We start from the raw sequence: 56,673 nt of genomic DNA on the forward strand, positions 1-56,673 counted from the left end.
TACAGAAACCGCAATGATGGGGTCTTCGACACCTCTACGAGCCAGCGAGCGAGCCTATCGGCAGCTGCGTGGCGAGATTCTCGACGGCGTGCTCGCGCCGGGCACCGGCCTGCTCGAAGTCGAGCAGGCCGAACGGATCGGAGTCTCGCGCACCCCGTTGCGTGAGGCCGTGGCGCGCCTGATCGCCGACGGACTGGTCACCGGCCGCACCGGTCGCGGCTTCGAGGTGACGGAGATCTCCGTCGACAGCATCGGCGAGCTCTACGAGCTGCGCCAGGCGCTGGAACTTCAGGCCGTGCGGCTGGCCGCCGAGAGGCGCGACCCACAGGCGTTCCTCGTGCTGCGCGAACAGTTCCTCACCGCGCCCGAACTGTTGCTGCACGGTGATTCCGGTGTGCACCGCTATTACACGCTCATCGAGGAATTCGAAGAGGCCATCGATGCGGCCGTCGTCAACCCGTTCCTGGTGGGAGCGCTGCGCAGCGTGCGCACGCACCTGGCCCGCATCCGTCGCCTGGCCCGCAAGAATTCGCTGCGGCTGCGCCAGGCCGCGGCCGAGCACCTGCTGATCATCGACGCGATCATCGCGGGCGACCCATCGCTCGCCGCGCACGCGGCTCACGTGCACCTGCACATGAGCCTGACGAGCGTGCTGCGGGCCATCGATGAAGAGGCCCTGGCCCGCGGCGGACAGCCCGTGCCCGCGGAGATCGGTGGCCCCTCGAGTGCCGCCGTCTACCCCACAATTTCACCGTCCTCGTGACCCCACAGCTCAAGACATCCGCATTGCCTACGAAGGGATCCACCGTGCAGCTCCACAACGTTCGTGTTCACCGCAGCGACGAAAATCTGGCCCGAAAAGACCAGCTGGCCTGGAAAATTGCCGAGGTCGCCGCCGACCCCATCCCCGTATCCGACGAGGTGACCGAAATGGTCATCAACCGGCTCATCGACAACGCCTCCGTCGCCGCCGCATCCCTCACCCGGGCGCCCGTCACCGCCGCCCGCGCGCAGGCGATGGCGCACCCGCGTTCCAACGGCGGCGAAGGATCCACCGTCTTCGGCCTCGGCTTCGGCCGCCGCGTCTCCCCGGAATGGGCCGCCTGGGCCAACGGCGTCGCCGTGCGCGAACTCGACTTCCACGACACCTTCCTCGCTGCCGAGTACTCCCACCCGGGCGACAACATCCCGCCGATCCTCGCCGTGGCCCAGCACCTTGCCACCGCGCGCGGCCTGTCCGGCAGCGACCTGGTTCGCGGCATCGCCACCGGCTACGAGATCCAGATCGACCTCGTGAAGTCGATCAGCCTGCACGAGCACAAGATCGACCACGTGGCCCACCTCGGCCCGTCGGCCGCCGCCGGCATCGGAACCCTGCTCGGCCTCGACGAAGAGACCATTTTTCAGGCCGTCGGCCAGGCCCTGCACACCACGACCGCGACGCGGCAGTCACGCAAGGGCGAAATCTCCAGCTGGAAGGCGCACGCCCCGGCCTTCGCCGGCAAGATGGCCGTCGAGGCCGTCGACCGCGCCATGCGCGGGCAGACCAGCCCGACCCCGATCTATGAGGGCGAAGACGGTGTCATCGCTTGGCTGCTCGACGGACCGGACGCGGCCTACGAAGTCTTCCTCCCCAAATCGGGCTCGGCCAAGCGCGCGATCCTCGACAGCTATACCAAGGAGCACTCGGCCGAATATCAGGCGCAGGCGCTGATCGACCTCGGCCGCAAGCTGCACCGCGAGCACCCGGAACTGGTCGATCCGGCCAACGTCGCCGGCATCGTCATCCACACCTCGCACCACACGCACTACGTGATCGGCTCCGGCGCGAACGACCCGCAGAAGTACGACCCCACGGCCAGCCGGGAGACCCTCGACCACTCGGTGCCGTACATCTTCACGGTCGCGCTGCAGGACGGCACCTGGGACCACGTCGATTCCTACAGCCCCGAGCGCGCCGGCCGTGCCGACACGATCGCGCTCTGGAACAAGGTCACCACGCAGGAAGACAAGGAGTGGACCCGTCGGTACCACTCCATCGACCCGGCCGAGAAGGCGTTCGGCGCCCGCGTCGAAATCGAACTGACCGACGGCAGTCGCATCGTGGAGGAGATCGCGGTCGCCGATGCGCATCCGCTCGGTGCCAAGCCGTTCGCCCGGGCCGAGTACGTGAACAAGTTCCGTACCCTCGCCGCCGATGTGCTCGACCAGAGCGAGATCGAGCGTTTTCTCGACGTCGCCCAGAACCTGCCGAATCTGAAGGCCGGCGACCTCGGCCGCCTCACCATCATCGCGCGCCCCGGACTGCTGTCCTCCCTCGTCACCCCGAACGGAATCTTCTAATGCTCTATGCCAGTGCCTCCCCGTACGACAAGCGCGCCGCCTTTCGCGCCGAGCTGGCGACCGGGCGGTTGCTGCGGTTCCCCGGGGCGTTCAACCCGCTCTCGGCGAAGCTGATCCAGAACAAGGGCTTCGAGGGCGTCTACGTCTCGGGTGCGGTGCTCTCGGCCGACCTCGGGCTGCCCGACATCGGCCTGACCACCCTCACCGAGGTGGCCGGCCGTAGTGCCCAAATTGCGCGGATGACCGAACTCCCCACGATCGTGGACGCCGACACCGGCTTCGGTGAGCCGATGAACGTGGCGCGCACCGTGCAGACGCTCGAAGACGCCGGGCTCGCCGGGCTGCACATCGAGGACCAGGTCAACCCGAAACGCTGCGGGCACCTCGACGGCAAGCAGGTCGTCGACGAGAACACCGCACTCAAGCGCATCAGAGCCGCTGTTGACGCCCGCCGGGACCCGAACTTCCTGATCATGGCGCGCACGGACATCCGTGCCGTCGACGGCCTCGACGCCGCGGTCGACCGGGCCAAGAAGCTCGCCGATGCCGGAGCGGATGCGATCTTCCCCGAGGCCATGGCGAGCCTGGCCGAGTTCGAGGCGATTCGCGCCGCCGTCGACGTGCCGCTGCTGGCGAACATGACCGAGTTCGGAAAAAGCGAACTGTTCACGGTCAGCCAGCTCGCCGATGTGGGCATGAACATCGTCATCTTCCCCGTATCGCTGCTGCGCCTGGCGATGGGCGCCGCCGAACGCGGCCTCGACACGATCATCACCGAAGGCTCGCTCACCTCGATCCTGCCCGAGATGCAGCACCGCCACGACCTGTACGAGCTGCTGGACTACAAGGCCTACAGCGAGTTCGACTCCGATATCTTCAACTTCACGATCGACCCGCACGTTGCCGTGCAGGCCTAGGAGAATTCCATGACTAACACCCTCATTCCGGAAGCGCCCGTCGCCCCGAAGATCTTCAAGGGCCTCGCCGGTGTCGTCGTCGACACCACCGCGGTCTCCAAGGTCAACCCCGAGACCAACTCGCTGCTCTACCGCGGCTACCCGGTGCAGGAACTCGCCGCGAAGTGCACCTTCGAAGAGGTCGCCTTTCTGCTCTGGAACGGCGAGCTGCCGACAGCAGAAGAGCTGGCCGCCTTCGAACAGCAGGAGCGCTCGCTGCGCCACCTCGACGCCGCCGTGCGCCGGGTCATCGACGAGCTGCCGTTCACCGCCCACCCGATGGACGTCGTGCGCACCGCCGTCAGCGTCATCGGGGCCCGCGACCCCGAAGCCGGCGACGATTCACCCGAAGCCGACCAGGCCAAGGCGATGCGGCTGATGGCCCAGCTGCCGGCCATCGTGGCGTACGACCAGCGTCGCCGCACCGGGCTGCCCCTGGTCGAGCCGCGGGGCGACCTCGGGTATTCGGCGAACTTCCTCTATATGACGTTCGGCGAGGTGCCGGAACTCGTCGTGGTCAACGCCTTCGACGTGTCGATGATCCTGTACGCGGAGCACTCCTTCAACGCGTCCACGTTCACCGCCCGGGTCATCACCTCGACCCTGTCCGACCTGTACTCGGCGGTGACCGGCGCGATCGGCGCGCTCAAGGGTGCCCTGCACGGCGGTGCCAACGAGGCCGTCATGCATACCTTCACCGAGATCGGCCTCGACGACGGGGCCGCCGACCGGGCTGCGCCGTGGCTCGAGCAAGCGCTGCTCGACAAGCGTAAGATCATGGGCTTCGGGCACCGCGTCTACAAGAGCGGCGACTCCCGGGTGCCCACCATGCGAGCCGCGCTCGTGACGCTCGTGGAGCACTACGAACGCCCCGAGATGCTCGACCTGTACAACGCCCTCGAAACGGCGATGACCACGCGGAAGGCGATCCTGCCGAACCTCGACTACCCGTCGGGGCCGGCGTACCACCTGATGGGCTTCGACACCCTCACGTTCACGCCGCTCTTCGTGGCTGCCCGGGTCACCGGGTGGACCGCGCACATCATTGAGCAGCGCGCCGCGAACGCGCTGATTCGCCCGCTCTCGGTGTACAACGGCCCCGAGGAACGCCACCTGCCCTAACGGCGGCACATGCTCGGCGGGGAAGGCCGTGGTGTGGCGTTTAGCATGGTGCCATGGCCTTTCCTGAGATTCTCGCAGCACCGACGACCCCCGTACCCTCGATCGACGCAGGGGCGGGGGTCTTCGCATGAGTATCCACCTGGTCGGCGGCGGGTCGGCCGCGGAGCAGTACGCGAGTGTGTACGGGCCGTTCCTGGCCGAAGCGGCGGCGCGCGCCGTGGCATCCGGTCGTGAAGAACCCCGCATCGCGATCGTGACCGTGGGCAGCGGGCCCGGCGACCTGCACGGCACCGAGCTCGCGGCCGCCCTCGCGGCCGCCGGCCCCGTCGAGCCGCGCCACACGGCGCTGGCCCGCGGCGATCTCGCGACCCTGCTGGCGGTCGCGGATGTCGACGGTATCCTCATCGGCGGCGGCGTCACCCCCGACTACCTCGCGGCCCTGCTGCCGATCGCCGGCGAGATCCGGCGCCAGGTCTCCGCGGGCGTGCCCTACCTCGGGTTCTCCGCCGGCGCGATGATCGCCGCGGAACGCGCCCTCGTCGGCGGCTGGCTGATCGGCGGTGTCGAGGTCAGCCCCGAGGACAGCTCGGACGGTCTCGATGAGGTCACCGTGCTGCCCGGAATCGGCCTGCTCGACGTGACCGTGGAGGTGCACGCCGCCCAGCGCGGCAACCTGTCGCGGCTGATCGCCGCAACCGAGGCCGGCCTCAGCGAAGGAGGGCTGGCGATCGACGAGAACTCGGCGCTCGTGATCGGCGAGGGCGCGCTCGCCGTCGTCGGCTCCGGCAGCGTCTGGCGGGTCAGCCAGGCCGAAGGCGGAGTGCTCGTGAGCACCTTTGGCGCCTAGCCCGGTGTCGGGCGCCGCACCGGCTCCGGCCGACTGGACGCTCGCCGGCCTCGTCGCGGCCGGCCTGATGGACCCCGGCTGGGCCGCGGCATTGGCGCCCGCCGAGGCGGGGCTGGCGGCAATCGGGGCATTCCTGGGCGCCGAGGCCGCCGCGGGGCGGGTCGTGCTGCCCGCCTCGGTGAACATCTTTCGGGCCTTCCAGGAGCCGTTCGCCGCGGTGCGGGTGCTCATCGTCGGGCAGGATCCGTATCCGACGCCGGGGCATCCGATCGGTCTGTCCTTCGCAACGGATGCCTCGGTGCGGCCCCTTCCGCGCAGCCTCGGCAACATCTACGCCGAGTTGCGTGCCGACCTCGGAGTCGCACCGCCCGCTCACGGCGACCTGAGTGCGTGGACCCGTCAGGGCGTGATGCTGCTCAACCGGGTACTCACGGTGCCGGCCGGGGACGCCGGCGCACACCGCAACCACGGCTGGGAGGCCGTGACCGCGCAGGCCGTGCGGGCGCTCGCCGCCCGGCCGACACCGCTCGTCACGATTCTCTGGGGCAAGCAGGCGGAAACCCTGACGCCGCTGCTCGGCGACACCGCCGTCATCGCCAGCGCGCACCCGAGCCCGCTGTCGGCGCGACGCGGGTTTATCGGTTCGCGGCCCTTCAGCCGGGCCAATGCGCTGCTCGCGGCGCAGGGGGCGGCAGCCGTCGACTGGACACTCGGCTAACCTTGATGGGAATGGAAAGGGAGTGCCCGGTGCTTGAGGAAGAATACGAGCCCCGTCGTCGGTTGCCTCGTCACCTGCGACCCGAAGCCGTACCGGAGAATCCCTTCGACTACACCCTGCGCGGGGTGCAGGCCCAGGATCTGCCGTACATCCGCGAGATCTACAACTACTACGTCGCCAACAGCACCGTCACCTTTGACGAGGATGCGATGACGCTCACCGAGTGGCGCGACAAGTTCTACTACCTGTCGCGGCTCGGCATGCCCTTCATCGTCGCCGAATCGCCGTCCGGGCAGATTCTCGGCTATGCCCTGGTCAGCCCGTGGAAGCAGAAGAAGGCCTACCGGTTCACGGTCGAGAACTCGATCTACCTCGGTGCGGCATCGACCGGCAAGGGCCTCGGCCGGGTGCTCATGCAGGAACTGATCGACCGCTCCAAGGCGGCTGGCCTGAAGGAGATCATCGCCGTGATCGCCGACCAGGGGGCGGATGCCTCGATCAAGCTGCACCGGGACTTCGGCTTCGAAGAGATCGGTCGCATGGGCAAGGTCGGCTTCAAATTCGAGCGGTGGCTCGGCACGGTGCTGCTGCAGAAGAGCCTGAAGTAACCCGAGCCCCGGCGAGCGGCGCCGTCAACGCCTGAGACAGTGCGCGGCGTGGCAACTCAGGAGTGTCGGCGCCTCCCGAGCACGGTCAGCACGGCCCGCCGCGGGGCGAGCGTCGAGACCTGGGCGAGCATGCGGTTGCGGGAGCCGTTCACGACGAGCGGCGGGGTGACCGCGCGGTCGAGGGCGGCGAAGCTGCTGCGCACCACGTCGTCGACCGTGAGGCTGCGGCGTGGGCGTTCGCCGGCGGGGGTGGTGCGCTGGGCGACGTCGGAGAATTCGGTGTCGACCAGTCCGGGGCAGACCGCGGTCACTTTGAGGCCGGTGCCGCGAGTCTCGTACCAGAGCGCCTCCGTGAAGCTGAGCACATAGGCCTTGCTGGCGGCGTAGACCGACATCCGCGGCACGGCCTGAAACGCCGCCGTGCTGGCGAAGTTCACGAGCGCGGCGGCGCCGGGTTCACGGGCGGCGGTGGCGACGAGGTCGGGCAACAGCGCCCGGGTCAGAATGGTGACTGCCTGCACGTTGAGAGCGATCTGCTCGGCCTCGCGGGCGGCATCCGCTTCGATGAAATTGCCGACCGTGCCGAAACCGGCGCTGTTGACGAGGGTGCCGATGGGGATTTTTCGGGTGCTGAGATCGGCGACGAGCTCGGCGACCGCGCCGGGGGCGGCCAGGTCGAGTGGGATGACCGTGGAGACGGTGCCGAATTTCTCGGCCAGGTCGACCGCGAGGGCTTCGAGGCGGTCCTGTCGGCGGGCAACGAGCACGAGGTCCGCGCAGCGCACGGCGAGTTCCCGGGCGAATCCTTCGCCGAGTCCGCTCGAGGCGCCGGTGACGAGGGCGACGGTGCCCATCGGGTTGAAGCCCGCAGCAGGGCGGGATCGGGACATCCACGGGAACACTGATCGCGCCATGGGCCTCACTTTAGCCGTGGGTGCGCCGCGTCACTAGGCTCGAACCATGTCCCAACCCCACGAACTGACCGCGCTCGAGCAGTGGCAGGCGCTGCAGCAGGACGAACTCAGCCCCGTCGAACTCACCGAGCACTACCTCGCCCGCATGGAGGCGATCAATCCGGCGGTCGGTGCTTTCGTCACCGTGACGGCCGCCGCGGCCCGCGCCCGCGCAGCTGACGTGCAGCGACGGGTCACCCGCACCGCGCCGATCTGGGGCCTGCCGTTCGGCGATAAGGATCTGCAGGAACGCGCCGGAGTTCCGGCTCGCGCCGGATCGCGCCTGATGAAGGACTATGTACCGACCCGATCCGACGACCTCGTGCAGGCGCTCGATACCGCCGGTGGCGTGAGCCTCGGCACGACGACCACGCCCGAGTTCGGGCTGACGTCGTACTCCGAAAACCTCGCGGGGGCCTCGGCCCGCAACCCGTGGAACCGCACCCTCGGCACCGGCGGTTCGAGCGGCGGAGCCGCCGCAGCGGTCGCCGCCCGCCTGCTTCCGTTCGCTCCCGGCAGCGACGGCGGCGGTTCGGTGCGCATCCCGGCCGCGGCGTGTGGACTCGTGGGGGTGAAGCCGTCCCGGGGGAGGGTGCCCGCGGCATCCGGTGTCGACAAGCTGGCCGGGCTGCCGGTCGCCGGCACCCTGGCCCGCACGGTAGCGGATGCCGCGCTGCTGCTCGACGCGATGATCGCGCCGCGAGATGGTCACCCCGACCATCACTTCGCCCTGCGTGCGCCGGGGGATGAGACCCCTCTGCTCGCCGCCGCCGTGCGCGGCGAGGGCCGCTTTCAACTGGGCGTGATGACGACGACCGCGTGGGATAACGACTACACGATCCAGATCGCTCCGGAGGCCCGGGCGGCCCTCGACGTGGCCGTGAATGCGTTCGCGGCCATGCACCATGGCCTTGAGCAGACCGCGCTCGAACCTGACGTGAGCTACGCCCCGGCGTTCCGCACGGTGTGGGAGGCGGGAGCGGCGAGCATCCCGGCCGAGACCGACGAGCAGCTGGCGCTGCTGGAGCCCCTGACCCGCTACCTGTTGCAACGCGGGCGGGCGCTCTCGGCGAGAAACCTCGGCGAGGCGCTCACGGCCCTGAGCGCGTACGAGCGCTCCTTCATTCGGCAGCTGTCCCGGTTCGACGCGGTGCTGACGCCGACGCTCGCGCTCACGCCGCGGCCGCTCGGCTGGTACGACCAGGGCGACCTCGAGCGCAACTTCGAGCAGCAGGTGCAGTACACGCCGTTCACGTCGATGGTGAACGTGGCCGGGCTGCCCGCGATCACCCTGCCGGTGTATCAGACGGATACCGGGCTGCCGATGGGTGTGCAGCTCATCGGGCGTCCTGGCGGGGAAGCGACCCTGTTCGCCCTCGGCGCCCAGCTGGAGCGGCGCATCCGCTGGCAGGATCGGGTCGCACCCGAGCCGCTGCACTCGCCCCGCGCCTGAGGCCGGGGCTGAGGCGGGCAGTGCGACGTCGCGAGAGTGCATCGCTCACGTTCAGGGCGCCAGGAGGGGCCATCTGGCACACGTGGCGCTGCCCGGCGTCCTTCCAAGGGGCGATCTCTGACACGTCGTGCGCGAGGTGTCACAGATGGCCCCATGGTTTTCGCGAGGTGTCAGAGATTGCCCCTTGAGTGGCTTCGAAGGGGCTTTCTCTGACACTTGACGGTGGCCCGTGACCCCCATGGGGCGTTCTGTGACACTTCGCTCGCGAGGCGTCACAGATGGCCCCATGGTTTTCGCGAGGTGTCACAGATGGCCCCATGGGTTTCGTGAGGTGTCAGAGATTGCCCCTTGATCGCCCCGCAAGGGGCAATCTTCGACACGTGACGGTGGCTCGTGACCCCCATGGGGCCATCTGTGACACTTCGGCGGATGCCTGCCGATGGGGCTTTTGTTGGCTTCTCGCTGACGAGATGCCAACAATGGCCCCTTGGCCTCCGGCTGCGGCGGCGCCGGGGTTTCAGGCGCGGTGCGCGGGAACCGGGGCGGCGTCGCTGTCGGAAGCGGCGGCATCCGTCGGCGAGACCGGGGAGGCCACCTTCACCGGGCGGCTCGGCCACCAGAACCGGTCGCCGACCAGGAACACGAGCGCCGGCACCAGCACCGTGCGCACGACGAGGGTGTCGAGCAGCACGCCGATGCAGACGATCACGCCGATCTGGGTGAGGGCCACGACCGGCAGCACGCCGAGCACCGCGAAGACGGCAGCGATCAGGATGCCGGCGCTCGTGATCACTGCGCCGGTGGATGACAGCGCGCGCACCATTCCTTCCTTCGTGCCGTAGTGCAGGTGTTCCTCGCGCGCCCGGGTGGTCAGGAAGATGTTGTAGTCCACGCCGAGGGCGACCAGGAAGAGGAACGCGAAGAGCACGACGTTGGTGTCGAAGGCCGGGAAGCCCAGCAGGTTCTGGAACAGAAAGTTCGACGCACCGAGGCTCGCAAAGAACGTGCCGAGCACCGTGATGATCAGCAGCACCGGCGCCACGAGGGAGCGCAGCAGCAGGGCCAGGATCACGAAGACGATGCCCAGGATCATCGGAATGATCAGGCCCTGGTCGGCCTCGGAGGCCGTACGGGTGTCGAGGGCCGTCGCATCCGTGCCGCCGACCAGGCTCTGCGACACCGCGCCGGAGGCATCCGCATAGCTCGCGCGCAGCGCCTCGATGGTGGCGAAGGTCGTGTCGCTGCCCGGTTCGCTGTCGAGGGACAGGTTGAGCCGGGTGAGCCCGCCGGCGGTCTCGCTGGTTTGCACGGCGGAGACGCCGGGGGTCGCGGAGGCGAGGTCGGCGGCGGCGCTCGCCGCGGCATCCGGTGCCAGGACCACGGTCTGGCTGGTGAGGCCGGCCGAGAACGAACTGTCGACAATGGCCTGCGCCTGCACCGATTCGGGATTTCCGAGCAGCTGGTCGGCCTGCGAGAGGCCGACCGCGGATCCGATCAGGCCGAGGCTCAGGCCGCCGATGAAGAGGGTCGACACGACCGTGACCACGACCGGGCGGCGGGCGACGCCGCGGCCGAGGCGGGTCCAGAAGCCGGCGCCACCTCCGGCCCGGTCGGCGTTCGCGCGAGCGGAGGCCGCATGTACCCGGGGGATGAACGGCCAGAACAGGCCGCGGCCACAGACCACGAGTGCCGCCGGCAGCACCACGAGTGCGAACAGGATCGCGATCAGCACGCCGATGGCACACGCGAAACCGAGGGCGCGGTTGCTGCCGAGGGAGGCGAAGAGCAACGTGAAGAGGCTCAGCGCGACCGTGCCGCCGCTCGCCGCAATCGCGGGGCCGGCGCTGCGCACCGCGGTCAGCATTGCGGCGTTGCGGCTCTCGGTGCGCAGCAGTTCTTCGCGGTACCGCGCCACGAGCAGCAGAGCGTAGTTGGTGCCGGCGCCGAAGACGAGCACCGAGAGGATGCCCGAGATCGACGCGTCAAGGGTGAATCCGAAGGGCCCGGCGAGGGCGCCGACGACGACGCCGGCGAGGCCGTCGGCCAGGCCCACCACGGTGAGGGGGACCAGCCAGAGCACCGGGCTGCGGTAGGTGACGATCAGCAGCACGGCGACGACGATCACGGTGACGAGCAGCAACCGAAAGTCGGCTCCGGCGAAGGCGTTGGTGATGTCGGCCTGAAATCCGACCGCTCCCGTGACATACGAGGTGAGGCCGGTCGGCAGATCGGCCGCCGCAGCCGAGCGGATGTCGCTGGCCGTCTTCGCGATATCGGCGTTGGCCTCGTCCGCATTCAGCGGAACGACGCTCAACGCGGCGGTGCCGTCGCTGCTGAACTGGGGAACGGTCGCCTGCGGGGCGATGGACGCAGATCCGAGCGCGGTCGCGTTGGTGGAGATCGCCGCACGGTCCGCGTCGGTCAAGGCCGTAGCGTTCGAGGCCGCGGACCCGGCGTCGTCGCGACTCCACACCACGATGGCCGACGTCGCGTCGGCCGAGGGGAACTCTTCCAGCAGGGACGCAACCTGGGCGGCCTGGCTCGAGGTCGGCAGCCCGGCGGTCGGGAATTCATCGGCTTCGCTGGCGGGCAGCAGGGTGAAAAGCAGGCCCACGGCGATCGCGGTCGCCGCGAGAACGAGCCACGACGTGCCGCGGCCGGTGATGAAACGGACGATCCCGATCACGAATTTTCCTCCAATGTGGTGTATTGCTTAGTTACTTAGCAACTACAAGGATTAGCATGATCCCTATGGAAGAAATGCGCAAGTCCGATTCAGGGCTGACGGAGGGTCGGCCGGAGCAGCTGCCGGAGTCGGGCGTGATCAGCGAACGCCTGCATGAGATCGTGACGCTGTCCCGGGATTTCGAGCGCCACGTCGGGCAGGCGCTGATGGTCAATGCCACCGACCTTGCGGCCATGGAACACCTGATGACGGCGGGGTCCCTGACCCCGAGCGAGCTCTCCCGGCGGCTCGACATTTCCACCGCGGCGACCACCCTCGTGGTCGACCGTCTGGTGGCGCTGAAGCACGTTCAGCGTCACCCGCACGCCCACGATCGCCGCAAGGTCGTCGTTGTGCCCGAGCCGGGCTCGGTCGCCCAGGCCTTCACTGAGTTGATGCCCGTCATCGGCGGCGTTGCCGCGCTCGAGGCCGCGATGCCGGAGGCCGACCGGGCGGTGGTCGAGGCCTTTCTGGCTCGGGTCGTCGCCATCTACGCCAACGCCCTCGAACCCGTTCGACCGCAGGTGGTCTAGCAGCTTCTTTTGGTTTCATCAAAACAACTGCTACGGTGGTCCTATGACTCACGTGGGAATGCTGAATGCCGGGGCGACCGACTCGCTCGCTGACAGCATCCGTGGCGCGGGCCTGAAGGTGACGGCGCCCCGGCTGGCCGTCATGCGGGCCCTCACGGATGCCCCGCACTCGAGTGCCGACGGCGTCTTCAACGCCGTGCGCATCGAGTTGCCGACCACCTCGCTGCAGGCCGTTTATGGTGTGCTGACCGCCTTCGTCACCTCCGGCCTCGTGCGCAAGCTCGAACCGGCAGGGTCGAGTGCTCTTTTCGAGCGCCGGGTCGGCGACAATCATCACCACCTCGTCTGTACTCGGTGCAGCACCGTGCACGACGTGGACTGCGCGATCGGTGCCGCTCCCTGCCTCCTGCCCTCCGACAATGCCGGTTTCACCGTGCACGCCGCCGAGGTCACCTACTGGGGCCTCTGCCCCGACTGCCAGCTGGCCCTCGCCGTCGAAGCGGCCGCAGAGGCCGTCGACGATTCCGCAGCCGTCGACGATTCCGCAGCCGTCGACGATTCCACTGAGCGGATGCTTCCCGCCTGAAGCGGGCCCCCACCTTTCCCCGTCTATCGCCACGCGCACCATGCTGAACCGAGCACTAAGGAGCACCATGCCTATCGAGCCCACTACCCCGGTGACAACCACGCAGACGGGAACGCCCGTCGCCAGCGACGCCCACTCCCTGACCGTCGGCACCGACGGCGTCACCGCGCTGCACGACCGTTACCTTGTCGAAAAGCTCGCTCAGTTCAACCGGGAGCGTATCCCGGAGCGCATCGTGCACGCCAAGGGCGGCGGAGCCCACGGCCAGTTCGTCGTGACCGGCGACGTCTCGAAGTACACCCGCGCGGCGCTCTTCCAGCCCGGAACCGTCACCGACACCCTCCAGCGTTTCTCCAGCGTCGCCGGCGAGCAGGGCAGTCCCGACACCTGGCGCGATGTGCGCGGCTTCTCGGTGAAGTTCTATACCACCGAGGGCAACTACGACATCGTCGGCAACAACACCCCCGTCTTCTTCATCCGCGACGGCATCAAGTTCCCCGACTTCATCCACTCGCAGAAGCGCCTGCCGGGATCTGGCCTCCGCGACGCGACCATGCAGTGGGACTTCTGGACCCTGTCCCCGGAGTCCGCGCACCAGGTCACCTACCTGATGGGCGACCGCGGCCTGCCCGTCTCCTGGCGCACGATGCCCGGCTTCGGCTCGCACACCTACCAGTGGATCAACGCCGAGGGCGAGCGTTTCTGGGTCAAGTACCACTTCGAGTCCAACCAGGGCAACATCGAAATGGACGGCACCGAGGCCGAGCTCATCGCCGGCGGCGACGCCGACCACTACCGTCGCGACCTCTACGAGGCCATCGACAAGGGAGACTTCCCCTCCTGGAACGTCTCGGTGCAGGTCATGAGCTACGAAGAGGGCAAGACCTACCGTTTCAACCCCTTCGACGTGACCAAGGTCTGGCCGCACGCGGACTTCCCGCTGATCCCCGTCGGAACCCACACCCTCAACCGCAACCCGGCCAACTTCTTCGCCGAGATCGAGCAGGCCGCGTTCTCGCCCGCCAACCTGGTTCCCGGCATCGCCGCGAGCCCCGACAAGATGCTCATGGCCCGCATCTTCTCCTACCCCGACGCGCAGCGTTACCGCGTGGGCACCAACTACAACCAGTTGCCGGTCAACGCGCCGCAGTCTGCCGTCAACAATTACTCGGCGGATGGCGCGGCGCGCTACCACTTCAACGCCGCGACCACCCCGAACTACGCCCCGAACTCGCTCGGCGGCCCCGTGGCCGACGCGGCGGTCGCCGGCGAGGGCTCGTGGGAGAACGACGGCAGCCTCCTGCAGTCCGCCGCCGCCCTGCGCAGCGAGGACAGTGACTTCGGCCAGGCCGGAACGCTCTACCGCGACGTCTATGACGACGCCGCCAAGGCTCGGTTCCTCGACACCATCACCGGTGCCATCAGCGGCGTGACCCGCCCCGAGGTCACCGAGCGTGCCATCTGGTACTGGACGAGCGTGGATGCCGAGCTCGGCGCGAAGCTGCGTGCGAACCTTGCACTGTTCGCGGCCGCCGACGCCATCGTCTAGTTTCGGTTCGTTTCACCCGCAGCCGGGTCGCCGCCTCACTTGAGCGGCGGCCCGGCCGTTTGTATCAAAACAGTGCTGGCGTTAATTAGGTAAGGCATGCCATACTTAGGTCATGCTAACTTCGACGATCGCGTCCGCTGTGCCCAGCCCGGTACCCGCCCTCGTCGGGGGTCAACCCTCGCCCAGTGTCCGGCCCAGTTTTCGGCCCTATGACGTGTCCGTTGCGGCCGTCACGCGCCTGTCCGACAACTTCACTCGCGTCACCTTTACCGGCGCCGAGTTGCACGAATTCGGCACCGCCGGGCTCGACCAGCGCATCAAGATCGTGCTGCCCCTGCCCGAGATCGGCCTCGCGCATTTTCCTCGTTGCACGGCCTGGTATGAGGCCTGGCGCAACCTGCCTGACGGCCTGCGCAACCCGATCCGCACCTACACCGTGCGTGCGGTGCGCCCGGAGCGCCACGAGATCGACATCGATTTCGTGATGCACGGCGACCGCGGGCCGGCCTCGTGCTGGGTGTCCACGGCATCCGTCGGCGACTGCCTGACCATCGTCGGCCCCGACGAGCGCGGTGAGAACCCCCGCATCGGCATCGAATGGCGACCGGGCGCCGCCCGCACCCTGCTGATCGCCGGCGACGAAACCGCCGCCCCCGCGGTCTGCTCCATCCTGGCGAGCCTGCCCCGTGACGCGGTCGGCTGCGCGTTCATCGAGGTTCCGCACGCGAGCGACGCGCAGCCGACGGATGCCCCCGCCGGCGTTCACGTGACCTGGCTGGCCCGATCCGCGGCCGGCCACGGCGCCGCCCTCGACGGCGCGGTCCGCACCTGGACCGCCGGTTTCCTCACCGACCACCACGCGAGCGCACGGGCGGCCCGCGCCGAACTGGCCGAGCTCGACCTGGACCGCGACATTCTCTGGGACATCCCCGCGGAACCGGTCGCCGTCGACGACGCCGGCCTCAGCGGGCACCTCTACGCCTGGCTCGCCGGTGAAGCCAGCGTGATCAAGGGCCTGCGCCGTTTTCTCGTGACCGACACCGGCGTCGACCGCCGCCAGGTGGCCTTCATGGGCTACTGGCGCGACGGTCGCGCCGAGCACGCCTGACTTTCTCCCGCACCAACAGATGCGCCGCCCACTGTGGGGCGACGCCACGCATAACGCGCATCCGCTTCGGCGGTGTCGCATCCCGAAAGGAAACCCGTGCGCACGCACTTGACCCGCCCCGCCCGCACCCGAGGCGTCGCCCTCGCCGTCGGCCTGACGACGAGCGCCCTGCTGCTGGCCGGCTGCTCGAGCAGCCCCGCCGCCGACAGCGACACCGCCGACGTCGCAGCCAGCGGTGCCTTCCCCGTCACCATTGAGAGCGCGCTCGGTGACGCCGTGATCGAGAGCGCCCCGCAGCGCATCGTCACGATCGGCTGGGCCTCGGCCGACACCGCGATCGCCCTCGGCACCACGCCCGTCGGCGTGGAGTCCGCCACCTGGGGCGGCAACGCCGACCTGCAGTTCCCCTGGGTCGCCGACGCTGTCGAAGCCGCCGGTGACGAACTGCCGGAGGTCTTCAACGTCTACCCTGAAGTCGACATCGAAGCCATCCTGGCCCTCGAACCCGATCTCGTGCTCGCCCCGCAGTCCGGCATCAGCGCCGAAGACTTCGCGACGCTGAGCGAGATCGCCCCCACCGTCGCGTACCCGGGTGACCCCTGGGCCACCGCCTGGGACGACCAGATCGACATCATCGGCAAGGCCCTCGGCAAGTCCGCGGAGGCCACCGAGCTGATCAATGACATCGACACCCAGCTGGCGGATGCCGCGGCCGCCAACCCGGAGTTCGCCGACCTCAGCTATGCCTACGTCTACGCCGCCGTGCCTGGCGAGCTTGCCTTCTACCAAGCCGGCGACGCGCGCGTCGACGTGATCTCGGGCCTCGGCCTGAAGCTCGACGACACCGTCGCCGCGACCCCCGTCACCGAGGGTACCTTCACCGCGATCGTGGGACTCGAGCAGGCCGACCTGCTCGACGACGTCGACGTGCTCTTCACCTGGTTCAACGACGAGGCCAACGAGACCGAGATCGAGTCGCAGCCCCTGTTCGCCCAGATTCCCGCCGTCGAGCGCGGCTCCTACCTGCCGAACGTCGACAACCAGCTCGCCATGGCCTCCGGCCTGGTCACGCCGCTGAGCGTGCCGTGGGCGCTCGACAAGTACGTGCCGATGATCAAGGAAGCGGCCGCGCTCGTCGAGTAGCCCCGAGCAGCCAGCGAACCACCAGATGACAGAGAACCACCAGATGACCCTCGCCCCGCGGCTCGCCGCGCGAACAGCCTCCGCTTCCCCGGGCACCGCCCCGGTGAAGCGCAGTCTGTCGCGCCGCGCCGCGGGGCTCCTGGTGATCGCCCTGCTGCTGGCCTTCACGGTGCTGCTCAGCCTCGCCGTGGGCAACAAGTACATCCCGCTCGGCGACGTCTGGACCGCGCTCGTGAATCCCGGCGACAGCTACGCGCAGACCGTCGTCGACAGCCGCATCCCGCGCACGGTGCTCGGCCTGCTCGTGGGCGCCAGCCTCGCCGTCGCCGGCGCCGTGATGCAGGGCCTGACCCGCAACCCGCTCGGCGACCCCGGCCTGTTCGGGGTCAACGCGGGGGCAGCGGCCGCCGTGGTGCTGGCCACGGCTTTTCTCGGTGTCGGCGCGGTCGGCTCCAACGTGTGGGTGGCCCTGCCGGGCGCGTTCATCGCCGTCGCCGTCGTCTACCTGATCGGCGGCGGTGGCGGCCGATCGTCACCGATTCGGCTGGTGCTGGCCGGGGTCGTCGTGACGGCCGTGCTCGCCGCCCTGGTCTCGGCAATCACCCTGAGCCTGCCCGGCGTTTTCGACAGCTACCGGTACTGGGCGGTCGGGTCGCTCGCCGGCCGCAACCCGCAGGTGATTCTCGACGTGCTGCCCTTCATCCTTGTCGGGCTCCTGATCGCCCTCGCCCTGTCCGGACCGCTGAACGCCCTCGCCCTCGGCGACGACCTGGCCCAGACCCTCGGTGTGAAAGTGGGCCGCACCCGGCTGCTGGGCGCACTGGCCACGACCCTCCTCTGCGCCGCCGCCACGGCCGCCGTCGGCCCGATCGGTTTCGTCGGACTGGCCGTGCCTCACGTCGTACGGTCGGTGACCGGCAGTGACCATCGCTGGCTGCTGCCCTACTGCCTGCTCGCCGGCCCGGTGCTGCTGCTCGGCGCCGACGTGCTCGGCCGCGTCATCGTGAGCCCGGCCGAACTGATGGTGGGCATCATCACCGCGTTCGTCGGCGCGCCCATCCTGCTGCTCGCCGTGCGCCGCATGAAGGTACCGGCATGACCGGCACGACCGCGACTCGCCGGTCCACGGCGCCGAACGGCGCCCTCGCCAGCGGAGCCACACCGGCAGCAACCCTGCGCCTCGGCCACTGGCTGAGCCTGCCGGTGCGCCGGCGCAGCCTCATCGTCGCCGCAAGCCTGGTGGCCGCCCTGCTCGTCGTGGCGCTGCTCACCATCAGCCTCGGCCGCCTCGGCGTCGCCCCGGCCGAGATCGTGGCGACGATCCTCGGCCAGGGCGCCGGCACCGACCGCATCGTCTGGGGCACCATCCGAGGACCGCGACTGATCGTCGCCGTCGCCGCGGGCGCCGCGCTCGGCATCGCCGGCACGCTGTTCCAGACCGTCACCCGCAACCCCCTCGGCAGCCCGGACGTGATCGGGCTCTCCGCCGGCGCGGCCGCCGGGGCCGCGGCCTTCGGCGTGCTCTGGACGGGTATCCTGCCCCAGCCCGTCGGCGCTCTGATCGGCGCCTCTGCCGCAATGCTGCTCGTCTACCTGGCGACCGGCCGCGGGTTCGCGTCGCCCGGCCGAATGCTGCTCGCCGGCATCGGGGTGTCTGCCGTAGCGCTGGCGTTCGTGGAATTCGTCATCGTGCGGGTCGGCCGCGAGGAGGCCATCACCCTCGCCGCCTATCTGAGCGGCACCCTCGCCTCCCGGTCGTGGCAGCACGCCGCCACCATCTGGCTGTGCCTGGTAGTGCTCGCCCCCTTCGCCCTCGCCCTCAGCCGTCGGCTGCAGCTCGTGGAAATGGGCGATGATCAGGCGGATGCCCTCGGTGCCGGCAGCTCCCGCACCCGGCTCTTCTCGGTGCTGGTCTCCATCGGCCTGGCGACCGCGGCCGTGAACGTGGTCGGCCCGATCGGGTTCATCGCCCTCACCGCCCCCCAGATTGCCCGGCGGCTCACCCGCGCTGCCGGGCCCAATGTCGTCATGTCCGCCCTGACCGGGGCACTGCTGTTGTGCCTGGCGGACCTGCTCACCCAACAGTCGCCGCTGCCGGTGCAACTGCCCGTCGGCGTGCTCACCGCGCTGATCGGCGGGCTCTACCTCGGCTACCTGTTGCTCGGCCAGTGGAAGAAAGGATCCCTCTGATGAACACGTATTCGCCGACGCCCGACTCGCCGCAGACTGACGGCGGCCGTTCCCGTTTGGCCGCGCAGAACCTGGTGCTGGCATACAACCACACCGTGATCGTCGACGACCTCACCCTCGACCTGCCCGACGGCGGCTTCACGGTGATCATCGGGCCAAACGCCTGCGGCAAGTCCACCCTGCTCAAGGCGCTCTCGCGCACCCTCACCCCGGCATCCGGCAGCGCGCTGCTCGACGGGGTGCCGATCACGGCGATCAAGAGCAAAAAGGTCGCCCGCCAGCTGGCGATGCTGCCGCAGAGCCCGATCGCGCCCGAGGCCATCACCGTGCGCGACCTCGTGGGCCGCGGCCGCTACCCGCACCAAACCCTGCTGCGGCAGTGGTCGAACGCCGACGCGGTGGCCGTCAACGAGGCCCTCGCGGCGACGAGCATTACCAACCTGGCCGACCGCTACGTGTCCGAACTGTCCGGCGGTCAGCGCCAGCGTGCCTGGATCGCCATGGTGCTCGCCCAGCAGACCGAACTGCTGCTGCTCGACGAGCCCACCACCTTCCTCGACATCGCGCACCAGTACGAGGTGCTCGAATTGTGCTCGCGGCTGCACGCCGCGGGCCGCACACTCGTGGTGGTGCTGCACGACCTCAACCAGGCCGCCCGGTACGCCAGCCACCTCGTGGTGATGAAGGACGGCGCGGTCGTGGCCCAGGGAAACCCCGGGGAGGTGCTCACGGCCGAACTGGTTGAGTCGGTGTTCGGATTGCCCTGTGTGGTGGTGGCCGACCCGGAAACCGGAACCCCGATGGTGGTTCCGAAGGCCGGAGCCTCCCGCCCGCTGGAGTCAGTGTTGGTCTGACCCCGTCAGTGCTGGTCTGACCCCTGGGAGGCGCGCAGATAGCCGCCCTTCTCCAGCCCGGCCTCAACCTCGAAGCGGTTGTGCAGCGGGTCGCGCCCGGCCACCAGGTAGAGCAGCGGAAAGACCATGCCGTAGCGCTGCCACTGCCGTTTGTGCACGGCCTCGTGTTCGAGCACAGCCGCGCTCACAGTGTGCCCGGTGAGGTAACAGCCGCCGACGCAGCTGCCGCCGCGACCGAAGGTCCAGGTCGGCATGCCGCGAAAGACCCAGAGGCCGTTTCGGCGCTGCACCCGGCCCGTGCTCCAGATCGAGCCCCAGACCAGCCCGACCAGGGTTGCGTAGAGGTAGCCGGCCCGGCTGATCGGGGAGTCGAACAGAATGCGTCTCATGGCTCTACGCTACGGCCCGATGCGGGGACTCAGCCAACGTGTCCAGGCCGGCCATACTGTTCCAGCAGGCGCAGCCACACCTCGCTGAGCGTCGGATAGCTCGGCACCGCGTGCCACAGCCGGTTGATCGGCACCTCGGCGACCACCGCGATCGTCGCCGAGTGCAGCAGCTCGGCGACGTCCTGGCCGACGAAGGTCACGCCGATCAGCACCTCCCGGTCGAGGTCGACGATGGCACGGGCACGGCCCACGTAACCGTCGGCCAAAACGGAGGCGCCGCCGAGGTTGCTCAGGTCGTAGTCCAGTATTTTCACCTGGTACCCCGCCTTGACAGCCCCGGCCGCGGTGAGGCCGATGGATGCGACCTCCGGATCGGTGAAGGTCACCTGCGGTACCGCGCTGTGGTCGGCCGTCGCAACGTGTGCGCCCCAGGGGCTGTCGTCTACCGGGGTGCCGGCGGCACGGGCCACGATCACGTCGCCTACGGCGCGCGCCTGGTATTTGCCCTGGTGGGTGAGCAGGGCCCGGTGGTTGACGTCACCGACGGCATAGAGCCATCCGCTGCCGTCTGTCGCAGTGCCGAGCGCGGCGACGGATGCGGGCGACTCGCCGACCACCCGCAGGGTGTCGTCGACGGTGAGCCAGTCTCCGTCGGCCAGCCCGACGACGGCCAGCCCGAGGTCCTGGGTCTGGGGAACCCGGCCGGTCGCCACGAGCACCTCGCTCGCCGTGACCGTGCCGCCGCTCGCGAGGGTCAGCTCCACGTCACCGGTGTCGGTGCGCCGGGCGGCGGTGGGGGAGTCGCCCAGCAGCAGGGTCGCGCCGCCCTCACGCAGGGCCGTGGCGACCAGCTCACCGGCGAAGGGTTCGCTGCCGCCGAGCAGCCCACTGCGGGCGATGAGGGTGACCTGCGCGCCGAGCGATGTGTAGGCGGTGGCCATTTCAGCGGCGACGACTCCGCCGCCGATGATCGCGAGACTCGCCGGCACGGTCTGCACCGAGGTCGCCTCCCGGCTGGTCCACGGCTGCACGTCGACGAGGCCGGGGACGTCGGGCAGCAGCGCAGCCGACCCGGTGCTCAGCACGACGGCATGGGTGGCCGTGAGGATGCGGGTGCTGCCGTCGGAACCGGTCACGGTGACCTCCCGGGTGCCGGTCAGTCGACCGTGGCCGCGTACGAGGGCGATGCCGGCCGATTCGAGCCACTTCTCCTGACCGGAGTCGGAGTAGTGGCTGGTCACAGCATCCCGGCTGCGCAGGGTGGCGAGCACGCCCAGGCTGCCGGTGACGGCCTCGGCCGATCCCGGGACACGCCGCGCGGCGGCCAGTGCAGCGCCGCTGCGCAGCAGCGCTTTCGAGGGCATGCACGCCCAGTAGGAGCATTCGCCGCCGACCAGGGCGCTCTCGACGATGACGGTGCGCAGGCCGCCCTGGGCGGTGCGGTCGGCCGCGTTCTCCCCGACAGCACCGCCGCCGAGCACGATGACGTCGTAGGTGTCGGCGGAGAGTGCGGGGGTGTGAGTCGTCATTGAATCTCCAGCCGGGTTGGGGGCGCAGCAAGCGGGTGGGGGCTTACCGAGGTTCGAGCAGCCTATCCCGAGCCGCCGACAGGAGCCAGACCGGGCTGAAGTGCCCTACTTGCCGATGAAGCTGGCCGGAGTGCGGGTGACAAACGCCTCCATGCCGATGCGGGCATCCGTGGTGCCGGCGAGCCGGGCGAGTTCGGGCTGCAGGCGTGCCTCGGCGGCCGCGTCCCCCTCGCGCACCGCGGTGCGGGCGTTCGCGAGCGTCGCCTGCACGGCGAGGGGTGCCTGCCCGGCGATGCGTTCGGCGAGGTCGAGAGCACGGCCGAGCTGGGTGCCGTCGGGCACGATCTGCTGCACGAGGCCGAGTCGGTAGGCTTCGGCGGCATCGAAACGATCCCCGGTGAGCATGTAGCGCATGGCGTTGCCCCAGCCGACGGCGCGGGGAAAGCGGATGGTGGCGCCGCCGAAGGGCAGGATGCCGCGGGCGACCTCAATCTGCCCGAAGGTCGTCGATGCCGCGGCGACGACCACATCGCTGGCCAGCATGAGCTCGATGCCGAGCGTGAGACAGATGCCCTGCACGGCGATCACGACCGGTTTGGACAGCCCGCGACCATCGACCTGCCAAGGGTTGAGTCCGCCGTCGGGAACCATGTCGAGCCCATTCGGGCCGAGCCGGGGGCCCACGTCGGCGAGGTCGAGCCCGCCGGTGAAATGATCCCCGATCGCGTGCACGAGGCCCACGCGCAGGTCGGGGTCGCGCTCCAGCTCGCCATAGGCGAGGGCGAGCTGCTGCAGCATCGCGAAGTCGGCGGCATTGCGCTTGTCGGGCCGGTTCAGTCCGATCAGGAAGACGTGGCCGCGGCGTTCGGTGATCACGCGGGGGGCGTCATCCGCTTGCGGGGCAGGGGTCGAGGGAATGGCCATCAGCGCGTCAGCGCCCCGATGATGCGCAGGATACTCGACATATCGTCGTTGCCCGCATCGATCGTGGCCGGGGCGAACCCGGCGATGGTCGCGCCGGCGAGGGTGAATTCGCCGCGCACGGCGGTGATCAGCCGGGTAAGGGCGTCGACCTCCAGGCCGAAGGGAACCAGGTCGGCCAGTCCGGTGAGCACCGCCGGGTCGAGAACGTCGAGGCCGACGTGCAGGTAGACCCGAGTCGCCCCGATCGTGCGCAGGGCCGCGAGCAGGGCCTCGGGGGTGTCGAGTTCAGTGGTCGACAGCGTCGGCACGTGGTGCTCAGCGATGAGGTCTGCTTCGGCGTCGTCCATATCGCGGGCACCGGCCAACACGATGCGGTCGAGCGGCACGCTGCTGGCCGGGTCGAGCAGCAGCTCGGGGCGGCCTTCCCCACTGATGGCCCGCAGGACCATGCCGCCGAAACCGCCCGACGGGGAGGACTCTGCGGTGTGCAGCCGCGGACGGGCGTCGAACCAGACCAGGGCCAGATCATTCGGATGCTGTCGGGAGGCGTATTCGACGGCGGCCAACGACACGCCACAGTCACCTCCGATCGTGAGGGCCCAGTCGCCGGTGCCGCGCGCACCGACCCCGCGCAGCACGGTGGCCTGCCGCTCACGCACGAGCAGGATCGTGGAGAGTCGGTGGATACCGGTTTCGATCGCGTCGCCGGCCTCGACCGGAACGTCGACAATCTCGGTGGCCGAGGAGGGCAGGTCGCCGCGAATCATCTCCGCCCCGTCGACCAGGCGCATCGCGCGCGGAGAAACCGAACCCTGCCACTGAGGCACAACAACGAAGGTGGGAGCCATACTTCAGTATGCTCCCCACCCGGGCAAAAGTGCCGGTCTGCGCAAAATTTTGACGCTTTCTCCGGCAATTCGTTGCGTTTGTGGCGCTCGGGTTGTGCGTTACTCCATATCGCGATAACGGATGGCGGTCGACACCGCTTCCCGCAGCTCGAACGCGTCCATGCGCGGGCCGTAACCGGGGGTGTCACGCTGGATGCGCCAGCCTTCGGCGAGCGGCCCGAGGTCGACGACGTCGAAGCCGAGGTCGTCGATCAAGCGGCAGACGGTTGCCCGCGCGGATGCCTCGTTGCCGGCCACGGCCAGGGCGCGCCGGTTGTCGGAACCGGCGGGAAGGGCATCCGTCGTCAGCGCCGCGGCGTAGATGTGGTTGAACGCCTTCACCACGTGGGCGTTGGGCAGGAACACCTGCAGGCGCTCGGACACCGTCGTCGTCTCGTCGTCGAGCTCGGGGATGTGACCGTCACGCTGCGGGTAGTAGTTGTCGGTGTCGATCACGACCTTGCCGGCCAGTTCCTCCGCGGGAAGGGTCTGCACGGCCGACAGCGGCGTGGTGACAACGACGAGGTCACCGGCGATCGCGGCGTCGTGCACTGTGCCCGCGCGGGCGAGGGGTCCGAGTTCGGCGACGAGCTCGATCAGGGTATCGGGGCCGCGGGAATTGCTGATGACGACGGGGTAGCCGTGGGCAACGAGCAGGCGGGCCAGCTGGCCGCCGATGTGACCGGCACCGATGATTCCCACGGTCGTCGTTCCTGGGGCGGGATGCGCGGAGGTCTGCGGGGCGGAACTGGGCATGGAATCCTCAACTTCGGTGTCGGAAAACGAAAAACAGCGGGCGGCCACGGAACACCGGGCGGGCCGACGTTCCGTGGCTGGGAATCAGCCGGGTTAGCGGTCGATGGCGGGAGCGCTGGTCGACCCGGCCTTGAGCGCGGCCAGGCGGGCATCGACCTCGCTGAGCTCGCCGAGGTCTTCGAGGCTCTCGAACTGGGCGTCAAGGCTCGACGCGGCGAGCTCGCTGGCGCCGCGCACACGGGCTTCTTCACGCCGGATCTTGTCTTCGAAACGGCTGACCTCGCTCGTGGGGTCCATCATGTCGATGCTCTTCACGGCATCCATGACCTGGGACTGGGCGGCCGCGGTCTTCGAGCGGGCAATGAGCTCGTCGCGCTTGCTGGCGAGCTGGCCGAGCTTCTCTTTCATCGCGTTGAGGCCGCTCTTGAGCTGCTCGACGACGGCCGTCTGGGCCACGATCTGCGGCTCGGCCGCGCGGGCCTCGTTTTCGGAGGACATCTGGCGGCCGAGGGCGACCTTGGCGAGGTTGTCGAATTTGTCGGCGTCGGCCGTGTTGCCGGCTCCGCGCAGTTCGTCGGCCTTGCGGCTCGCGGCCAGGGCCTTTCCGCCCCAGGATGCCGCCGCGGCGACGTCTTCACGGTGGTCGTCCTCGAGCAGACGCAGGTTGCCGATGGTCTCCGCGATGGCGCTTTCGGCGTCGTGGATGCTCGTGGTGAAGTCCCGCACCATCTGGTCGAGCATGAGCTTGGGGTCTTCAGCCGAGTCGAGGATGGCGTTGATGTTCGCCTTCGCGAGCTGCGAGATGCGACCGAAGATGGACTGTTTCGACATGTGGGGTCCTTTCGAGACTGTTCGGGTGGTAGGAGTGAAGTTGTGTGCAGGGAGGGGAGAGGAGGGGCGGGTTATTCGGTGCCGGTTAGAAGCGGCCGCCGCCGCCGCGCCGGGATCGGGTTCCGCCGCCGCCGAAGCTGCCGGGGCTGCCGAAGCCGCCGCCGCCGCCACGACGGCCGCCGCCTCCGCCACCGAACATGCCGCCGCCTCCGCCGAACATACCGCCGCCTCGGTTACCGCCTCCGCCGAGCAGCGAGCCGATCAGCAGGCCGCCGAGCACCGCGCCCATCGAGCCCGACCCGCCCTGCTGGCCGCCGTACTGCTGGCCGCCCTGGCCGCCGAACTGGCCACCGGGCCCGCCCTGGGAGAACGTATTCACGTCGGACTGGGCCAGGGCGAGCGACTCTGCCGCGAGGGCATGGGCGCGTTGGGCGTAGGCGAGCGCCTTCGGTGCGTCGGAGGGGGCGGTGGCTTCGGCGAGTGAGAGGTGTCGGCTCGCCTCGGCCAGGCGGGTGCGGGCGGTCGCGCCGACGCCGCCGCGCCGGGCGGTGATGAAATCGTGTGCGGCCGAGATCTGGCTGCGCGCCACGAGCAGGGTCTGGGCGAGGGCGGACTGCGCCCGCTGCGCGAGGGCCGCGGCGTCGCGCACGTCCTGCAGGGCGTCATCCATCTGGCTGTTCGCGGTTTCGAGGCGGGTGGCGAGGTCGATCGGATCCGTGCGACCGGCCTCGCCCAGGGCGGCGGTCACCCGGTTCACCGCCTGCTCGCTCGCGGCGATCGCACCGGGCAGGGCGGCGGATGCCGCGCCCGGGCCGCCGGTCGGCAGCCCGCGGGCGGTCACGAGGTCGGATTCGAGGTCACGCAGCGCCGGAATGACTGTCGCAGCGGCCGCCGCGAGCTCGGCGGCGCGCCGGTCGATGGCGCCCAGCAGCAGGGCGGCCTGGTCGACCGCTTCTTCGGCGGCGCGGATGCCGATGGCCGCCGCTCCGGGGTTGATTCCGGTCGGTGCGTCGGCGCCGGCCGTATCGGCGGCCTCTGTCGGAGCGGGGGCGGGCACCGGGTCGATCCCGAGTTCCACCCGGGCATCGGCAAGTTCGGCGGCGGCGAAGCTCATCCGGTCGCGGGCCTGCTCGATGTTGTCGGCGACCGGAGCCAGGGCGCTCGCACTGTACTGCTGGCCGAGCTTCGTGAGGGTGTTCGCGGCCGCGTCGACGCGGCCGGTGAGCGCCGCCAGTTCTGCGGCGACGGATGCCGCGGCCTCGGGCGCGCGCGCCTCCAGCTGGCGTAGCTCGTCGAAGTCCTCGGCTTCGGCGTCGAGTCCCGCGTTGGCTCGCGCGCACAGGTCGATGATCTCGGAGTACCAGGCCCGGCGCTGTTCGTCGGAGTCGGGTTCGACGTCGTCGAGTTTCTGCTGCAGGGTGAAGGCACGCAGCAGCTGGGACTCGGCGTCGTCGAGGGCCGCGCGGAATGCGACGGTGGCCTCGGTTCCGTAGGAGGCGACCGCGAAGCCGAGTTCTTCCTCGCTGGTCTTCACGGCGTCGTCGGTGTGCACGAGGGCGCTGCCGGCCTGCTGTTTGAGCTGGTCCAGCGGGATCAGCGCAACCGGCGGCGGTCCGGCGACACGGCCGCGCGCGCCGGCGCCAGGGCCGGCCTGGCTGCGGCGGCGTAGCAGCACGATCGTGAGCACGACCAGCGCGGCCAGCCCCAGGGCGATGACCCAGAACGCACCGGAGCCCGAACTTGCGGTCGACGTGCCCGAGCCGGAATCGTTCGGCGCAGAACCCGAACCCGAGCCGGAGGTGTCGCCGTTCATGCTCGCCGCGATGCCCTCGGCCGCTCCGATGGCGGCGCCGGCCCAGTCGTCTTCCCGCAGGTACGGCTCGATCGCGGACGATTCCAGGTCGGCGAGCTGGGCATCCGTCAGGGCGAAGCTGGATTCCACCGACACCTCGTATTGCCGGTCTTCGGTCGCAACCGCGAGCAGGATGTCATTGGTACCGAGCCCATTGTCGATCGCGGTCTGGTCAGACCACCGGGTCTGGCCGGAAACGCCGGTGAAGCTGTCGACAAAGACGACGTAGAGGTCGACCCGGGTGTCGTTGTAGAGGGTGTCGAGGGCGGCCGTGACCTCGGACTCGCGCTCGCCGAGGGCGCCGACCTCGTCGACGATATTGCTGGACCCGAAACGCACCGGTTCAGCGGCCTGGGCCGGCGTGGGCAGCAGCAGTGTCGGCACTGCCAGGGTCAGCGTCACTGTGAGGGCGGCCAGCATGAGGCCTGCACCGATCGATAACCGTGCCCGCATTGGTCTGCTTTCTCCCCGATGAAACCGTGTGTGTCCTGGTAGTTCGTGACGCTTCTTCGCTGATGCAGGACACCCCTGGTCGAGCATAGAGCGCTCGTCTGAACGAGTCTAGGAAGTCCCGCTGAACAGGGACTGTGCCGAGGTTGCGCCGAGGAGCCTCCGGGCAGCACCGCAAGATGACCGCCTGTTACGGGCGAAAGTCGCGCCCGTGGCATCCGCTGTCCAGACTGTAGGAACACCTCAAACCGGATGGAGTTGACATGACCACACTCACAGGAGCACGTGACATGGCGGCGTCCGCCGGTACCGCTTCCTCGGACAGCGCCGGGCAGCCCCGCCTGGCCGTCATCGAGGTCACCGGGCACCGACCCGACCGGCCCGAGTATCACGCCAAGGTGCAGGTGCTGAATGCCCGCGTCGCCAGCGACGCCGCGTCCGCCGGCTGGCAGGTCACGCGCATCGCCGCCGCCGACGTCACCCCGGCCGCACTGCTGGCCGCGACGACGGATGCCGACGCCATCGTGATCGTCGGAGGCGAAGACATCACGCCCCGCTTCTACGGCGGCAGCACCGGCTACGAAGCCGAAACCCACCACTTCGCCATCGCCGACGAGGGCCAGATCGCCCTCGTGCGCCGGGCCGCCCGACTCGGAACACCGCTGCTCGGCATCTGCCGCGGCCTGCAGATCATCAACGTCGCCCTCGGTGGCAGTATCGACCAGCACATCGACGACGGCATCCACCGCAATGTCGGCGTGCCGATCGACGAGATCCTGTCGACCCACGATGTGACGCTCGGCGTCGGGAGCGGCCTCGTCGCAAGCCTCGGCGGCACCCAGATCGTCGTGCAGAGCGCTCACCATCAGAGTGTGGCCCGGCTCGGTGCCGGCCTCGTCGCTGCCGCGTTCGCCCCCGACGGTCTGGTCGAGGCTGTGGAACACGTGACCGCGCCGATCACCGGTGTGCAGTGGCATCCCGAAGCTCCGGATGCCCCGGCACAGCAGCTTCCGCTGCTGCTCGCCGCGCTGCGTGCCGGCGTCACGGCCGGCGTCACGGCCGGCGCCGTGGGCACCGTGGAGCTCGTCGCCGCTTAGGCGCCACCGGGCACCCTTGTCGTAGCCTGCCGCCGCCCAGGGCGCAGCGACGGATGTCGCAGCATCCGTCGCCGAAAATGGCCCGCTTGCCAGCCGCGCAGACCTCACACGATGCCGTGCGCGTGCCGTGCGCGTGCCGTGACGGGTCTGATCCGGCTGCGCTCGATAAGTGCACCTCGTCAGGCTCGTGCGCCCGAAAACTGCTCGTGCGCCCGAAAACTGCTCGTGCGCCTGGCCTGCCACGCGCCCGAGCAGTTTTCGGGCGCAGCGACGCGGCGGAGTGCACTTTTCGGGCGCAGCAAGGGCTAGCGGACACAATTCCGCCTGTTCGTGGTGCAGACCAGCCGACCCGACGCGCTCAGCCGACCCCGTTCATCGTGCCGGGCCCTCCGAGCCGTGCGCGGGTGCGGCGGGGAAGGTCGCGTCGAGGGCCGCGGCCAGGTCGCGCACGAGATCGTCGGCGTCTTCGAGCCCCACTGACAGCCGCAGGTGCCCGTACTCGCGAAACTCGGCCGGGTAGGCGGCCACGCGTGGTCCGGAGCCGTCCACGTGCACGATCAGGGTCTCGTCGTGCCCGAGCGACACCGCCGAAGTGATGACGCGCAGGGCCGCGACGAACCGGTTCTGGGTGGCCGTGTCGCCAGCGACGGCGAACGCCATCATGCCGCCGAACCCGCCGGTCAGTTGACGGGCAGCGATCTCGTGCTGCGGATGCGAGGCCAGGCCCGGGTAGACGACATACGCGACCCGTGGGTCGGCCTCGAGAAACTCGGCGACGGTCTGCGCCGACGCGCAGTGCTGCCGCAGCCGCAGCGGCAGGGTGACCGATCCGCGCATGATCAGCCAGGCATTGAACGGGCTGATCACGCCGCCGACATCGACCATCGCGTCGAGCTTGAGGCGGCGAATGAGCGCCTCGCTGCCGATCACCGCGCCGCCCATCGCGTCGCCGTGTCCGTTGATGTACTTGGTGAGGGAGTGCACGACGAGGTCGGCGCCGTGTTCGAGCGGCCGAAACAACGGCGGCGGCGTGAACGTGTTGTCGATCGAGAGCAGCGCCCCGGCCGCGTGGGCGATTCCGGCGATGGCGGCGACATCCGTCACCAGGGTCGTCGGGTTCGCCACGGTCTCGATGTGCACGAGACGGGTTTCGGGGCGGATGGCGGCGCGCACCGCCTCGAGGTCGCTCGCGTCGACGAAGGTCGCCGTGATGCCGTACTTGTCGGGCAGCAGCTCGGTGAAGAGGCGGTGCACCGCCTCGTAGGTCACGTTGGCGACCACGACGTGGTCGCCGGTTTTCAGAAGGGTGAAGAACACCGCATGCAGGGCCGCGACGCCGCTGGCGAGGGCGACCGCGGCTTCACCGTGCTCGAGTACGGCGAGTTTCTGTTCGAGGCCCTGCTGGTTGGTGCCGGTGTTGCGGGTGTAGAGCCCAGGCAGGGCCCCCGACCAGCTCACCTTCGAGGGATCCTCGGGCAGGGCATAGGAGTTCGCCATCACGACCGGGGTGCGCAAAGCTCCGGTTGCGGCATCGATCGTGTTGCCGGCGTGCACCATCTGCGTCGCGAAAGCGAGAGCGGTAGGAGAATGTTTGTCGGGCCGCTCTGCAGATGTCATGCCTTCACGCTATTCCTGCCGGTGGGCCGGCACGCGCAGGTTACGCCCGGCTATGGTCGCTCCGGCCCGATCTTCCCGGCGGGTCGAGGACCGGACCGCGACGATCGCATCCGCGGTGCGTTCGGCGTCGGCGATGCAGCTGGCCAGCCCGACCCCGCGATAGGCGGAGCCGGTGAGGAACAGGCCCGGCAGCGTGGTCAGCTCCTCGGCCATCGCGTCGAGACGCGTCTGGTGGCCGACCAGGTACTGCGGCATGCCCTGGTCCCAGCGCTGCACGAACTGCTCCTGGGGCGTGCCGACCAGTCCCAGTGCGTCCGCGAGCTCGTCGCGCACGCGCCGCACGAGGGTCGAGTCCCTCATGGTCAGCCAACGGTTGTCGCCGTGCCGGCCGACCATGCAGCGCACGAGCACGACGTTGTCATCGGCCAGGTGCGGCCACTTCAGGCTCGACCAGGTGCAGCCGACAATGAGTCGGCCCTCTTCCGGCGGCACCAGAAAGCCGGTGCCGACGAGGTCCGCCGACAAGGCCGACCGGGGGTAGGCGAGACCGATCGTGGCCACGTTGGCGTAGTCGATGCCCTCGAGCAGGGTCGCCAGCTGCGGCGAGGCCGTCGCCACGATCTGCGCGGAGGCGAAGGCCGGTGTCGCCAACACGACGACGTCGGCGGTGAGCACGTCGCCGTCATCCAGGTCGACCCGGTAGCCGCGGGGTGCCGCCGCTGCGGGACCAGCCGCCGGCGTGATGGCGGTGACGGTTCTGCCGCGCCGCACCGTGGCATCCGTCAGGTGCGCTTCGAGCGCGTCGACCAGGCCGCCGAGCCCGCTGTTCAGGGTGACGAGCATCGGGCCGGCGGGGGCGGCTCCGGCCGCACGCTTCGGGCGGTGTCGCAGGCCGAGGTAGAGGCTGCGGTGGGTGCTGGCCAAGGCAGCGATGTCCGGCGCGGTGCTCTGCGCGCTGAGGGTGTCCGCGCGGCCGGCGTGCACTCCGCCGAGTAGCGGTTCGACCAGACGGTTGAAGACCTGGGCGCCCATGCGGGCGCGCACCAGCTCCCCGATCGATGGATCGGCCCCGGCCGCGCGCGGTCGGTTGCGCGGCAGCACCAGGTCGAACGCGGCGCGAGCGAGGCCGAGGGGCGAGAGCAGCCGGGAGCGCACCAGCGGCAGCAGCCCGCCCGGAACGCCGAACATGGTTCCCTCGGGCAGCGAGCGCAGTCGGCCGCGGCTCCAGATGCGGGCGCCGCCGCCATTCGGCGCCACCACCTGGTCGGCCAGGCCGAGGTCGGCGATAAGGGCCGCCGCGACCGGGGCGCGCACCATGAGGGCGTCGGGTCCGGTATCGAGCGGATGCCCCGCCACGATGCGCGTGGAAATCTTGCCACCCAGCCGCTCGGCAGCCTCCACCAGCGTTATCTGCGCCTGGTCGCCGAACCGCCGCTGCAGGTAATAAGCGGTGGTGAGGCCGCTGATGCCGGCCCCGACGATGACGACACGGGTTTGAGCGGGGCGTGCCTCGGGCGGGGCTGTGGTGTGGGTCATGTGTTTCCTTCCGTCAGGCTGGTTCGGGACCGTCACGACTGCACGCGCGCGGGCTCGTAGGCGCAGCTCGGGTCCGCTGCGAGCGGATCACCCGTGACCGCGTAGGCGTGCGAGCGCGACCCGCCGCAGACCGCGCGAAACTCGCAGCGACCGCAGCGACCACCAAAGTTGTCGGGGGAGCGCAGGTCCTGCAAGAGGTCGGCATCCCGGTAGATATCGGAAAACGCCTGGTCCCGCACGCAGCCGACGGCCACCGGCAGAAAACCGCTCGGATAGACCATGCCGACGTGGTCGACGAAAGCGAAACCGCGGCCCGAGTTGACGTCGATCGGCGCGCGTGCCGCGCGTCGCTTCGGTTCGTCACCGGTCAGCAGGGCGGCGGTATCGCGGCGCAGGGCGGCCCGCAGCGGGCCGACCGGGAACGCGCTGTCGAGGTCGGCCCGGTCAGCTAAACCGGCGCGCTGAATGGCGATGCGGCGGTAGTGCGGCGCCTCGGTCGCCTTGATGGCGACAAGCTCGGAAACGTCGTGCATCCAGTGCAGCACCTCTTCCTCCTGCTCGGCACTGAGGGCCTGCAGCAGCTTGCCGCGGCCGGTCGGCACCAGAAAGAAGATGCTCCAGAGAGTGGTGCCGAGCTCGAGCACGGTCTGCAGAATGGCCGGCAGCTCGTGCACGGTGGCGGCGGTGACGGTCGTGTTGATCTGTAGCCGGTAGCCCACGTCCCGCACCAGGCGGGCGGCGACCAGAGTGTCGTCGAAGACGCCGTCCACGCCCCGGAAGGCGTCGTGGGTGGTAGCGGATGCCCCATCCAACGACAACGAGACGGCCTTCGCCCCCGCGTCGTGCAGTTCTTCGAGTACCTCGCGGGTCAGCTTCGGGGTCACCGAGGGGGAGAGAGCCATGCTGAGGCCGAGTGCGGTTCCGTGGGCGACCAGCTCGGGCAGGTCGGCTCGTTCAAACGGGTCGCCGCCGGTCAGCACCACGAGCGGGCGGGGCGTCCCGAACGCGGCGAGATCGTCGAGCAGGGTCTTGCCCTGCGCGGTGGTCAGCTCGAAGGGATTGCGGGTGCGGATGGCGTCGGCACGGCAGTGGGTGCAAACCAGCTGGCAGGCTCGCGTCACTTCCCAGATCACGATGAAGGGCCGCTCGGCAGCGTCGTGGTGCAAGAGGCGCACCGGGCGTTTGTGCGGCGTTTCGGTCATGTGGGGTTCCTCGCCCAGGCCGTGCCGCCAGCGCTGCTGGTGTGGTGGGGCCTGTAGATTCGAGCGGCTCCGAGGGAGTCGGCGTTGCGGATCGCTGTCGACCCGTTTCAATTTTTAGCACGATGGTCCTTTCAAATCGCGAGTGAAGTCCCGGTTTTATTGGATGCCCTACGATGGCGGCATGACGGCCGAGAGGAATCGATGACCGAGGCAGCGCCGGAAAACGTCGACGAGTACGTCGCGGGGTTTCCCCCTGAGGTGAGAGACGTCGTGGAAGCAGTGCGGCAGACCTTGCTGCGCGCGGTGCCGACCGCGGTGGAGTCGATCAGTTACGGCATGCCGACCTACTCGGTGAACGGGCGCCGCGTGCTCTACTTCGCCGGCTGGAAGCACCATGTGGCCCTCTATTCCGTGCCGACGATGGCGCCGACGCTGGAGAAGGAACTGGCGAACTATCGCAAAGCGAAGGGCACTCTTGATTTTTCGCTGACCCGGCCGATGCCCTACGACCTCATCGAGCGGCTCGCCCGTGCGTTGGTCGAGGTGCAGGGCAAACGCTAGAGCCCTGACCCGGCAGTGCGGCGGAACAGGTCAGGATAGGTAAGACTGGGATCTCTTGTACCCCAGCTCTAAGGAACTCCATGATCGATCTGCAGCAGGACGCCGACGGCTACATCCGCATGAACCGCCACTTTCCGAGCACCACGCTCATCACCGTCACGTTCACCGAGGGCGCGCCCGAGGTCTTCACCGGCAAACGCCTGAACGAGATCTACGACGAGGCGATGGCGGAGTTCCGCAGTCAGAACCGCCTCGACGCCAAGGGCTTCAGCCGCGCCCCGGCCAAGACCGTGCAGCCCATGAACAACCTCACTTTCGTAAAAATCGCCCCCACCGCCGCGTGACTTCCGGACAGCAGCGGCTCGTGCTGGTGCTGCCGCTCGAGCCGCTCGCTGTCGGGGACTCATTCGCGGTCGCGGAATGGCCGCTGCACATCACCGTTCTGCCGCCGTTTCTCACCGAGCGCACCGTCGACGACGTTGCCGTGCTGATCGCGGAGGTGGCTGGCACCCAGCCCGAGCTCCGGGCGCGGGCCGGGTCAGCGGCCCTGTTCGGCCGCAAGCACGACATCCCGGTCACGCTCGTCGTCGAGAACCCGGAGCTCACTCTCCTGCACCGCCGACTCGTCGAGGCCGTGCGCCCGCTCGCGGCCCGGCCCGACGAGCCCGCGTTCACCGGGCCCGGGTTTCGGGCCCACATCACGGTCAAGGGCCCTTCCCGGGTCTCCAAGGGTGACGAGCTCATCCTCACCCAGCTTGCCCTCGTCGACATGGCTGCCCGAGCGGATGCCGCGGGCCGCGCCGTGCTGGCCACGCTTCCGCTCCACCGGTTTTCCTGACTGCGGTTCCCTGACGCTGCGGTTCCCCCCGCCGGCGTGCCCTGGGACTGTTCTTCTGATCGGCACCCGCGCAGGGTAGGGTCGCGCCATGAATATCATCCTGGTTCCCGGATTCTGGCTCGACGGTTCGTCGTGGTCCGGGGTCACCCCGGCACTCACGGCGGCGGGACACGCCGTGCAGGCACTCACCCTGCCGGGCCTCGAGTCCGTCGACGCCTCGCGAGCCGGTATCGGGCTGCGCGACCACATCGATGCGGTCGTTGCGGTGATCGATGCCACGGACGACCCGCTGGTGCTCGTGGGTCACTCCGGCGGCGGGGCCGTCATCCACGGTGCCCTCGACGCCAGGCCGCTGCGCGTGGAGCGCGCCGTGTACGTGGACAGCGGTCCGCTCGGCGACGGCGCGTCGATCAACGAGTCCCTGCAGGCCGACGGCGACGACGTCCCGCTGCCGGAGTGGCACGACTTCGACGACGATGACCTGGTCGACCTGACCGACGACCTGCGCGCCGAGTTTCGAGCCCGCGCGATTCCCGAGCCGCGCGGCGTGGTCTCTGAAGCGCAACGCCTCGGCGACGAGCGCCGCTTCGACGTGCCCGTCACCGTGATCGCCTGCGAATTCCCGTCGTCGATGCTCCAGGAGATGATCGAGGCCGGCCACCCCTACGTTGCGGAACTCGCCCGTATCGCCGATGTTGAATACACTGACCTGCCCACCGGCCACTGGCCACAGTTCACCCGCCCCGACGACCTCGCAGCGGCAATCTTGGCTGCCGTCGATCGCGCCTGAGGTTTGCCCACACGACACCGCGCAGACGAAACCGCTCGAACGCCTCCCGAACGGGGGTATTTGCACGTTCTTCTGAGTCCGTCGACTCGACTCCCGACGACTTTCTTCTCAAACGCAGAAGAACGGCAAAAGTTCTGTTGAGAATTCCGGGTGGGGCCCGGTGAGGGTGCGCCACTCTTGACTTAGCAGCCGATAGCGGGCCGCGAAAGCCCAGCCAAATGCTCACACCTCGCAAGTTCCTCACAAGTCGAAGGAAAATAAATGACTGTCTACAATGACGACATCGTGGCCGTCGAAGCCCTGAAGCAGGCGTCCGGAAGCAGCTGGGACGCCATCAACCCGGAGTCCGTCGCCCGCATGCGCGCCCAGAACCGGTTCAAGACCGGCCTCGAGATCGCGCAGTACACGGCCGACATCATGCGCAAGGACATGCTGGAATACGACGCAGACTCCTCCGTGTACACGCAGTCGCTGGGTGTCTGGCACGGCTTCATCGGCCAGCAGAAGATGATCTCGATCAAGAAGCACCTCAAGACCACCAACAAGCGTTACCTCTACCTGTCCGGCTGGATGGTCGCCGCGCTGCGCAGCGAGTTCGGCCCGCTCCCCGACCAGTCGATGCACGAGAAGACGGCCGTTCCCGCGCTCGTCGGGGAACTGTACACGTTCCTCCGCCAGGCGGATGCCCGCGAGCTCGACCTGCTCTTCACGGCCCTCGACAACGCCCGCATCGTGGGCGACGACGCCAAGATCGCCGCGCTGACCGACAAGATCGACAACTTCGAGACCCACGTCGTTCCGATCATCGCGGACATCGACGCCGGTTTCGGAAACCCGGAGGCCACCTACCTTCTCGCCAAGAAAATGATCGAGGCCGGCGCCTGCGCCATCCAGATCGAGAACCAGGTTTCCGACGAGAAGCAGTGCGGCCACCAGGACGGTAAAGTCACGGTTCCCCACGAAGACTTCATCGCCAAGATCAACGCTGTTCGTTACGCGTTCCTTGAGCTGGGAATTGAGAACGGCATCATCGTCTCCCGCACCGACTCGCTCGGTGCCGGACTCACGCAGAAGCTCGCCGTGACCAACGAGCCCGGCGACCTGGGCGACCAGTACAACTCCTTCCTCGACGTCGACGAGATCACCGAAGCCGAACTCGGCAACGGTGATGTCGTCATCAAGCGCGACGGCAAGCTGCTGCGCCCGAAGCGTCTGGCCAGCAACCTGTTCCAGTTCCGCGCCGGAACCGGCGAAGCCCGCTGCGTGCTCGACAGCATCACGTCGCTGCGCAACGGAGCCGACCTGCTCTGGATCGAAACCGAGAAGCCGCACATCGGTCAGATCGCCGCGATGATGAACGAAGTTCGCAAGGAGATCCCGAACGCCAAGCTGGTCTACAACAACAGCCCATCGTTCAACTGGACCCTCAACTTCCGCCAGCAGGCCTACGACGCGCTGCTCGCCGAGGGCAAGGATGTCTCCGCTTACGACCGTGCCAAGCTCATGAGCGTCGACTACGACGAGACTGAACTGGCGCTCAACGCCGACGAGAAAATCCGCACTTTCCAGCGGGACAGCTCGAAAGAGGCTGGTATCTTCCACCACCTCATCACCCTGCCGACGTACCACACGGCAGCACTCTCCACCGATGACCTGGCCAAGGGCTACTTCGCCGACCAGGGCATGCTCGCCTACGTCAAGGGCGTGCAGCGTCGCGAGATCCGCGAGGGAATCGCCACGGTCAAGCACCAGAACATGTCTGGTTCGGACCTGGGTGACAACCACAAGGAGTACTTCGCCGGTGCAGCCGCGCTGAAGGCTGGCGGCGTGAACAACACGAGCAACCAGTTCGACGAACCGGCTCTCGCGAGCCACTAGCTCCAGAGCAGTACCAGCTCCAGAAACACGGCCACACGGCCTGAACACAGAAGCCCCGGTCATCGACCGGGGCTTCTGCGTCGTTGCCGCGGCACGATTGGCCGGGGTGTCGGTCGCGAAGTCGACCAGGGCCTGTTCGGCCATATCCAGGTCGTCGCTGGTGGCCCGCGGGGCGGCCTGGGCCAGGTTCTGGGTGATGTGGCCGGCGGAGTCGACGGTCACCGCTCCGGCGTCGAGGGCGGCGGCGACCTGCGGGTATTCGGGCGGCATCCGTTCACCGAGCAGGCTTACCCGCGGCCGGGTCGCCGACCCGACCCTGCAGAGCCGGCTGGCTTCGCCCATCGAGATCTGGTAGACGTCGGTCAGCAGTACGCGCGCGTTGCGGCACCCGGTTTTCGCCGCGATACCGTGCGCGCCCGAGTCGTGCATGAACCGGTCGGTCAGCTCGCCCGCGGCCCACGCCGCGAGGGCCTCGACCTGCCGTTTCGCGGCGAAGATCGCGTCCGTGACCGTGAGCAGCTCGGCGTCGGTCATGCCCTGCAGATCGCGAGCGGCACTAACCCCATCTTCGTCGCAACTGAACCGCCCGCCGACCGCCGCGGCGACAGCAGCGGCGACGACCGCGGTGCTGTCCTGGAGGGCGTCGGTCGAGGTTGTCATAGTGAAATTTTCTCACGAGCCACCGACATTGCCCCGGACACTGCCTCCGACAAAAACGCCATGGTCAGGGCTTCCTGTGGATAACTCGTTCTCTCCGCGCCCTGTGGATAACTGTCGCTCACAACGTGTCGATCGAGGCCTGTCTCAATCGTCACCCCCATGTCACTATCAACTGAAGCGAGAGGACACCATGCAGTATTCACTACTCGTCATGAGCCAGGAAGCCGGCGACGCCGAGGTGAGCGAGGAGGCTATGGACTGGGGGCGCGCGGCGTTCGATGCCTACGCGAAATCGCTTGATGCCGCGGGCGTCCTGATCTCTGCCGACATTCTGCAACCGGTCGCGGTGGCGACCACGATCTCCGTGCGCGACGGGGCCCTCACCGTGCAGGATGGACCGTTTGCCGTCACCAAGGAGCGCCTCAACGGCACCTTCGTCGTCGAGGTGCCGGACCTGGACGCGGCCATCGGCTGGGCCGCGAAATGCCCGGGCGCCCAGTACGGTGCGGTCGAGATTCGCCCGTCTGCCGTCGTCTTTCGGGACGGTGCCTGGCACAGCCTGGTCAGCCCGTCGACGGCGACGACAGCCTGAACGACGGCGGAAACGGGAGCCTGAACGCAGGCGTGAACGCAGGCCCAGGACAGAACACGGGACAGGCGGCGGATCGTCGCGCTGACCAGCGCACGAATGCTCGGGCGCGGGCCGAGCAGGTCGCCCGCGACTCTTACGGGCGCCTTCTCGCGGTGCTCGCCGCACCCACCGGCGACATTCCCGCGGCCGAAGACGCCCTCGCCGATGCCTTTGTGCAGGCCCTCGTGTCCTGGCCGGGCTCAGGCATCCCCGACAACCCGCAGGGCTGGCTGGTGACCGTGGCACGGAATCGCCTGCGTGATCGGTGGAAATCGGCTGAGACCCAACGCACCATGCCGCTGAGCGAGCAGAAGAGCGCCCGCGGGCTGGATGCTGATGTGGGCGATCGCGGTGTGCTCGAGTATCTCGACGTGGACCGGATCGGCGATAAACGCCTGGAACTTCTCTTCGTGTGTGGGCACCCGGCAATCGATCCGGGCATCCGTACCCCGCTGATGCTGCAGACGGTGCTCGGCGTCGATTCGGCGCGCATCGCGGTGGTGTTCCACCTCTCGCCAGCCGCGCTCACGCAGCGGCTCGTGCGGGCCAAGCGGCGCATCCGTGATGCGCGGATCCCGTTCGTCGTGCCGGGGCGAGCCGATCTGCCTGATCGCCTGCCAGCTGTGCTCGAGGTGATTTACGGGGCCTACGCCATCGATTGGCAGTCGGCTGCCTCCAGGCAGGTCGATTCGCTTGCCGGTGAGGCGCTGTATCTGGCCGTGACCCTGGCCACCCTGCTGCCGCGTGACGCCGAGGTGCTCGGGCTGGCCGCGCTGCTCTCGTTCTCGCTGGCCCGAGCTCCTGCGCGTTTCTCGCCGACGGGCGAGCCCCTCCCGCTCGACGAGCAGGATCCGGCCCGTTGGGATATCGCGCTCGTGGGCCAGGGCGAGGTCTTCCTGCGCCGCGCCCACGGTCTCGGCTCGATCGGCCGGTTCCAGCTGGAGGCGGCGATCGAATCCGTGCACGCCGACCGGGCCCGGTCGGGCACCACGGACCGCCCAGCCCTGAAAAAGCTGCATCAGGCCCTCGTGCGGCTCGCCCCCACCCTCGGTGCCCGCGTCGCCCTGAGCGTCGCGGTCGGGGACGTCGACGGAGCGGAAGCCGGCCTGCACGCCCTGAACGACGTCGAGGGTGCCGATGATTTTCAACCGGCGTGGGCAGCCCGGGCCTTCCTGCTGGCGCAGGCCGGCCGGACTCCCGAGGCTCGTCGCGCCTACGATCGGGCGATCACCCTGACAGCGGATGCCGGCACCCGGGTGCGACTGCAGCACACTCGAGACGGCCTCGCGTGAGCGCAGTCCTGAATCGGCGCTGAATCCGAGCCGAATTGGCGCCGAATCGGCGCTCAGGCCATAATTCACCAACGCCCGATATCCACCGGCGCCGCAGACCCCGCCCACAGAGCAGAACAGGAGACTTGATGGCAACCTTCGCGCTCATCCACGGAGGCGGCTCCACCGCCTGGGACTGGCATCTGGTCGCCCCGCTGCTCGAGCAAGCCGGCCACGATGTGGTCGCCGTCGACCGGCCAATCGAAGACGAGAACGCCCTGCTCGAGGACCATGTCGCCGCAGTGACCACCGCGGTCGGTTCCCGGGAGCAGGTCATCGTCGTCGGCCATTCGCTGGGCGGCATCACCGCCCCGCTGGCCGCCGCGGCCCTGCACGCCGACGGCCTCGTCTACCTGAGCGGGATGATCCCGCTTCCGGGCGAGACATTCGGCGATTGGTGGACGAACACCGGCCACGATCGCGAGAACGTCAGCGACGACCCCACGGTGTCGTTCTTCACCGGCGTTCCCGACGATCTCGCCCGGGCGGCGCGTGCCCACGAACGTGACCAACAGGGCAAATGGATGTCGCGGCCCTGGCCCGCAGAGCGGCATCCGTCGATTCCCACCTGCGCCATCCTGTGCCGTGACGATCGTTTCTTTCCCGCTGCGTTCATGGCGCGGCAGATTCGGGATCGGCTCGGCATCGAGCCGGTCGACATCCCCGGCGGACACTACGCCGTCCTGAGCGAGCCCGCCGCGGTCGCTGGCGCGCTGATCGACTTCGCCCGCGACATCCGCTAACTCATCACGCCCGTGCCCGGAATTTCTTGCGACGAGCCGTACCGCAGCAACACGACGCCCTTCTCCGAAGCCGGCTCGGCTGTGATCAGGCGCAGCGAGGTGGGCGGCCCATCGGCGGGGAACAGTCGCTTGCCGGCGCCCAGGGTGATCGGGTAGACCCAGAGGTTCAACTGGTCGAACAGGCTCTCGGCAACGAGAGTGCGGGCGAAGTCAATGCTGCCGATCACGTGGATCTCACGGTGCCGTTCCCGCAGCGCAGCGAGCTCGGCGGCGAGATCGCTGCCGAGCAGATGCGAGTCACGCCAGCTCAGTTGCGGCCGGCCGCGTGACGCGACGTACTTGGGGATCGCGTCAAACTTGCGTGCGATCTCGCTGGACGGGCCGTCCAGCTGGTGCGGCCAATAGCCGGCGAAAATGTCGTAGGTGCGTCGCCCGAGGAGCAGGGCGTCCATGGACTCGATTCCCGCGCCGATCTGGCTCCCGGAGGTGGCGTCGACCAAGGGAGCCTGCCAGCCGCCGAAGGTGAATCCGCTGTCGGTGTCTTCGTCGGGCCCGCCCGGAGCCTGGGCGACTCCGTCGAGTGTGGTGAAGAGATCGATCTGGATGCGGCCGGTCAACAGATTCTCCTTTCGTCACGGCGGCGTGTTCTCGGCTGACCATGGTGGCCGCGCGGGCGGGCGGCTGTCAAGGACTGCAGCGATGCGCGTCATCGTCTTTCGGGGCAGACTGTCGCCGTGAACGCAATCCCGTGGGTGTTGCACGTCGACCTTGACCAGTTCATCGCTGCGGTCGAAGTGCTCCGGCACCCGGAGCTTGCCGGTCGGCCGGTCATCGTCGGCGGTCGCGGAGACCCGACGGAACGAGCGGTGGTGTCGACCGCCTCGTACGAGGCTCGAAAGTTTGGTGTCGGATCCGGGATGCCGCTGCGGATTGCGGCCCGCAAAGTTCCCGACGCGGTGATTCTGCCCGTCGATCGGGAGGCGTACCTCGAGGCGTCGGACACGGTGATGGCCGCCCTGCGCGCACAGCCCGGCGCCACCGTGCAGGTGCTGGGGTGGGATGAGGCCTTTCTGGGCGTTGTGACCGAGAATCCGGAGGGCTACGCTCGGCAGGTGCAGGCCGCTGTTTTCGCGCGGACGCAGCTGCACTGCAGCGTGGGAATCGGCGACACCCTGGTGCGCGCCAAGGTCGCCACCGGGTTTGGCAAACCGGCCGGGGTCTTCCGCCTCACGGCGGAGAATTGGCTCGACGTCATGGGGGCCCGACCAACCAGGGACTTGTGGGGCGTGGGCTCCAAAGTGTCGGGCCGGCTGGCCGCGCTCGGCATCACAACGGTCGCTCAGCTCGCCGCGTGTGACCCCCGGGCACTGGTCCCGGAGTTCGGCCCGAAGATGGGCCCGTGGTATGCGTCGCTCGCCCGCGGAGACGGTGCCAGCGTTGTGGACGGCACCCCGTGGGTTGCCCGCGGGCACAGCCGGGAGACCACTTTTCAGCAGGACTTGACCGAGCCGGCCCAGGTGGATGCCGCGGTGCGGGAGCTGGCCGCGGCTGTCTTCCAGGACGTGCTCGCCGAAGGGCGGCCCGTCATCGGGTTGACCATGAAGGTTCGGTACGCACCCTTCGTCACCACGACCCGTGCGCGAAAGATTCCCGAGACATCGGATAGCAGCGTCATCCTTGCCCGGGCGTTGGACCTCGCCGCCGAAATCGACGCGGGCCGGCCGATCAGGCTCCTGGGCCTGCGCGCCGAAATGCCCATGCCCGACGACGCCCGCACGGGACACACGCCGACCCGCGGTGGGTGGTGAAGTCGTGTGTTCACCTGGCGCGGTACTAACGCCGCCGCGCTGGAGGCGCGCGCCTACAGCGCAGCGGCGCTCGTGCAGCGTTGCTCGGCCGAGGCCCGCCCGCGGGGCCAGTCCGATGTCGCTGCGCGGTAGCATCTGAACCTGCCATACGATGCTCACATGACCTTGATCGACGACCCGCGCGCCCCGACTCGGCTCTCTGCAGACGCGGGCGCGGGCGAAGATGACCGAGCACGCTCCGTTGCGGTTGCCTAGCCCCATGCCCACGGTCTCCACGGCTGGCATCGCCCTTCCTGAACCGGTCCCAGTTCAGTGGTATCGGCCGACGCCCGTCGGTCGGCCATCACTCGGGCCCACCGTGCTCTGGCTCCACGGTGGCGGCTTTTTCCGGGGCAGCCTGGATCAACCCGAAGCGCATGCCGTGGCGCAGTCACTTGCCGGGCACGGGCTGTCGGTCGCGACCGTGGGCTACCGCCTCGCACCGACCCCGGGCCTGAGCTGGATGAAAACACGCGCAAGCATCCCCAGGGGGCGTTTCCCGCTGCCACTCGATGATGTGCTCGCCGCATACCGCAGTGTGAGCGCTCAGTCGCCGGGAGGAGTGATCCTGGGCGGGGCAAGCGCCGGAGCCTGCCTCGCTGCTGCTGCAGCGCTTCGGGCGACCGACGAAGGTTGGCCTCCGGTCGGTGCCGTGCTCGCCTACGGGTTCTTCCACGCAGCGCATCGCCGGACGGCCGATGTTCAGCAACGGGCGACCGGTCACCGCCGGATCACCCACGCCGTCTGGGCGCTGAACGCGATGAACCGCAACTATGCCGGGTCACGAACCGAGTTGAACAACAGGCTCGCCTTCCCGGGCGGCCATGACCTCCACGAGTTTCCGAGGACCCTCTCCATCAATGCGGAGAAGGACAACATGCGCGCGTCCGGCGACGCATTTGCATCAGAACTCGTCGACGTCGGTGTCGAGGTGCAGCGCCACGTCCTGCCGGGCACTCGACACGCTTTTCTGAACAGACCGGGCACTGACGCATTTGCGACGGCGGTTTCACTGATCGCCGAATGGAGTCTGGGCGAGTAGCTTCAGGCGAAACCCGTGAGAACACGGCGTTGCGGGCGAAAACAGTGTGCCCCCAGGCAGATTCGAACTGCCGCCCCTGCCTCCGGAGGGCAGTGCTCTATCCCCTGAGCTATGGGGGCCAGGGAAGTTACAACGATACCAGCTTAGGGCAGGTGGGAGACCACCGCGGCCAACAGGCCCTGCGCGTCACCCGGCTCGAAGAACTCGACCGAGGTCAGCGTGACCCAATAGGTGTCCGTGAAAATCTGCGCCTCGCCGACGCCGTTGATGGAGGTGAAGAAGCCGTACAGACTGGGAGCGTCACCGTAGGTCGGAACGGGCGTGCTCTGCGCAATGGCCGCGTCATACTGCTGGTTACGCAGTACCTCGTTTGGGGCGGCGATGCCGATCTCGATCACCGCGTTGCTCGTCTGGTTCATATAGCCGCAGGCGACACCGTTGTACTCCACGGCCGTCGCGGCGTCGCCGGTCGGCTCGAAGGCCGGGGCAGTGCCGAAGTTCGGGTTGAACGCGTAGACGTCTTCGGCGGTGAGCACCTGATCACAGCTGAGCGCAACGGCGGTCCCGGCCGGGGTCGGCGTGGGGGAAGGGGTCGCGGTCGGCGCGGCCGACTCGCCGGGAGCATCCGTCGCTGCGGCCGACGACGAGGCTGACGGCGTCTCGGACGCGCTCGGTTCGGAGTCGGTCGAGCAGCCGACCAATGCCAGCAGGGCCACGGCCCCGCCGGCCAGAACGAGGCCGGAACGCAGCCGAGGTGCACGGGCAGAGGCGGCAAAGACGCGGAAGTGAGTCACGCATTGACCCTACCAACAGGGGGTGGCCGGTAAGATCGTGCTACGTGACTCCTGCCGAACTCTCCCAGTCCCTTTTTGACCTCGTCAACCAGGTCAGCGAGCGGCGCCGCGACGCTGCCAGCGAAGCCCCCGGCCTCGGCCTGACCGTCGCCGACGTGGTGCTCGACCGTCCGCGCAACCGCGACCATGGCGACTGGGCCTCGAGCATCGCCCTGAAGATCGCGAAGCCCCTCGGCGCCTCGCCGCGTGACATCGCCGCCGAGCTCGCCGCGGGACTCGAAGCCCTGCCCGACGTGGCGAGCGTCGAGGTCGCCGGCCCCGGCTTCATCAACATCCGCCTCGAAGCCGCCGCCGCCGGCGCGCTCGCGCAGACCATCGTCGACAAAGCGGATGCCTACGGCACCGGCGCGCTCTATGCCGGCATCAAGATCAACCTCGAATTCGTCTCCGCCAACCCCACTGGCCCGATCCACATGGGCGGCGTGCGCTGGGCGGCCGTGGGCGACAGCCTCGCCCGCGTGCTCAAGGCCCAGGGCGCAGCCGTCACCCGGGAGTACTACTTCAACGACCACGGCTCGCAGATCGACCGCTTCGCCCGCAGCGTGCTCGCGAGCTACCTCGGCGAACCGACCCCCGACGACGGCTACGGCGGAGCGTACATCGGCGACATCGCCGCGAACGTCGTTGCGAAGTACGACGGTGACATCGCGGCCCTGCCGCGCGACGAACAGCAGGAAGTCTTCCGCTCCATCGGCGTCGACCTCATGTTCACCGAGATCAAAGAGAAACTGCACGGTTTCGGCGTCGACTTCGACGTCTACTTCCACGAAGACTCCCTGCACGAGTCCGGCGCCGTCACCCGGGCCATCGACCGCCTCCGCGAACTCGGCCACATCTTCGAAGCGGATGGCGCGATCTGGCTGCGCACGACGACCTTCGGCGACGACCGCGACCGGGTCATCATTCGTTCGAATGGCGAGCCCGCCTACATCTCGGGTGACCTCGGCTACTACCTCGACAAGCGCGAGCGCGGCTTCGACCAGAACCTGATCATGCTCGGCGCCGACCACCACGGCTACATCGGCCGCATGATGGCCATGTGCCAGGCCTTCGGCGACGAGCCGGGCGTGAACCTGCAGATTTTGATCGGCCAGATGGTCAACCTGCTGAAAGACGGCGAACCCGTGCGCATGTCCAAGCGCGCCGGCACCATCGTTACCCTCGACGACCTCGTTGACGCCGTCGGCGTGGATGCCGGCCGGTACTCGCTCGTGCGCTCCTCGAGCGACTCGCAGCTCGACATCGACCTCGACCTGCTCGGCAAGCACACTAACGAAAACCCGGTCTTCTACGTGCAGTACGCCCACGCCCGCACCGCGGCCGTCGCCCGCAACGCGGCCGCGTCGGGCGTTGACCGCAGCGCCTTCACCCCGGAGTTGCTCGTGCACGACAGCGAGTCGGCGTTGCTCGGCGTGCTGCAGGAATACCCGCGCATCGTCGCCCAGGCCGCCGAGCTGCGCGAGCCGCACCGCATCGCCCGATACATCGAAGAGGTCGCCGGCTACTACCACCGCTGGTACGACAACTGCCGCGTGATTCCGCTCGGCGAAGAGCCGGTCACCGATCTGCACCGCACCCGCCTCTGGCTCAACGATGCGACCGGGCAGGTGATCCGCAACGGCCTCGGCCTGCTCGGCGTCGCCGCGCCGGAACGCATGTAAGGAAGACACCCACCATGACGATTGAGCCCGCCGCCGAGCCGACCCCCGACCCCGCCCGCGAACCGCGCCGTCAGCGGGGCCGCGGCCGCGTCGGCGGTCTCATCATCTTCGGCGTGCTCATCGTCATGCTCGTCGGCGCGTTCTTCCTCGTCGACGCCGGGGCGCGCGGTTTCGCCCAGGGGGAGGCCGAGAAGCAGATCGCGGCGTCGCTGCCGGCATCCGTCACCGGCGACGTCACCGTCGAGATCGGCGGCGTCTCGGTGATCGCCCAGTTCATCGCCGGCAGCTTCGAGCAGATCGAACTGACCGCACCCGACCTCGTGGCCGATGGGGTGCCGGCCTCCGTTCACGTCGTCGCACGGGATGTCCCCACCAACACCGCCAAGTACATCGGCAACGTCGAAGCCACCCTCGACTTCGATCAGGCGGCCCTCAACGCCCTGGTGCAGAGCGCCGGAAGCGCCGCCGGCACCGAACTGACCCTCGGTGACGGGGACGCGACCTACGGCGGCACCCTCTCACTCGCCGGATTCGAGGTGGGTTACACCGCCACGGCCACCCCGTCGGCCGCCGGGGACACCCTCGTCTTCACCCCGACGAGCGCCGAGGTCACGACCGACATCGGCAGCGCCGACGTGACCGGAGTCGTCGACCTCGTGCTCGGCCAGCAGCCGATCGCCGTGTGCGTCGCGCAATATCTGCCGCAGGGCGTCACAATGAGCGGGGTCGATGTGACCCCGGAGCGGGCGCGCATTACGCTGGAGTCCAGCACGCTCACGCTCACCTCGCAGTCGCTCACCACCCTGGGTTCCTGCGCCGCCTGATTATCACGCCCGCACCCGGGTTCGCTAGATTAGCCACAAGCCAGCACCGCGTTTCTCTCCCGTACCGCGTTTCTCTGGCGTGTTGCGCCGCCTGCATCACCGGCTTCAGGGACCAATCCGGGTTCGCTCGCTGAGACATCCACTCGACTCTCGTGAGGTATTCACCCGTGTCCACACAACCTGTGCCGACCAATCCCGTAACCGCCAATCCTCTGGCCCCCGCCTGGCTCCGCGTGCCCGCCGACGCCAACGCGCTCACGAGCGGACTCTGGCCCGCCTCGACGAGCCGCAACAGTGCCGGCGAATTGCTGATCGGTGGTCTCGCCGCCACCGACCTGGCCGCCGAGTTCGGCACCCCGCTCTATGTGATCGATGAGACGGATGCCCGCACCCGCGCCGCCTCGCTGCGCGCCACCTTCGAGCGAGAGTTCACCCGCGTCGGCACAAGCGTCGGCGTCTACTACGCCGGCAAGGCGTTCCTCTCGATCGAGGTCGCCCGCTGGATGGCGGACGCCGGCCTGAACATCGACATCTGCAGCGGCGGAGAACTCGCCGTCGCCCTCGCGGCCGGCGTGGACCCCGGTCGCCTTGGGTTTCACGGCAACAACAAGTCCCTCGCCGAGATCGACGAGGCCGTACGCATCGGCATCGGATCCATCGTCGTGGACAGCGCCATCGAAATCGACCGCATCGCCGCCGCCGCCACCCGGCACGGCCGCGTGCAGGCCGTGCGACTGCGGGTGAACAGTGGCGTGCACGCCCACACCCACGAGTTTCTGGCCACCGCCCACGAAGACCAGAAATTCGGCATCACGCTCGATGACGCCCCGACCCGGGTCGCGGCCATCCGTGCCGAGGCGTCCCTGCGATTTCTCGGCCTGCACTGCCACATCGGTTCGCAGATCTTCGGCACCGACGGGTTCGCCGAGTCGGCCAGCCGCCTGCTCGCCGTGCACGCCGGCCTGCTTGAGAACGGTCCGGTTCCCGAACTGAACCTCGGCGGTGGCTTCGGCATCGCCTACGTCGACTCGGACACTCCCTCGACCCTCGACGACCTCGCGAGCCGGCTGGCGGACATCGTGGCGTCCGGCTGCGCCGAGCTCGGAATTCCGCTGCCCCGCATCGCGTTCGAACCCGGCCGGGTGATCATCGGGCCGGCCGGCCTCACCCTGTACTCGGTCGGCACCACCAAGGCCGTTGAGGTCGCGGGGCCCGCCGCGGCGAGCACCCGCCTCTACGTCAGCGTCGATGGCGGTATGAGCGACAACGTGCGCCCGGCCCTGTACGGCGCCGACTACACGGTTCGTCTCGCGAACCGGGTGTCGACGGTCGACGCCGCCCTCGTGCGCATCGCCGGCAAACACTGCGAGAGCGGCGACATCGTCGTGAACGCGGACTACCTGCCCGGCGACGTCGCCCCCGGCGACCTGCTGGCCGTGCCGGCGACCGGCGCCTACTGCTGGTCGCTCTCGAACAACTACAACTACCAGGGCCGCGCGCCCGTGGTCGCGGTGAAGAACGCGGCGGCGCACGTGCTCGTGCGCGGTGAAACCATCGCCGATCTGCTCGCCCGCGACACCGGCCTGCTCACCTCACCCTCCTCGCGTACCTCACCCACCTCGCACACCTCAACGACTACGGCGGACACCACACGATGATCGAATACCGCAACCTGCGCGTCGCCCTGCTCGGCGGCGGCACCGTGGGTGCCCAGGTCGCCCGCCTGATGCTCGAACAGGCCGACGAAATGGCCAGCCGCGTCGGCGCGAGCCTCGAACTGGTCGGCATCGCCGTGCGCGACGTCAACGCGGAGCGCAGCGTCGACCTGCCCCGCGAACTGTTCACGACGGATGCCGAATCCCTGATTCTCGGCGCCGACATCGTGATCGAGCTGATGGGCGGCATCGAGCCGGCCCGCAGCTACATCCTGCTCGCGATCAACTCCGGGGCCGACGTCGTCACCGCGAACAAGGCGCTGCTGGCCGAGCACGGCCCCGAGCTGTTCGCGGCCGCCGACCAGGTCGGCGCCCAGCTGAACTACGAGGCCGCCGTCGCCGGAGCGATCCCGATCGTGCGCCCGCTGCGCGACAGCCTCGCCGGCGACCGGGTCAAGCGTATCCTCGGCATCGTCAACGGCACCACGAACTTCATCCTCGACCGCATGGACACCGAGGGCGATACCCTCGACGAGGCCCTCATGATGGCGACCGACCTCGGCTATGCCGAAGCTGACCCGACCGCGGACATCGGCGGCTACGACGCCGCACAGAAGGCGGCCCTGCTGGCAAGCCTGGCGTTCCACACGCCGGTACCGCTCGCATCCGTCTACCGCGAGGGCATCACCGCGGTCACGCCCGAGCAGATCGAATCCGCCCGCAAAGCCGGTTACGTCGTCAAGCTGCTCGCCATCTGCGAACGCCTCACCGACAGCACCGGCCAGGAGGGCGTCTCCGCCCGCGTCTACCCGGCGATGGTGCACCGCAGCCACCCGCTGGCGAGCGTGCACGGCGCCAACAACGCCGTCTTCGTCGAGGCCGAATCGGCCGGCAGCCTGATGTTCTACGGCGCCGGCGCCGGGGGAGTGGAAACTGCCTCCGCCGTGCTCGGCGACCTCGTCTCCATCGCCCGCCGACACGTCGTCGGCGGCCCCGGATTCGCGGCGAGCAACCACGCCGCCATGCCGATCCTGTCGATCAACACGGTCATCACGCGCTACGTCGTCACCCTCGAGGTAACGGATGCCCCGGGCGTTTTGGCCACCGTGGCCAGGATTTTCAGTGATCACCACGTGTCCCTCGCCCTCGTGGAACAGTCGATGACGCCCGCACGTGCGGGCACGGCGAGTCGCGCAGCCGTGTCGGCCACGACTACCCTTGTGATCGGAACCCATGAGGCGACAGAAGCCGCCCTGGCCGCCACCGTGCAGGACCTGTCCAACAATCACGTCGTCACCGGCGTCACATCCGTTTTGAGAGTTGAAGGAGTCTGATGACCAGCCAGATCGTGCCACAGCGCCAGTCGAACCCGTCTACTGCGCCGTCCACCGGCCCACTGACCGAGGCCGACCGATCGGCTCTGATTCAGAACCGTCAGTGGCGCGGGGTGCTGCGTGAATACGCTGACCGTCTGAACATCAGCGACGCTACCCCGATCATCACCCTGGGCGAGGGCGGCACCCCGCTGATTCCCGCACCGGCGCTCTCGCACCGTACCGGCGCGAAGGTCTGGATCAAGTTCGAGGGCATGAACCCGACCGGCTCGTTCAAAGACCGCGGCATGACCATGGCCATCTCCAAGGCAATGGAAGACGGCGCGAAGGCCGTCATCTGTGCCTCGACCGGCAACACGTCCGCCTCGGCGGCCGCCTACGCGACCCACGCCGGCATCACCGCCGCGGTGCTCGTGCCCGAGGGCAAGATCGCCATGGGCAAGCTGAGCCAGGCCGTCGCCCACAACGCGCAGCTGCTTCAGGTGCAGGGCAACTTCGACGACTGCCTCGACATCGCCCGCGACCTCGCGGCGAACTACCCGGTGCACCTCGTCAACTCGGTCAACCCCGACCGCATCGAGGGCCAGAAGACGGCCGCGTTCGAGGTCGTCGAGGTGCTCGGCGACGCCCCCGACTTCCACTTCGTGCCCGTCGGCAACGCCGGCAACTACACCGCCTACCACCGTGGTTACCGCGAAGAGGTCGAGCGCGGTGCCACCACGAAGCTTCCCCGCATGTTCGGCTTCCAGGCCGCCGGCAGCGCGCCGATCGTGCTCGGTCACCGCGTCGACAACCCCGACACCATCGCGAGCGCCATCCGCATCGGCAACCCCGCATCGTGGGACTTCGCCCTCGCCGCCCGCGCCGACAGCGACGGCTACTTCGGGGCCATCACCGACGAGAAGATCCTCGAAGCTCACCGCATCCTCTCCGCCGAGGTGGGCATCTTCGTCGAGCCCGCTTCCGCGATCGGGGTCGCGGGGCTGCTGGAACGCGCCGAAGCCGGACTGATCCCGGCCGGGGCATCCGTCGTCATCACCGTCACCGGGCACGGCCTGAAGGATCCGGGTTGGGCACTGCGCACCGCCGACGGCTCCGACGTCACCCCGACCATCGTTCCGGTCGACACCGCCGAAATCGCCGGCGTGCTCGGCCTGGCCAAGGCATGAGCCACGGCGACGGGCTCCCCCCGGTTACCCTGCCGGTCGGCCGCGCCGTGGCCGTGCAGGTTCCGGCGACGACCGCGAACCTCGGCCCGGGCTTCGACACCCTCGGCCTCGCCCTGGCCAAGTACGACCACCTCGAGGTGACCGTGCGCGCCGAACCGGGTGTGCTCGTCGAGGTGCACGGCGTCGGCGAGGGCGAAGTTCCCACCGACGAGAGCAACCTCGTCGTGCGCGCGATCGCCCATACCTTCGCCGCCTACTCCGTGCCGATGCCGGGCCTCAGCATTGTCGCCAACAACGTGATTCCGCACGGCCGCGGCCTCGGGTCGTCCGGCGCCGCGATCGTCTCGGGCATCATGGCCGCCAAGGGCCTGCTCGAGGGCATCGTCGACATCGATGCCGAAGCGCTGCTCGTGCTCGCCACCGAGATGGAGGGCCACCCCGACAACGTCGCCCCCGCTCTCTTCGGCGGCCTGACCATCGCCTGGATGACGCCCGAGGGCCCGCGCCATAAGAAGCTCATGGTGCACCGTGGTGTCAAGCCGCTCGTTTTCGTGCCCGAACACGTCATGTCGACCGCGCTCGCGCGCAGCCTGCAGCCCGTATCGGTGCCGCACGCGGACGCGGTGTTCAACCTGTCCCGGTCGGCGCTGCTGATCGCCGCGATGATCCAGAGCCCCGAGCTTCTGCTCGCCGCGACGGAGGACAAGCTGCACCAGGACTACCGCGCCGCGGCAATGCCCGAAACGAACCGGCTCATCACGCTGCTGCGCGACCACGGTTTCGCCGCGGTGGTCTCCGGGGCCGGCCCGTCGATTTTGGTGCTCGCGAGCGACCCCGGCCAGCGCCGCGTCGCTGCGGATCTCGTCGCGGCCGAATCCGACACCCCGTGGCGTGCGCTCATGCTCGCGGTGGACTTTCAGGGTGCGACGGTCGTACCGCTGGTCGCTGCAGCCGACACCGCCGCGTAGTCGGTCAGTACTGCAGTCGCGCAAACGAAAAAGCTGCATGTGCCCCGGTTGGGCGCACATGCAGCTTTTGTGTCGAACGGATGCCTAGCGGTCTCGATCCCGCGAGGTCGTGCGGGCCGGCAGGGTGCGGCGGAGCCGAACCATGCCCCACAGCGCCAGCACCAGCCCCAGCAGGATGAGTGCCGGGCCGAGAGCTTCCGCCGGGCCCTGGGTGAATTCGATCAGGACCGTCACGATGAACAGCACTGCCGCCCAAAACCCGAGCAGGCCGATGATGATGTCGAAGTCCTCGCCCGAGCGGCGCTTGCGGCGGGCATTGCTCATGGTGGGCTCGCGGCGTTTCTGCCGCTTGCCGGAGGCGTCTGTGCCGGGCGTCGACGCCGTTCGGGCGGTCATCACTTCACCGCGCCGGCGGTCAGGCCGGCCACGATCTTGCGCTGGAAGATCAGCACCAGAATCACCAGCGGCACCACCACGATTGTGCCGGCGGCCATGACGGCGGTGTAGGGCTCCTCCTGCGGTTGCGAACCGGCGAACGATGCGATCGCAACCGTGACCGTCTGCGTGGCGCTGTTCGAGAGCTGGCTCGCGATCAGGAACTCGTTCCACGCCGAGATGAAGGCGAGGATCGCGGTCGTGAACACGGCGGGAGCTGCGAGCGGCATGATCACCTTGCGAAACGCCTGCCCTTGGGTGCAGCCGTCGATGCGCGCGGCCTCTTCGAGTTCCCACGGCATCTCTCGGAAGAACGAGGTCAACGTGTAAATGGTGAGCGGCAGCACGAATGAAATGTTGGGAATGATCAGCGCCTGGTAGGTGCCGATCCAGGACAGGTTCGTGAACAGCTGGAACAGCGGTGTCACCAGGGCGACGCCGGGGAACATCGACGCGCCGAGCACGACGCCGAGGATCAGGAACTTTCCGCGAAAGTTCAGCCGTGCGAGGGCGTAGGCGGCGAACACGCCGATGAGCAACGCGATCACCGTCGTGACGCTGCTGATGATGAAGCTGTTGAGCAGGGCCTGCCCGAATCGGTTCCCACGCTCGGTAGAGAATGCGGTCTCGAAATTCTCGAGCGAAACGTGGGTGAACCACGGCGTCGGGTCGTAGGTGAATGCCACCTCGCGGAAGGCCGTCACGACCATCCAGTAGGCCGGGAGAAGACACCAGACGATGATGACCACCGCGCTGATATAGGTGCGAGCGGATGCCCACCGCTCGCGGTTTCGTCCTTTCGCCCGAGCCGCAGCGGTCACGGCGTGCAGGTCGGTGCCCGGTGCCGGTGCCGGTGAAGTTGTGGTTGTCATGTCAGCCCGCCCTTGTGCTGGTCGTGGCGGCGTCGACGGCATTAGCACCGAGGAACCGCACGAAGATGAACGCCACGATGAAGATGATGAGGAAGGTGATCGTCGATAGGGCAGCGGCAGCATTGAACCCTTGCCTGATCTGCTCCACGACAAGGATCGATAACGTCGTGGTGCCGTTGGCACCGCCGGTCATGATCTGCGGCAGGTCGTACATGCGCAGGGCGTCGAGGACGCGGAACAGGATCGCGACCATGAGTGCGGGGCGCACGAGCGGCAGGGTGATGTGTCGGAACCGTTGCCAGGTGCTGGCGCCGTCCATCTTCGCGGCCTCGTAGACGTCGCCCGGAATGATCTGCAGTCCGGCAAGAATCAGCAGGGCCATGAAGGGCGTCGTCTTCCAGACGTCCGCGATGATGATCGCCCACCGGGCCGGCCCTTCGCTGCCGGTCCACAGCACGTCGGTGTTGAACACCGCGTTGATGACTCCCTGGAAGGCAAAGATGAAGAACCACAGCTTCGCGGTCACGGCCGTGGGAATCGCCCAGGGTACGAGAACGGATGCGCGCAGCAGGCTGCGCCCGCGGAATGCGCGGCTCATGATGAGGGCCATCCAGAAGCCAATGACCGTTTCCAGGGCAACGGTGACGATGGTGAAGTAGAAGGTCGTGCCGAAAGCCTCCCAGAACTGGGCGCCGAGGGTGCCAGGGGAGCAGGCCACCGTCGTTCCGTTGGGGCCGCCACACTGCTGAAGCAACCAGCCGGTGTAGTTGGAGAAACCGGCGAACCCGCCCTCCGTGAACAGCCCGGTCTCGGGGTCCAGGCCGGCGTCGGCCTGGAATGACATGATGATGGCGTTGATGACCGGATAAACGATGACGATGCCGAGGATGATGATCGCCGGCGCGATGAGGATGGTGGCCCATCGGCCCTGGGTCGCGGCCCGTCGGTCTTCGCCGACCTCTTTGAGTGCCTTGTTCGATTTGGGGCTTCGCCCGGTGGACTTGGGGTTGTTGGGGTCCTCCGCCGAACGTGCTCTCGTTTCGGTAGACACATCCCCTCCTTTCCGCGGTGCTGCGTCGCCCGCGATTTATTGAGGTACGGGGTGAGCATCCGCGGGCCACGGTGTGGCCCGCGGATGCCGTGAGGCCGGAGCTACTGTGATCCGGCCGATTCGATGGAATTCTGCATGTCGGTCATCGCTTCAGTCACGGTCTTTTCACCCTTGATGGCGGCGTAGGCGTTGTCTTGGATGGCGTTTGTCACGGCAGGGTAGAACGGGGTCACGGGGCGCGGAACCGCGTTCTCGATGCTGGTCTTCAGTACAGGGAGGTACGGCAGCTCGGAGATGAGGGCCTCGTCGTCGTAGAGGGCGCTCAACGTTGGGGCCAGCGAGCCCTGTGTGGCGTAGAACCGTTGGTTTTCTTCGGACGTGAGGAACTTCACGAAGTCGATCGCAGTCGCCTTGGTGTCGGAGTAGACGCTGATCGCGGCGTTGTGGCCACCCAGCGATGAGGCCCCCGGCCCGTCGGTGCCGGGAAGCGCGGCCATGCCGAGAACGTCCTTGACAGCCGATGACCCTTCCGTGCTGGCCAGGTTGTAGACGTATGGCCAGTTGCGAAGGAACATGAGCTTGCCCCCCTGGAAGGCGATTCGGCCCTCTTCTTCGGTGTAGGTGATGGCTTCGGCCGGGATATTGCCGTTCGCGTAGGCGTCGGCGAGGTTTTGGAGGCCCTGTTCGGCAGCATCCGTCTCGAGCGCCGGATTGCCCTCGTCGTCGATGACCGTGCCGCCGGCCGAGTTGATGGCCTCGGTCGCGTTCACGGTCAGGCCTTCATACTTGGCGAACTGGCCCGCGTAGCAGGCGATACCGTTCTGAGCGGCGATGGGGCACATTGCCATCATCTCGTCCCACGTGGTGGGCGGCTCGGGCACGAGATCGGTGCGGTAGTAGAGTATGCCGCCGTCGCTCGTGACCGGGGCCGCGTAAAGTATGTCGTTGTAGGTTCCGCTGTCGACCGTCGACTGGAGCATGCCGCTGGTGTCGATACCGGCATCATCGAGTGGCTGGAGCCAGCCCTTGGCCGCGAACTCGGCCGTCCAGACGAGGTCGACGCTCATGACGTCGTAGTCCTTGTTCTGGGCCTGGAGGTTTTGTACCATGTCGTCGTGCTGCTGGTCGGCCTCGTCGGTGAGCTCCTTGAACGTGACCCGTTCGTCGGGGTGATCGGCGTTCCACTTCTCGACGAGGGGGTTGACGATGCCGCTGTTGTCTTTTCCCTGAACGTAGGTGATCGGTCCACGCGCGTCGAGGTTGGCCGTGGCCGCGTCGGCACCGGAACCCGCGCCGGTGCTGCAGGCCGCGAGCGACGCCACCACGGCCGCAACGGCCGCAACGGACATGACTTTCATGGGTAGTTTCATCTCGTTGATCTCTCCTTTGAGGTCTGGCGCACGATAACGACGGTGCTGAAGCAACGAGACGAGCGGCGCTGTGAGCGAAATTCGCTGCTGCAGGACACTTTCGCGGGGAATCTGAACTTCACTGGGAAATGTAGGCCGAATTTGGAGCGTGTAAAGGTTTCAATCAGGTAACGGTCGAAGCTCGTCTGGCGCCGCTCAGGTCGGGGGTGGGGCGAACGGAGTGCTAGTGTTATTGCTGCACCCGATAGAAAGCGCCCCGCGCGCATCCTCTTCTCCGGTGCATTCCCTGTAACTCACTGCTATCGCGTCTTTGTGCGTGGCTGTGTGTGTTTACACCAGTCCCCGTTCATCCTTACCGGACTGGTTCACCCGCAGCGCGTATGTCGCTGCACACATCTCTCCTGGACTGCATCTTCTGGCAGCAGGGGAAAGGAACTCACTTCGTGACCGACGTCAACACCCGCACCACTGGTACGGATCTCACCACCCCCCGCCTCGCAACGCTGCGAGTGGCCGAGCTGCAAGCGCTCGCCACGTCCCTCGGCCTGCAGAGCGCCAAGATGCGCAAGGGCGAACTGGTGCAGGCCATCACCGACCTGCAGGCTCGCACCTCCGCCCCCGCAGCGGATGCCGCACCCGAGCCCGACGCTGCGCCCGCCGCGGCCGCACCCATTGAAACGGCGCCCACAGAGGCCGCACCGGTCGAGGTCGCGCCCGTCCAAGCCGCGCCCGAAGTCGCTCAGGTTGAATTCGCGCCCGTCGCCGAGACCGCCGCGGTGGCCGCGCCCCGCAAGCGCGCCCCGCGCCGCGCGAGCAGCGCCACAGCCGCTCCCGCCAAGGCCCACGTCAACGCTGAGGGACTGGCCGGCCTCGGCCTGCTCCTTCCCGAGGCCAAGTCCACCGCGCCGGCAAAGCGCGCGGCTTCGACGGGCACCGCCGTGACCGTGGAGCCCACCGCACCGTCCGCGTCGCCCGCGCCCGCCGAGGGCGTCGAGGCATCCGGATCCGACGCATCCGAGAAGCCGACCCGAACCTCACGCAAGCGCGGCGTTCGTGTTGCCCCCGTCGACTTGGTCGACGCGCCTGCCGTGGTCGAGACCACGTCGGACTCCGCAAGTGACGAAGACGCGACCGAGCCCACGAACACCGACACGACCAACAACCGGTCGTCGAACCGAAACGCCCGCCGCGACGAAGCCCGCCGCGATGCCGCCGCCCGCGACGAGGCCAACGCCTCCGATTCCGCTGACGAGCAGGATGGCGACTCTGACGACACCTCTGACTCGGCCGACCAGCCGCGCCAGGGCCGCAGCCGCAGCCGCAGCCGTGGCGGCGACCGCTCGCAGACCGCGCCATCCACTGACCGCCAAGGCAACGACCGCCAGGGCAATGACCGCCAGG

At 68.5% G+C, this 56,673-nt stretch carries 53 protein-coding genes and 1 tRNA gene (1 of these 54 cut by a window edge); 35 read left to right on the forward strand and 19 right to left on the reverse strand.

Annotated features, from left to right (window positions below; translation table 11 throughout):
- The first annotated feature begins 13 nt into the window (after positions 1-13).
- The 7 genes from D6T64_RS14300 (at position 14) to D6T64_RS14330 (ending at position 6,594) form a co-directional block, all read left to right on the forward strand.
- Positions 14-763 (forward strand): GntR family transcriptional regulator, encoded by a 750-nt coding sequence (locus tag D6T64_RS14300; protein WP_233551181.1) that lies wholly within the window; start codon positions 14-16, stop codon positions 761-763.
- A 44-nt stretch (positions 764-807) separates the two neighbouring features.
- Positions 808-2,343 (forward strand): MmgE/PrpD family protein, encoded by a 1,536-nt coding sequence (locus D6T64_RS14305; protein ID WP_119975354.1) that lies wholly within the window; start codon positions 808-810, stop codon positions 2,341-2,343.
- Positions 2,343-3,260, forward strand: a complete 918-nt coding sequence (gene prpB / locus D6T64_RS14310; protein WP_119975355.1) for a methylisocitrate lyase — start codon at positions 2,343-2,345, stop codon at positions 3,258-3,260. Before D6T64_RS14305 ends, prpB begins: the two co-directional genes overlap by 1 nt.
- A 9-nt stretch (positions 3,261-3,269) precedes the next feature.
- Entirely contained in the window at positions 3,270-4,421 is a 1,152-nt protein-coding gene (locus D6T64_RS14315; RefSeq protein WP_119975356.1) for a bifunctional 2-methylcitrate synthase/citrate synthase, read from the forward strand.
- Positions 4,422-4,548: 127 nt separating this feature from the next.
- Positions 4,549-5,268, forward strand: a complete 720-nt coding sequence (locus tag D6T64_RS14320) for a Type 1 glutamine amidotransferase-like domain-containing protein (RefSeq protein ID WP_119975357.1) — start codon at positions 4,549-4,551, stop codon at positions 5,266-5,268.
- Positions 5,269-5,335: 67 nt separating this feature from the next.
- Positions 5,336-5,986: a uracil-DNA glycosylase gene (locus D6T64_RS14325; protein WP_119975428.1), complete on the forward strand. Its 651-nt coding sequence runs from the start codon at positions 5,336-5,338 to the stop codon at positions 5,984-5,986.
- Positions 5,987-6,015: 29 nt separating this feature from the next.
- Entirely contained in the window at positions 6,016-6,594 is a 579-nt protein-coding gene (locus tag D6T64_RS14330; protein ID WP_199719172.1) for a GNAT family N-acetyltransferase, read from the forward strand.
- Positions 6,595-6,650: 56 nt separating this feature from the next.
- Here the strand turns inward: D6T64_RS14330 and D6T64_RS14335 are convergent, their stop codons facing one another.
- Positions 6,651-7,508 (reverse strand): SDR family NAD(P)-dependent oxidoreductase, encoded by an 858-nt coding sequence (locus D6T64_RS14335; RefSeq protein WP_233551183.1) that lies wholly within the window; start codon positions 7,506-7,508, stop codon positions 6,651-6,653.
- Positions 7,509-7,554: 46 nt separating this feature from the next.
- Here D6T64_RS14335 and D6T64_RS14340 point away from each other — a divergent pair, with 46 nt between their 5' ends.
- A complete protein-coding gene (locus D6T64_RS14340; RefSeq protein ID WP_119975360.1) occupies positions 7,555-9,000 on the forward strand; it encodes an amidase in 1,446 nt (481 codons plus the stop codon).
- Between the two features lie 517 nt (positions 9,001-9,517).
- On the opposite strand, the gene D6T64_RS14345 is transcribed toward D6T64_RS14340, so the two are convergent.
- A complete protein-coding gene (locus D6T64_RS14345) occupies positions 9,518-11,686 on the reverse strand; it encodes an MMPL family transporter (protein WP_119975361.1) in 2,169 nt (722 codons plus the stop codon).
- 56 nt (positions 11,687-11,742) lie between these two features.
- Here D6T64_RS14345 and D6T64_RS14350 point away from each other — a divergent pair, with 56 nt between their 5' ends.
- From D6T64_RS14350 to D6T64_RS14385, 8 genes are all read left to right on the forward strand, one after another.
- Entirely contained in the window at positions 11,743-12,258 is a 516-nt protein-coding gene (locus tag D6T64_RS14350) for a MarR family winged helix-turn-helix transcriptional regulator (RefSeq protein WP_233551185.1), read from the forward strand.
- Between the two features lie 43 nt (positions 12,259-12,301).
- Positions 12,302-12,844 (forward strand): Fur family transcriptional regulator, encoded by a 543-nt coding sequence (locus D6T64_RS14355; RefSeq protein WP_325049802.1) that lies wholly within the window; start codon positions 12,302-12,304, stop codon positions 12,842-12,844.
- A gap of 67 nt (positions 12,845-12,911) precedes the next feature.
- Entirely contained in the window at positions 12,912-14,393 is a 1,482-nt protein-coding gene (locus tag D6T64_RS14360) for a catalase (RefSeq protein WP_119975363.1), read from the forward strand.
- Positions 14,394-14,505: 112 nt separating this feature from the next.
- Positions 14,506-15,501, forward strand: a complete 996-nt coding sequence (locus D6T64_RS14365; RefSeq protein WP_119975364.1) for a siderophore-interacting protein — start codon at positions 14,506-14,508, stop codon at positions 15,499-15,501.
- A gap of 96 nt (positions 15,502-15,597) precedes the next feature.
- Positions 15,598-16,644 carry an iron-siderophore ABC transporter substrate-binding protein gene (locus D6T64_RS14370; protein WP_119975365.1) on the forward strand — a complete coding sequence of 349 codons (1,047 nt, stop codon included), beginning with the start codon at positions 15,598-15,600 and terminating at the stop codon, positions 16,642-16,644.
- A 25-nt stretch (positions 16,645-16,669) separates the two neighbouring features.
- Complete coding sequence (locus tag D6T64_RS14375) at positions 16,670-17,743, forward strand: FecCD family ABC transporter permease (protein WP_233551187.1); 1,074 nt, start codon at positions 16,670-16,672, stop codon at positions 17,741-17,743.
- Entirely contained in the window at positions 17,740-18,834 is a 1,095-nt protein-coding gene (locus D6T64_RS14380; RefSeq protein ID WP_119975366.1) for a FecCD family ABC transporter permease, read from the forward strand. The genes D6T64_RS14375 and D6T64_RS14380 overlap by 4 nt, the downstream gene beginning before the upstream one ends.
- Positions 18,834-19,688 (forward strand): ABC transporter ATP-binding protein, encoded by an 855-nt coding sequence (locus tag D6T64_RS14385; RefSeq protein WP_119975367.1) that lies wholly within the window; start codon positions 18,834-18,836, stop codon positions 19,686-19,688. The genes D6T64_RS14380 and D6T64_RS14385 overlap by 1 nt, the downstream gene beginning before the upstream one ends.
- A gap of 5 nt (positions 19,689-19,693) precedes the next feature.
- Here D6T64_RS14385 and D6T64_RS14390 read toward each other — a convergent pair whose 3' ends face one another.
- The 7 genes from D6T64_RS14390 to D6T64_RS14420 all read right to left on the reverse strand — a co-directional run bounded on the left by D6T64_RS14390 (position 19,694) and on the right by D6T64_RS14420 (position 27,309).
- On the reverse strand, positions 19,694-20,077 hold the full coding sequence (locus tag D6T64_RS14390) for a Fe-S oxidoreductase (protein ID WP_119975368.1): 384 nt from the start codon (positions 20,075-20,077) through the stop codon (positions 19,694-19,696).
- Positions 20,078-20,106: 29 nt separating this feature from the next.
- Positions 20,107-21,606, reverse strand: coding sequence for a dihydrolipoyl dehydrogenase family protein (locus D6T64_RS14395; protein WP_119975369.1), 1,500 nt, complete (start codon positions 21,604-21,606; stop codon positions 20,107-20,109).
- 105 nt (positions 21,607-21,711) lie between these two features.
- Entirely contained in the window at positions 21,712-22,530 is an 819-nt protein-coding gene (locus tag D6T64_RS14400; RefSeq protein ID WP_119975370.1) for a crotonase/enoyl-CoA hydratase family protein, read from the reverse strand.
- The gene (locus D6T64_RS14405) at positions 22,530-23,378 is read right to left on the reverse strand and encodes an arginase family protein (protein WP_119975371.1); all 849 of its coding nucleotides are present in this window, start codon (positions 23,376-23,378) and stop codon (positions 22,530-22,532) included. Before D6T64_RS14405 ends, D6T64_RS14400 begins: the two co-directional genes overlap by 1 nt.
- 99 nt (positions 23,379-23,477) lie before the next feature.
- A complete protein-coding gene (locus D6T64_RS14410) occupies positions 23,478-24,173 on the reverse strand; it encodes an NADPH-dependent F420 reductase (protein ID WP_119975431.1) in 696 nt (231 codons plus the stop codon).
- A 93-nt stretch (positions 24,174-24,266) separates the two neighbouring features.
- The gene (locus tag D6T64_RS14415; RefSeq protein WP_119975372.1) at positions 24,267-25,004 is read right to left on the reverse strand and encodes a PspA/IM30 family protein; all 738 of its coding nucleotides are present in this window, start codon (positions 25,002-25,004) and stop codon (positions 24,267-24,269) included.
- An 85-nt stretch (positions 25,005-25,089) separates the two neighbouring features.
- Complete coding sequence (locus D6T64_RS14420) at positions 25,090-27,309, reverse strand: TPM domain-containing protein (RefSeq protein WP_119975373.1); 2,220 nt, start codon at positions 27,307-27,309, stop codon at positions 25,090-25,092.
- A 260-nt stretch (positions 27,310-27,569) separates the two neighbouring features.
- Here D6T64_RS14420 and D6T64_RS14425 point away from each other — a divergent pair, with 260 nt between their 5' ends.
- Positions 27,570-28,403 carry a gamma-glutamyl-gamma-aminobutyrate hydrolase family protein gene (locus D6T64_RS14425; protein WP_233551189.1) on the forward strand — a complete coding sequence of 278 codons (834 nt, stop codon included), beginning with the start codon at positions 27,570-27,572 and terminating at the stop codon, positions 28,401-28,403.
- 372 nt (positions 28,404-28,775) lie between these two features.
- Here D6T64_RS14425 and D6T64_RS14430 read toward each other — a convergent pair whose 3' ends face one another.
- The 3 genes from D6T64_RS14430 to D6T64_RS14440 are packed head-to-tail and all read right to left on the reverse strand — an operon-like array spanning position 28,776 to position 32,758.
- Positions 28,776-30,020 carry a trans-sulfuration enzyme family protein gene (locus D6T64_RS14430; protein WP_119975375.1) on the reverse strand — a complete coding sequence of 415 codons (1,245 nt, stop codon included), beginning with the start codon at positions 30,018-30,020 and terminating at the stop codon, positions 28,776-28,778.
- A 9-nt stretch (positions 30,021-30,029) separates the two neighbouring features.
- Entirely contained in the window at positions 30,030-31,556 is a 1,527-nt protein-coding gene (hemG, locus tag D6T64_RS14435) for a protoporphyrinogen oxidase (protein ID WP_119975376.1), read from the reverse strand.
- 32 nt (positions 31,557-31,588) lie between these two features.
- On the reverse strand, positions 31,589-32,758 hold the full coding sequence (locus D6T64_RS14440; RefSeq protein ID WP_119975377.1) for a TIGR04053 family radical SAM/SPASM domain-containing protein: 1,170 nt from the start codon (positions 32,756-32,758) through the stop codon (positions 31,589-31,591).
- Positions 32,759-32,959: 201 nt separating this feature from the next.
- On the opposite strand from D6T64_RS14440, the gene D6T64_RS14445 reads away from it, so the two are divergent.
- From D6T64_RS14445 to D6T64_RS14485, 9 genes are all read left to right on the forward strand, one after another.
- Positions 32,960-33,319 (forward strand): iron chaperone, encoded by a 360-nt coding sequence (locus tag D6T64_RS14445; RefSeq protein ID WP_119975378.1) that lies wholly within the window; start codon positions 32,960-32,962, stop codon positions 33,317-33,319.
- An 80-nt stretch (positions 33,320-33,399) separates the two neighbouring features.
- Positions 33,400-33,663, forward strand: coding sequence for a hypothetical protein (locus tag D6T64_RS14450; RefSeq protein WP_119975379.1), 264 nt, complete (start codon positions 33,400-33,402; stop codon positions 33,661-33,663).
- Entirely contained in the window at positions 33,660-34,157 is a 498-nt protein-coding gene (locus D6T64_RS14455; protein ID WP_119975380.1) for a 2'-5' RNA ligase family protein, read from the forward strand. Before D6T64_RS14450 ends, D6T64_RS14455 begins: the two co-directional genes overlap by 4 nt.
- 88 nt (positions 34,158-34,245) lie before the next feature.
- A complete protein-coding gene (locus D6T64_RS14460) occupies positions 34,246-34,947 on the forward strand; it encodes an alpha/beta fold hydrolase (RefSeq protein ID WP_119975381.1) in 702 nt (233 codons plus the stop codon).
- Positions 34,948-35,208: 261 nt separating this feature from the next.
- The gene (locus D6T64_RS14465; RefSeq protein WP_119975382.1) at positions 35,209-36,825 is read left to right on the forward strand and encodes an isocitrate lyase; all 1,617 of its coding nucleotides are present in this window, start codon (positions 35,209-35,211) and stop codon (positions 36,823-36,825) included.
- A gap of 198 nt (positions 36,826-37,023) precedes the next feature.
- A complete protein-coding gene (locus tag D6T64_RS14470; protein WP_119975383.1) occupies positions 37,024-37,569 on the forward strand; it encodes a hypothetical protein in 546 nt (181 codons plus the stop codon).
- 106 nt (positions 37,570-37,675) lie between these two features.
- Positions 37,676-38,077, forward strand: a complete 402-nt coding sequence (locus D6T64_RS14475) for a YciI family protein (RefSeq protein ID WP_119975384.1) — start codon at positions 37,676-37,678, stop codon at positions 38,075-38,077.
- A 32-nt stretch (positions 38,078-38,109) separates the two neighbouring features.
- Positions 38,110-39,408 carry an RNA polymerase sigma factor gene (locus D6T64_RS14480; protein ID WP_233551191.1) on the forward strand — a complete coding sequence of 433 codons (1,299 nt, stop codon included), beginning with the start codon at positions 38,110-38,112 and terminating at the stop codon, positions 39,406-39,408.
- A 128-nt stretch (positions 39,409-39,536) separates the two neighbouring features.
- Positions 39,537-40,190, forward strand: a complete 654-nt coding sequence (locus D6T64_RS14485; RefSeq protein ID WP_119975386.1) for an alpha/beta fold hydrolase — start codon at positions 39,537-39,539, stop codon at positions 40,188-40,190.
- On the opposite strand, the gene D6T64_RS14490 is transcribed toward D6T64_RS14485, so the two are convergent.
- Positions 40,187-40,807 carry a dihydrofolate reductase family protein gene (locus D6T64_RS14490; protein ID WP_119975387.1) on the reverse strand — a complete coding sequence of 207 codons (621 nt, stop codon included), beginning with the start codon at positions 40,805-40,807 and terminating at the stop codon, positions 40,187-40,189. The genes D6T64_RS14485 and D6T64_RS14490 overlap by 4 nt on opposite strands.
- A gap of 117 nt (positions 40,808-40,924) precedes the next feature.
- Between D6T64_RS14490 and D6T64_RS14495 the strand changes: the two genes are divergently transcribed.
- Both D6T64_RS14495 and D6T64_RS14500 read left to right on the forward strand, forming a co-directional pair.
- Positions 40,925-41,998: a DNA polymerase IV gene (locus tag D6T64_RS14495; RefSeq protein ID WP_456064320.1), complete on the forward strand. Its 1,074-nt coding sequence runs from the start codon at positions 40,925-40,927 to the stop codon at positions 41,996-41,998.
- Positions 41,999-42,257: 259 nt separating this feature from the next.
- On the forward strand, positions 42,258-43,079 hold the full coding sequence (locus D6T64_RS14500; RefSeq protein ID WP_233551193.1) for an alpha/beta hydrolase: 822 nt from the start codon (positions 42,258-42,260) through the stop codon (positions 43,077-43,079).
- Positions 43,080-43,126: 47 nt separating this feature from the next.
- Here the strand turns inward: D6T64_RS14500 and D6T64_RS14505 are convergent.
- Positions 43,127-43,198, reverse strand: a tRNA-Arg gene (locus D6T64_RS14505).
- A 24-nt stretch (positions 43,199-43,222) separates the two neighbouring features.
- Positions 43,223-43,873: an iron ABC transporter ATP-binding protein gene (locus D6T64_RS14510; protein ID WP_119975389.1), complete on the reverse strand. Its 651-nt coding sequence runs from the start codon at positions 43,871-43,873 to the stop codon at positions 43,223-43,225.
- Between the two features lie 44 nt (positions 43,874-43,917).
- On the opposite strand from D6T64_RS14510, the gene argS reads away from it, so the two are divergent.
- From argS to thrB, 6 genes are all read left to right on the forward strand, one after another.
- The gene (gene argS, locus D6T64_RS14515; RefSeq protein ID WP_119975390.1) at positions 43,918-45,594 is read left to right on the forward strand and encodes an arginine--tRNA ligase; all 1,677 of its coding nucleotides are present in this window, start codon (positions 43,918-43,920) and stop codon (positions 45,592-45,594) included.
- Between the two features lie 14 nt (positions 45,595-45,608).
- Positions 45,609-46,418: an LmeA family phospholipid-binding protein gene (locus D6T64_RS14520; protein ID WP_119975391.1), complete on the forward strand. Its 810-nt coding sequence runs from the start codon at positions 45,609-45,611 to the stop codon at positions 46,416-46,418.
- Positions 46,419-46,585: 167 nt separating this feature from the next.
- A complete protein-coding gene (gene lysA / locus D6T64_RS14525) occupies positions 46,586-48,076 on the forward strand; it encodes a diaminopimelate decarboxylase (RefSeq protein ID WP_233551195.1) in 1,491 nt (496 codons plus the stop codon).
- Entirely contained in the window at positions 48,073-49,407 is a 1,335-nt protein-coding gene (locus D6T64_RS14530) for a homoserine dehydrogenase (RefSeq protein ID WP_119975393.1), read from the forward strand. The genes lysA and D6T64_RS14530 overlap by 4 nt, the downstream gene beginning before the upstream one ends.
- The gene (gene thrC, locus D6T64_RS14535; RefSeq protein WP_119975394.1) at positions 49,407-50,576 is read left to right on the forward strand and encodes a threonine synthase; all 1,170 of its coding nucleotides are present in this window, start codon (positions 49,407-49,409) and stop codon (positions 50,574-50,576) included. Before D6T64_RS14530 ends, thrC begins: the two co-directional genes overlap by 1 nt.
- A complete protein-coding gene (thrB, locus tag D6T64_RS14540; RefSeq protein WP_119975395.1) occupies positions 50,573-51,544 on the forward strand; it encodes a homoserine kinase in 972 nt (323 codons plus the stop codon). Before thrC ends, thrB begins: the two co-directional genes overlap by 4 nt.
- 84 nt (positions 51,545-51,628) lie before the next feature.
- Here the strand turns inward: thrB and D6T64_RS14545 are convergent, their stop codons facing one another.
- From D6T64_RS14545 to D6T64_RS14560, 4 genes are all read right to left on the reverse strand, one after another.
- On the reverse strand, positions 51,629-51,868 hold the full coding sequence (locus D6T64_RS14545) for a hypothetical protein (protein ID WP_119975433.1): 240 nt from the start codon (positions 51,866-51,868) through the stop codon (positions 51,629-51,631).
- A 71-nt stretch (positions 51,869-51,939) separates the two neighbouring features.
- Positions 51,940-52,851, reverse strand: a complete 912-nt coding sequence (locus D6T64_RS14550) for a carbohydrate ABC transporter permease (RefSeq protein ID WP_119975396.1) — start codon at positions 52,849-52,851, stop codon at positions 51,940-51,942.
- 1 nt (position 52,852) lies between these two features.
- Positions 52,853-53,764, reverse strand: coding sequence for a carbohydrate ABC transporter permease (locus tag D6T64_RS14555; protein WP_377010744.1), 912 nt, complete (start codon positions 53,762-53,764; stop codon positions 52,853-52,855).
- Between the two features lie 239 nt (positions 53,765-54,003).
- The gene (locus tag D6T64_RS14560; RefSeq protein ID WP_119975398.1) at positions 54,004-55,272 is read right to left on the reverse strand and encodes an ABC transporter substrate-binding protein; all 1,269 of its coding nucleotides are present in this window, start codon (positions 55,270-55,272) and stop codon (positions 54,004-54,006) included.
- 443 nt (positions 55,273-55,715) lie between these two features.
- Between D6T64_RS14560 and rho the strand changes: the two genes are divergently transcribed.
- Positions 55,716-56,673: the start of a transcription termination factor Rho gene (rho, locus tag D6T64_RS14565; protein WP_233551197.1), read on the forward strand. 1,586 nt of this gene lie beyond the right edge of the window; only the first 958 of its 2,544 coding nucleotides appear in the window; it begins with the start codon at positions 55,716-55,718; its stop codon lies off the right edge, out of view.

It is taken from the genome of Cryobacterium melibiosiphilum (genome assembly GCF_003602235.1).
Taxonomy (GTDB): domain Bacteria; phylum Actinomycetota; class Actinomycetes; order Actinomycetales; family Microbacteriaceae; genus Cryobacterium; species Cryobacterium melibiosiphilum.

Excerpts from the sequence above, each read along its gene's own strand:
- D6T64_RS14300 (WP_233551181.1), top strand. The coding sequence starts at position 14 with ATGATGGGGTCTTCGACACCTCTACGAGCCAGCGAGCGAGCCTATCGG.
- prpB (WP_119975355.1), top strand. The coding sequence starts at position 2,343 with ATGCTCTATGCCAGTGCCTCCCCGTACGACAAGCGCGCCGCCTTTCGC.
- D6T64_RS14315 (WP_119975356.1), top strand. The coding sequence starts at position 3,270 with ATGACTAACACCCTCATTCCGGAAGCGCCCGTCGCCCCGAAGATCTTC.
- D6T64_RS14320 (WP_119975357.1), top strand. The coding sequence starts at position 4,549 with ATGAGTATCCACCTGGTCGGCGGCGGGTCGGCCGCGGAGCAGTACGCG.
- D6T64_RS14325 (WP_119975428.1), top strand. The coding sequence starts at position 5,336 with ATGGACCCCGGCTGGGCCGCGGCATTGGCGCCCGCCGAGGCGGGGCTG.
- D6T64_RS14335 (WP_233551183.1), bottom strand. The coding sequence starts at position 7,508 with ATGGCGCGATCAGTGTTCCCGTGGATGTCCCGATCCCGCCCTGCTGCG.
- D6T64_RS14340 (WP_119975360.1), top strand. The coding sequence starts at position 7,555 with ATGTCCCAACCCCACGAACTGACCGCGCTCGAGCAGTGGCAGGCGCTG.
- D6T64_RS14350 (WP_233551185.1), top strand. The coding sequence starts at position 11,743 with ATGATCCCTATGGAAGAAATGCGCAAGTCCGATTCAGGGCTGACGGAG.
- D6T64_RS14355 (WP_325049802.1), top strand. The coding sequence starts at position 12,302 with ATGACTCACGTGGGAATGCTGAATGCCGGGGCGACCGACTCGCTCGCT.
- D6T64_RS14360 (WP_119975363.1), top strand. The coding sequence starts at position 12,912 with ATGCCTATCGAGCCCACTACCCCGGTGACAACCACGCAGACGGGAACG.
- D6T64_RS14365 (WP_119975364.1), top strand. The coding sequence starts at position 14,506 with ATGCTAACTTCGACGATCGCGTCCGCTGTGCCCAGCCCGGTACCCGCC.
- D6T64_RS14375 (WP_233551187.1), top strand. The coding sequence starts at position 16,670 with ATGACAGAGAACCACCAGATGACCCTCGCCCCGCGGCTCGCCGCGCGA.
- D6T64_RS14380 (WP_119975366.1), top strand. The coding sequence starts at position 17,740 with ATGACCGGCACGACCGCGACTCGCCGGTCCACGGCGCCGAACGGCGCC.
- D6T64_RS14385 (WP_119975367.1), top strand. The coding sequence starts at position 18,834 with ATGAACACGTATTCGCCGACGCCCGACTCGCCGCAGACTGACGGCGGC.
- D6T64_RS14390 (WP_119975368.1), bottom strand. The coding sequence starts at position 20,077 with ATGAGACGCATTCTGTTCGACTCCCCGATCAGCCGGGCCGGCTACCTC.
- D6T64_RS14395 (WP_119975369.1), bottom strand. The coding sequence starts at position 21,606 with ATGACGACTCACACCCCCGCACTCTCCGCCGACACCTACGACGTCATC.
- D6T64_RS14400 (WP_119975370.1), bottom strand. The coding sequence starts at position 22,530 with ATGGCCATTCCCTCGACCCCTGCCCCGCAAGCGGATGACGCCCCCCGC.
- D6T64_RS14405 (WP_119975371.1), bottom strand. The coding sequence starts at position 23,378 with ATGGCTCCCACCTTCGTTGTTGTGCCTCAGTGGCAGGGTTCGGTTTCT.
- D6T64_RS14410 (WP_119975431.1), bottom strand. The coding sequence starts at position 24,173 with ATGCCCAGTTCCGCCCCGCAGACCTCCGCGCATCCCGCCCCAGGAACG.
- D6T64_RS14415 (WP_119975372.1), bottom strand. The coding sequence starts at position 25,004 with ATGTCGAAACAGTCCATCTTCGGTCGCATCTCGCAGCTCGCGAAGGCG.
- D6T64_RS14420 (WP_119975373.1), bottom strand. The coding sequence starts at position 27,309 with ATGCGGGCACGGTTATCGATCGGTGCAGGCCTCATGCTGGCCGCCCTC.
- D6T64_RS14425 (WP_233551189.1), top strand. The coding sequence starts at position 27,570 with ATGACCACACTCACAGGAGCACGTGACATGGCGGCGTCCGCCGGTACC.
- D6T64_RS14430 (WP_119975375.1), bottom strand. The coding sequence starts at position 30,020 with ATGACATCTGCAGAGCGGCCCGACAAACATTCTCCTACCGCTCTCGCT.
- hemG (WP_119975376.1), bottom strand. The coding sequence starts at position 31,556 with ATGACCCACACCACAGCCCCGCCCGAGGCACGCCCCGCTCAAACCCGT.
- D6T64_RS14440 (WP_119975377.1), bottom strand. The coding sequence starts at position 32,758 with ATGACCGAAACGCCGCACAAACGCCCGGTGCGCCTCTTGCACCACGAC.
- D6T64_RS14445 (WP_119975378.1), top strand. The coding sequence starts at position 32,960 with ATGACCGAGGCAGCGCCGGAAAACGTCGACGAGTACGTCGCGGGGTTT.
- D6T64_RS14450 (WP_119975379.1), top strand. The coding sequence starts at position 33,400 with ATGATCGATCTGCAGCAGGACGCCGACGGCTACATCCGCATGAACCGC.
- D6T64_RS14460 (WP_119975381.1), top strand. The coding sequence starts at position 34,246 with ATGAATATCATCCTGGTTCCCGGATTCTGGCTCGACGGTTCGTCGTGG.
- D6T64_RS14465 (WP_119975382.1), top strand. The coding sequence starts at position 35,209 with ATGACTGTCTACAATGACGACATCGTGGCCGTCGAAGCCCTGAAGCAG.
- D6T64_RS14475 (WP_119975384.1), top strand. The coding sequence starts at position 37,676 with ATGCAGTATTCACTACTCGTCATGAGCCAGGAAGCCGGCGACGCCGAG.
- D6T64_RS14485 (WP_119975386.1), top strand. The coding sequence starts at position 39,537 with ATGGCAACCTTCGCGCTCATCCACGGAGGCGGCTCCACCGCCTGGGAC.
- D6T64_RS14500 (WP_233551193.1), top strand. The coding sequence starts at position 42,258 with ATGCCCACGGTCTCCACGGCTGGCATCGCCCTTCCTGAACCGGTCCCA.
- D6T64_RS14520 (WP_119975391.1), top strand. The coding sequence starts at position 45,609 with ATGACGATTGAGCCCGCCGCCGAGCCGACCCCCGACCCCGCCCGCGAA.
- D6T64_RS14530 (WP_119975393.1), top strand. The coding sequence starts at position 48,073 with ATGATCGAATACCGCAACCTGCGCGTCGCCCTGCTCGGCGGCGGCACC.
- thrC (WP_119975394.1), top strand. The coding sequence starts at position 49,407 with ATGACCAGCCAGATCGTGCCACAGCGCCAGTCGAACCCGTCTACTGCG.
- thrB (WP_119975395.1), top strand. The coding sequence starts at position 50,573 with ATGAGCCACGGCGACGGGCTCCCCCCGGTTACCCTGCCGGTCGGCCGC.
- D6T64_RS14545 (WP_119975433.1), bottom strand. The coding sequence starts at position 51,868 with ATGAGCAATGCCCGCCGCAAGCGCCGCTCGGGCGAGGACTTCGACATC.
- D6T64_RS14550 (WP_119975396.1), bottom strand. The coding sequence starts at position 52,851 with ATGACAACCACAACTTCACCGGCACCGGCACCGGGCACCGACCTGCAC.
- D6T64_RS14560 (WP_119975398.1), bottom strand. The coding sequence starts at position 55,272 with ATGAAACTACCCATGAAAGTCATGTCCGTTGCGGCCGTTGCGGCCGTG.